Origin of the sequence: Saccharopolyspora mangrovi (assembly GCF_035320975.1) — a bacterium.
In the GTDB taxonomy this organism is placed as follows: Bacteria; Actinomycetota; Actinomycetes; order Mycobacteriales; family Pseudonocardiaceae; genus Saccharopolyspora; species Saccharopolyspora mangrovi.
In genome coordinates, this window is the sequence record NZ_JAWLNX010000031.1 from 1 (window position 1) to 56,624 (window position 56,624).

Below are 56,624 nucleotides of genomic sequence, written 5' to 3' on the forward strand. Positions count from 1 at the left end.
CGCGTGGCCATCAGACCCGGCATCTCGTGCTCGGCCAACCGGATCTGGTGCCGACCCGCCTCAGCCAGACCCAAGTCCTTCACGGCGAACTCAAGACCGTTGACCTTCTGCAACTTGACGCTCATGATTCCCCTTCTCGAAGAGCAAGATTCATCGACTTTCGAGTCCGAATTGGACTGATGCGGCGGATTGCCCGGCGGCGCTCACGTGGAGCCGGAAAGCCGGCTCAACACGGCGCGCGCTCGTCGGCAAGCGGCCGCGATCCCCCTCGCGACATCAAAAAAGGCACCTCCGACAGGAGGCGCCCTTACCGTGCTGTCCCTTTACCCCGCAGGCCGAGCGTGGCGGACGTGAAGTCCGTTGCAGCGCCTCTCAGCCAGCGGTCGCGCTCCGGAACGGAGCGCATCGAGTCGGTCGAACCCGGCGTGCCCAAAATTCTGGTGACCTCCGGCCGCTTTGTCAACCTGCCGCTCCCGGCCGGGCCCTCCCGAACCCACCGGACGTCGAACTTCTTGCGGCGCAGTGATCCCGAGCACCCCGGCGAATCGATCTTCCCCGAATTTCACCGGAAGAGGTGATATCGGGTCATCCGACCGTCGCGTCGTCAAGGTCGGCACCCGGGGTCGCGATAAACACTAGCGTCCATCCATTTAGATCAAAGCTCAAGAATGCGGCGCTCATGACACTAGTTGGCGGCTTCCGTGAAGTAGGCGAGAACGAGGTGCGGCCGGCCGACCGGCAGGCCGCGCCCCGACCCGGCGAACTCGGCGCGGCCGTGGCCATGCGAACGTTCTTCACACCCCCGTTCGCCGGCTTGCCAGTCGACCTCTACACCAAGATCGAAGACGGCGCGGCCACCCGGCACCGCACCGCCGTCACGGTCCACCCGCACAGCACGGTGTCCACCTCGACCTACTTCGGGCGCTTCCCCGCCAGCTACTGGCAGCGCTGGACCGCCGTCGGCGAGGTGACGGTCCGGGCGAACGTCAGCGGTGCCGGGATCGTCCGGGTGATGGCCTCCGACTCCAAGGGCGGCACGCGCACCCTGCACACCGAGCGCGTCGCGGGCACCACCGAAACGGCGGCGCTGTGGACGGTGAGCACCGGCAAGTTCGCCGACGGCGGCGCGATCTGGGTCGAGCTGGTCACCGAGGCCGACCCGCTGCAGGTCGCCGACGTCGAGTGGCTGGTGCCGCACCCGCACCGCGGCCGCCCCACCACCGCCGTGCTGTGCACCCACAACCGGCCTGAGGACTGCCTGAACACGCTGCGCGCCCTGGCGGCGGACCCGGCCGCGATGAGCGCCTTGTCGGCCGTCTACGTGGTCGACCAGGGCGACGACACCCTGGAATCGCGCGAGTCCTTCGAGTCGGTCCGCGAGATGTTCTCCGACCGGTTGCACTACCTGCGGCAGCGCAACCTCGGTGGCGCGGGCGGGTTCACCCGGGGCCTGCACGAGGTGCTCGCCGACGAGGACGTCGTGGCCAACGCGCTGTTCATGGACGACGACATCCTCCTCGAACCGGACACGGTGGTGCGGATGACGACGTTCGCCAACTCCGCGGTCGAGCCGGTCGTGGTGGGCTCGCAGATGCTGCAGCTGCTGCACCCGTACCAGATCCACGTCTCCGCCGAGCACGCCCGCTTCACCACGATCGAACCGGGCCTGGCCGTCGAGGGCGGCCTCGACCGCGCCGACCTGACCGAGGAGCTGCAGGACCGGCGGGTCGACGCCGACTACAACGCCTGGTGGTGCTGCCTGCTGCCCTCGGAGATCGTGCGCGACGCGGGGTACCCCATCCCGATGTTCTTCCAGTGGGACGACGTGGAGTTCGGCTACCGCATCCGGGGCCGGGGGCACGCCACCGTGACGCTGCCGGGCGCGGCGGTGTGGCACGCCGACTTCGACTGGAAGGACGAGGAGAGCTGGGTCCGCTACTTCACCCTGCGCAACGCGCTGATCATCGACGCGCTGCACGGTGACTTCAACGGCACCGCCAGCGCGAAGGTGTTCCTGCGCTGGGCGGCCGAGTGCCTGGTGTCGATGCGCTACGCGCAGGCCGAGGTGCTCATCGCGGCGGTGGAGGACTTCCTGACCGGTCCTGCGGTGCTGCACGACGGCGATGCCTCGACCGTCGGGCGGATCGCCGAGCTGCGCTCGCGCCACCCCGAGACCGCGCGGCACAAGCCCTCCCAGGTGCCCGGGCTGACCGGCTCGTCCCGGCCGATCCGCAAGGCCGGCCCGGCCCCCGCCCACCGCCGGCTGGTGCTGGCCAAGCGCCTGGTCTGGCACCTGCTGGGCAAGGTCGGCGGTTCGGCCTCCATCTCGTCCGGCGACGCCCACTGGTGGCACGTCGGGTTGTTCGAGACCGCTGTGGTCACCGATGCCTCGCAGGAGTCGGTGTCGGTTCGCCGCGTCGACCGCGACGAGCTCCGCCGCATCGGCAGGAAGGCGCTGCGCACGGCGCTGCGGCTGCGCCGGGAAGGAGACCGGGCGCGCGCCGCGTGGCGCGACGGCCACTCCTCGCTCACCGACCGGAAGAACTGGACCCGACTGTTCCAGCTCGACGAGAACACCTCCAAGGAGTAGATCGTGAACATGCTGTCCCGCGTCCTCAAACCCGTGCGGGCCGCCGCCCGGGAGAAGCTGCAGCGAGCGGTGTCCGAAGCCGTCGCGGGCGTCGTCCGCCCGGAGGTCGACCGCGTCGTCAACGCGACGCGCGACTTCGAGATGCGGTCCCGCCGCGACCTGTTCGCCGCCGGTGAGCGCGACGCCGCCATGTCCACCGCTCGGCTGGTGCACCAGGAGATGGCCTCGGCGCGGATGCTGCCGAACCCCATCGCGACCCTCAACCACGCGTTGACGCTGGCTCCGGCCGAGGGCATGGCGCTGGAGTTCGGCGTCTACTCCGGCACGACGCTCACCGAGATCGCCCGTTCCCGCAGGGGGGTCGACGTCTACGGCTTCGACTCCTTCGAGGGGCTGCCCGAGCACTGGCGCGCCGGGTTCCCGGAGGGCACCTTCGGCGGTGAGATGCTGCCGGACGGCCCGCCGAAGGTCGAGGGCGCGGAGCTGGTGGTCGGCTGGTTCGACGACACGCTGCCGACGTTCCTGGAGACCCACCCGGGCCCGGTGGCGTTCCTGCACGTCGACTGCGACATCTACTCCTCCACCAAGACGGTGCTGGACCTGGTCGGCCCGCGCCTGCGCCCGGGCAGCATCGTGGTGTTCGACGAGTTCTTCAACTACCCGGGCTGGCAGTTCGGCGAGTACCGCGCCTGGGGCGAGCACGTCAACGCGACCGGTTGGAAGTTCTCCTACGAAGCGTTCACCATCGACAACGAGCAGGTGGTCGTCCGGCTGACCGACGTCGGTTCGAACGTGACCGTCGAGCAGTTCGCCCCGGCTCAGCGCGCCGCAGTCCAGCAGAGCTGAGCCGGCGTCCCGCCCGCCCGGTGCCGGGCGGGCGGGACGCGGAACCCGGGCCCGGCGCGCTGTGGTCGGCGGCGTCCACCTCGGAAGCGGAGGGCCATGGGTGAGAGCTACCGGTTGGAGGACGCAGCCAGGCTGGCCGAAGAGCTCCGGGACCTGGCTTGCGAGGTCAACCGCGCCGCAGCGTGGTCGTACCGGCTTTCCGACGGCGAGTTGAAGTGGTCGCCCGGCATGTCCGGGCTGCTCCAGGTCGACGACGGCGACGAGAGGAAGATCCGGCGCCGGTTGCTCGAGTTGATCTCGCCGCTGGTGCATTCCGCCGAGAACGGGCCTGCGGACGCTCCGCAGGCCATGGAGGAACCGTTCCGGACGCAGGCCGGGGAGTCGCGCTCGGTCTTCCTGCGCTGCAGCACCACCGTCTACCGCGGCGATAAGTGCCTGGTCGGGATCGCTGTGGACGCGGCGCCGCCGTCGACCGACGAGCGCATGGACACCGACATCGCCGACCGCTACCGGCGGCTGATCGAGCTGAACCCGGACACGGTGTGCGTGCACCAGGACGGGATCATCGTCTACGTCAACCCCGCCGGCGTGCGCATGATGAACGCGTCGTCGCCTGACGAGATCGTCGGGCACCCGATCACCCAGTTCGTCGCCGAGCGGTCGCAGCCCGGGTTGTTCTCGCGGCTCTCGGTCGCCAACGAGCCGGGGACGACCACCGAACCGGCCGAGGCGGAGATGGTCCGGGTCGACGGTTCCCGGATGCTGTGCAAGTCGGTCGCGGTGCGCACCAGCTGGCACGGGCGCCCGGCCTTCCAAGTGATCTTGCACGACGTGACCGCGCAGCGGGCCGCCGAGGCGGCGCTGCGCTATCAGGCGGCGCTGGTCGAGCACGTCAGCAACGCCATCATCGCCACGTCCTGGGACGGCGTGGTGACCAGCTGGAACCCGGCGGCCGAGCTGATCTACGGCTACTCCGCGGCGCAGGCGCGCGGGCGACGGGTCGCCGAGGTGGTGGGCGCGGGGATCGACCCGGCGGCGCTGCTGACCGTGGGCGGGACGACCGAGGCCAAGCACCGGCACGCCGACGGCTCACCGGTGCTGGTGCGGGTCTCGGCCGCGGAGATGAGCGACGGCTACGTGCTGGTGTGCACCGACGAGACGGCTCGGCGGACCGCCGAGCAGCGCTACGCGACGGTGGTCAGCCTGCTCGACGAGGGTGTGCTGATCATCGACAAGGGCGGCCGGATCGTCACGGCGAACCCGGCCGCCGCGAACATCCTCGGGTACCGGGAGGACGCGCTCCTGGGGACCTCGCCGGAGTCGTGGCTGACCTACGACGAGGACGGCAACCGCCTGCCAGAGGCGCCGTCGTACCGGACCCGGGTCACCGGTGAGCCGGAGAACCGTCGGGTTACGCGCTTCGAGCGCGCCGACCGCAGCAGCGCGTGGCTGGCGATCTCGGCGCGGTCGCTGACGCCGGACGACTCGCCGCCGCACCGGACGATGGTGTCGTTCACCGACATCACCGAACCTCGCGCGTTCCGCAAGCAGCTGGAGCGGGAGGCCACCCACGACCCGCTGACCGGGCTGGCCAACAGGACGATGGTGCTGCGCAGGCTGCAGGCCGCGATGCGGGAGACGGGCCGCACGACGTCGACCGGCGTGATGTTCATCGACCTGGACAAGTTCAAGATCATCAACGATTCGCTGGGCCACGTGGTCGGCGACGAGGTGCTGCGGGTGGCCGGTGAGCGGCTGCGGGCGGTAATGCGCTCGGACGAGCACGTCGGCAGGCACGGCGGCGACGAGTTCGTGGTGCTGGTGCACGACGAGGGCGATGCCGCGCGGCTGCACGCGCTGGCCGACCGGATCCGTCGGCGGCTCACCGAGCCGATCATGATCGACGGCAGGCAGCTGCACGTCGACGCCAGCATCGGCATCGTGCTCGTCCCACCGGACGACTCGCGCAGCGCCGAGGACGTGCTGCGCGACGCTGACGTGGCGATGTACGAGGCCAAGACGCGCGGGCGGGGCCGGGTGGCGTTCTTCGACGTGCAGCTGCGAGAGAGGCTGCAGCGCTACCTGGAGCTGGAGCAGGACCTGCGCGCCGCGGTCGATCGCGACGAGCTGTGGCTGGCCTACCAGCCGATCGTGAACCTGCACTCGAACCGGGTCAGCGCCGTGGAGGGGCTGCTGCGGTGGACGCACCCCCAGCACGGGACGGTCTCGCCGGAGGAGTTCATCCCGATGGCCGAGGAGAGCGACCTGATCCACCACATCGGCTCGTGGGTGCTGTCCACGGCGGTCGAGCAGATCTCGCAGTTCCGCTCTGACATCGGCCTGGACCTGCGGTTGAAGGCGAACCTGTCGGTGCGCCAGCTGGAGGACCCGGAGCTGCCGGAGGCGGTGGACGAGGCGATGCGCAAGAGCGGCCTGCCCGGCCAGGCGCTGTCGCTGGAGATCACCGAGAGCGCGCTGATGCACGATCCGGTCACCGCCGCGCGCATGCTCCAGGAGCTGCGGCGCCACGGGGTGCGGCTGGCCATCGACGACTTCGGCACCGGCTACTCGTCGCTGGCGCAGCTGCTGCGGTTGCCGCTGGACTCGCTGAAGATCGACCGCTCGTTCATCAACGACCTCGCGCACTCGCGGGACTCCGAGGCGCTGGTGACCAGCATCGTGGCGATGGCGCACGCGGTGGACCTCAGGGTGATCGCCGAGGGCGTGGAGAACGCCGCGCAGCTGGCGGTGCTGCGCAGGCTGGGCTGCGACCAGGCCCAGGGCTACTACCTCGGGCGCCCCTCCCCCGTCCAGGAGCTGGCCGGAACGATCGAGGTGGCCAACCGGCGGGCCATCATCGAATGATGCGGGTCGCGTCGCGACCCGCGCGTTGACCGGGCAGGTTGCGTGGCAGCCCGCCCGGTCAACTCCCGTCGACGAGGCCGCTAGGCGGTGCGCGAGGTCGAGGCGGGCACCGGGACGTCCGGCAGCACGACCCGGCGGGCGTCCTCCATCGCGTTCTTGATCGCGACCACCAGTTCCCGGGCCGGTGACGAGCACGCGAACGCGGCGCGAGCGTGCTCGCTGATCGCGGCGTGGACCGGCACCTCGATCTCCATGTGGCGGAAGACGTGCGTCGTGCCGTCGACCTCGGAGAAGCTGTAGGTGATCGTCACCGAGGAGGTGTCGTCGAGCCCCCGGGAGCGGACGATCCAGCGCCGCCCCGGCTCGGCTTCCAGGATCGACCAGCAATCACCTCGGCGTTCTCGCCAGGTGCTGCCCGCCGGTTGCCTGCTGGGCGGCACGAGTGTCCACCCTGGATCGGTCACCGGCCGGCCGTCCTCCCAGTTGGCCGGATTGGTGATGTAGCTGTAGACGTCCATGGCCGCACAAGCGATGTCGGTCTCGGCCATCGTCGAATAGAAGGGCATAGCTCAGCGTCCTTCCACTCATTTCCCCCCGGACGCCCCGCGACCGGATTACCCCCACCGGGTCCATTGTTGGGCCCGAAAGGGAATCAGCAACTCGATCGGCATTCCGTGATCGCCCCACAGGCACGGCACCGGGCGAGCGTGGTGGCGCACAACACATTCTCGCGCCGATGTGAAAATGCGTGGAGCGCGGACACTTTCGCGACCTCCTCCCTCCGATGCGGACACCGGTGGCCGGTCAGGTCGCCGGAGCGTACCGAAGCGCGCCGATCACGGCAGGATCACGAGCAGGACTCACGTTGCGTTCTGAACCGTCGCTGACCCGCACCTTCGTTGCGCGGGCAACATCAGCTCGACCGCTCCCCACTATCACTCCGTCGAGTGTGTTTCCAGATCGATTCCGAAGTCCGCGACGGGGTCCGTCGAAGGGTCGCGGCCGGGCCGGCAGCGCTGGAAGCGCGACCGGACGACCGCCCGCGACCAGCGCATGTACCGTGACTGGCGAACCCACCGCCCGGCCCGCCCGGCGGTGATCCGCAGGAGCGTCCACAGGAGACTTACGACCGATGCAACCGAGTAACGAGCAGGACCGGGCGAAGTGGGCCGCGGGTACGGCCGTCATCGACGCCTACATCCGCGACGGCATGAAGCTCGGCCTGGGCTCGGGCACCACCTCGCACTGGTTCGTCCGTGCGTTGGGCGAGGCCGTGTCCAACGGCCTCAACGTGGTGGGCGTGCCCACCTCGACCGGCACCCGTGACCTGGCGCTCGAGGTCGGCGTGCCGCTGACCACGCTCGCCGAGGTCGGCAAGCTGGACCTCACCGTCGACGGTGCCGACGAGATCGACCCGGCCGGCCACATGATCAAGGGCGGCGGCGCCTGCCTGCTGTGGGAGCGCATCATCGCCGACACCTCCGCGAAGATGGTGTGCGTGGTCGACGAGGGCAAGGTCGTCGACCAGCTCGGCAAGTTCCCGCTGCCGATCGAGGTCGTGCAGTACGAGTGGCAGGCCACCGAGCGCGCCATCGGCGAACTGCTGGACGCGCTCGGCCAGCCCGGGGTGAAGCTGACCCGTCGCGAGAAGGACGGCGGCCCGCTGGTCACCGACAGCGGCAACTTCATCCTCGACGCCCACCTCGAAGCGATCAAGGACCCGATCGCGCTGGACTCCCAGCTCAACTGGATCCCGGGCGTGGTGGAGAACGGCCTGTTCACCGGCATCGCCGCCGAGGTGGTCATCGGTCGCGCCGACGGCAGCCACGAGATCCGCGACGTCTCCGCGACGCCTTCGGCCCGCCCGTCGACGCGCGGTCGCTGAACCCAGACCGGAACGAGGGGCCGCGAGCGGTTAGCTCGCGGCCCCTCGTCGCGTCTCAGGTCCCGGCGTAGCAGTAGGAATCCGAGGACGCGTCGCCGCCCTGCAGTCGCACCTGGTGGGCGCGTCGGCCCCGGAAGTCCTCGCCGTGCAGGAAGAACCCCTCGTCGACGGACAGGCCGCCGCTCTGCGGATCAGTGGTGACCTTGGCCAGCCAGGCTCCGACCCCGTCCGGGTAGAACTGGTCGTCCCAGGCCCCGTAGAGCGAGTTGGTCAGGTAGATCCGCTGCCCGTCGCGGCTGACCTCGACCATCTGCGGCCCGCCCGCGAGCGCGCGGCCGGGCGCCGACGGGTGCGCGACCCGGCCGACGATGCCGCCCAGGCGGACCGAACCGGTCTCGCGCGGCTGGGCCGGGTCGCTGACGTCGTACTGCTTGAGCTCCCCGGTCCCCCAGCACGAGACGTAGAGGAACCGGTCGTCGACGGTGAGGTTGATGTCGGTGACCAGCGGTGGAACGGCACCGAAGGGCTGCAGCGCGGGCGGCAGCTGATCGGCCTCGGCGGGTTCGGCGGGGATGGTGATCACCTTGTCGGCGCGCCACTGGTCGCCGTCCCGGTACCAGCGCCACACCGACGCCGACAGGTCCTCGGTGCTGATCACCACGCCCGCGAAACCCCAGGTCGCGTCGGGATCGTGCGAGGGCCGCAGCTCCAGCACCATCTGGTGCTCCGCGCCCAGGTCCACGCGTTGGGCGTGGCTGCCCTCGGCGAGGTCCCAGAAGTGCAGGGCGTGGCCGTACTCGTTGCCGAGCAGCAGCTCGGGGACCAGTCCGTCCTCGATCATCGACGGGGTGCCCCACTCGCTCGTGATCAGCGTGTTCTGGTTGAGGTGCCACCAGGCGTCGTAGGCCAGGTGCTGGGGTCCGCGATCGGTCTCCCAGGCGCGCACGACCTCGAAGGTGTCGTGGTCGAGCACCGCGATCCCGCCCGGTCCCCCGTTGCCGTCGGCGACGCCGAGGCAGGACAGGTAGATGCCGTCGGGACCGCAGTGCAGCGTGTGCGGCCGGGAGTAGCCGGCCCGGGCGGCGAGCTCGTCGGCGCCGATGGTGCGCACCAGTCGTGGCTGCTCCGGGTCCGGGTGGGTGTCGTAGACGTGGATGTTCGACGAGCGCAGGCCCGGCAGCAGCAGGTAGCGGCGCTGCAGGCCGTCGGTGTGGTGCCCGGCGTGGGCGAAGGCGCTGCTGCAGGCGTTCCACCCGAAGTGGTGGAGCTCGTCGCCCCTGGTCGGCAGGTCCGACCAGCCCACGACCTGCCCGTACCCGGCGGAATCCGGGTCTGTGCCGATGACCGCGAGGGCGTCGGGCTGCTCGCCCGCGCGGTCGAAGGTGACCACGTAGGCCAGCTTCTCCGGTGGTGCGGCGATCGCCTCGGCGGGGCTGCGGTAGAACGTCGGATCGACCGTGGATGTGCTCATCTCGTGCTCCTCGGGAGCTGGCGTGCGGCCGTTCCAGGATGGTCCCGCACACCCGCCTCGGCGACCGCGTCCGCATCGCAGGACACCGCAGGTGGGGCCGGTCTACAGGTGGGCGCAGCGCAGGTCCGGGCTGAGCCGGTAGGTGGTGTCCAGGACCGAATCCTGGCCGCTCAACCAGGCCGGATCCTCGTCGGGGTGCACCGTGTGCACGATGACCAGGTCCCACTGCTCGGACTCCACGTCGACACCGGAGAGCAACGTGGTGTCACCCAGACGGACCGCCGGCACGAAGGGGTCCGCGTAGGAGATCTGCACCCCGGACACCGCAAGATCCGTCATGATCTCCAGCGCGGGGGACTCGCGGACGTCGGCCACGCCCGGCTTGTACGAGACGCCCAGCACGAGCACCTTCGCTCCGGCGAACGGCTTGCCTCGGTCGGCGAGCAGCTGCCGGGCCCGGTCGACCACCCGGCGCGGGCGCGCGGCGATCGAACCCATCGCGGCGTTCATCAGCGGCGCCGGGAGACGCTGCGCGCGCAGCTGCCACAGCAGGTAGTGGGTGTCGCAGGGGATGCAGTGACCGCCGACGCCCGGGCCGGGGTGGAACGGCATGAACCCGTAGGGCTTGGTGGCCGCCGCGTCGATGACCTCGATCGGATCGACGCCGAAAGCGCGGCAGCTGTCGGCGAACTCGTTGATCATCGCGATGTTGACGGCGCGGAAGCTGTTCTCCAGCAGCTTGGTCAGCTCCGCCGACGCCGGGGAGGTGACCCTGTGCACCGCGGCTGCTGTGTTGCCGACCGCTTCTTCGGCCCGGCGTCCGCACTCGGCGGTCACCCCGCCGACCACGCGCGGTGTCGAGCGGCGGTCGTGGCGGGCCACCCCGGGATCGATGCGCTCCGGGCTGAAGGCGACGTAGACGTCCTCCCCCACCGTCCAGCCGTTGCGGTGGCGCAGCGGCTCGGCGATCAGGTCGTGAGTGCACCCGACGTAGGTGGTGGAGGTCAGCACGATCGTCTGGCCCCGGACGGCGTTGGCCACCACTGTCGCGCAGGCTGCGGTCAGCGCGCGCATGTCAGGAACCAGGTGGGTGTCCACCGGGGTGGGCACCGAGATCAGCACGAAGTCGGCACCGCTGATCGCGGCCGCGTTGGTGGTCACCGCCAGCCGGCCGTTCGCCAGCGATCTGCCGAGGTGTTCCAGATCGTCGCCGGAGAGGTCCACCTGCTGCGCCTTGATCGCCCGCAGGCGGTCCTCGTCGACGTCGACGCCGGTCACCGCGATCCCGGCCTCGGCGAGTGAGAGCGCGGTCGGCAAGCCGACGTAGCCGAGACCGACGACCACTGCGCTGCCGGTCGAGCGAGGGGACGTCGCGCGGGGGAACGCTTCTGTCAACTGCGCTTGCTCTTCCGAATTCCGCCATGCCCCGCGCATGTTCGCTGTGCTCATCGCTGGCGACTCCTCTTTGCGTGTTCGCGTTGCACGAAATCGCGCTGGCTGCAGGCTCCTTCGCATCAGGAGAATCGGTTTCTCGGTAGTGCACCGAATCTGGTGCTCGTCGGCGTGTTCATCGCGCCGACCGAAGGTGTACCCACCGTGCACCAGCGTGGTGCTGAAACGTAGAGCACAAAGGCCCCGGCACCCGGAGTCAGGACTTACGCCCCGGCTGCCTGAGCAGGGGGCAGCGCACACTCAGGGTGTTGACGCCGATCACTCACCGAGGTCTTCAGGAGTCAGCCGACACGACGGTCAGCCGGTCCGGCGCGAGGAGCTCCCATGGGCGAACAGCAGCTGTGGGATCGCCACGACATCGCCGCCTACCTCGGCATGCAGGTGGGCTCGGTGAACGCGTGGCTGGCCCGGCACGGCATCACCCCGGTCGCACGGCGCCCCGCAGGACGCGGGGCGCTGGCGAACCTCTACGACGCCGACGAGATCAAGCGCGTCCGGAAGGCCGGTCGCCGGTGGCGGGACTGACCGGCGCCGCCTGCCTGTCGGGACGCCTGTGCCAAGCAGCGGCCGCGGTCACGGCGGCCAGCAACAGCCCTGCCGCGAGCAGCACGTTCAGGAAGCCTGCCAACGCCAGTCCCACGACGGCGACTAAGGGCAGCACCACGGCCGCGTCCAGCAGCACGATCCGCCCGGTGAGCGAGTGCGAGGAATCCCCAGGAACCGTCGGCGCTTCAGCCGCCTCGCGCGGTCGCGGCGCAGGATTCCCCCGTCGTGGACTCGTCCAGCGTCCGCTGGATTGGGAGCGCCACAGCCGGTACAGCGTCCACATGGTGGCGGTGGCGTCGATGACACGCACCAGCAGGAACCCGAAGCCGTAGATGAGAAGGCTCGGGCGGCGACGCACCAACGCCACCACGCAGGTGATCAGATAATCGGGCAAGAACAGGAAGAGCACCACGTTGTACGGGTTCAACCACAGTTGCAGCGCCGAGTGAACCTCGCGGTACACCGGCCAGTCGAGCGCCCAACCGGCGGTCAGCGGCACCAGCGCCAGCATCGCGCCGATGACGACCAGAGCCAGGATGATCAAGCTCGACGAGACGACCTCCAGCATGAAAATCGCAGTGGTAAACCAGAAGCGCCCGAACCAGGCGCCGTGCCGACGCAGCGTCTGCCACAGCCCCAGCGCCCAGCGGCGCACCTGCCGGTAGTAGTCCCGGAGGTTGTCGGGATCATCCGTCATCGCGTGCACCGAGGGCGAGAACGCGATCTTGCCGAGCCGCTTGTGGTGCAGCTCGAAAGTCATGTTGAAGTCCTCGATGATCAGGCCGGGCGGGTTGAGGTCCATCCGCGGCAGCACCGAGGTCCGGTACATGCTGGCGAACCCGGGGACGATCGGCGTCACGTTGATGTGGGACCAGGACTGGCCGTAGCGCATCCACTGCATGATCACCCACAGGCGCCCGCGGTAGGAGATCAGCAATCGTCCGATGAGGGAGTGGCCCTGCGGCCGCCAAGGAGTTCGAACGTAGCCGGCGACCGCGGCGTAGCCCGGATCGTCCAGCATGGGCAGCCCGTTGGTGAGGTAGTCGGCGTCGACCTCGGTGTCGGCGTCCACGATCAGCAGTGCCCCGAACCGGCGGGTGATGTCGAAGTGGCCGATGGCTGCCTCGATGGCGCCGGCCTTGCCGCGACCAGGATCGAGCTCGAGCACGCGGACGCCGAGCGAGGAGGCGAGTTCCGCCGTGCGGTCACTGCACCCGTCCGCGAGGACGTGCACGTTCGCGGCGGGAACGATCCGCAGCGCCGAGGCGATGGACTTCGCGATGCTGGCCTCTTCCTCGTGCGCGGGGATGACCACGGCGACCTCGTCGGGACGGATCCTGTTCGCGGGCGCGACGGCGTCCCCCGGAGCCGGTCGGTGCCGTTCGGCCAGCCAGCGCAAGATCGCGATCGCCGTCCACACCGGGACGTTGATCCCGAACACGAGGAACAGCAGTACCCATTCCACCACGCCACCTCATCTCCGTTGATTTCCGACGAAGCGCTCCCGCCATGCGACAACGCCGAACCCGAATCAGACAAGCACTTTTCACCCGTTCAGGTACTCATTTCTTTTTACTCCGAATTGGGCGCCACATGGTGGTGCACAGTGTGTCCAGCGGGTTCGCATACCACCCCGCAAAGAACGCACCGGGCGAAGAACATTCCAAATCCGCGTATTCGCAGCTCAAGGCCACATCAGCAAGCGTCCCAATGAATTCGGGCGCCACCCGACCCCCTCGACGATGCGGGGTGATCATGCATTTTCCGACAGCGCGCGCAGCCGGATTCATCGGCCCCCTCTTCACGCATTCCACATTTTCGGAAGGGCACAAAGTCCTCATTCCCGACAATTGCAGGAACGAGGCTCCGAGAAATGGGGATTCCGAATCGTGGACACCTCTTCCGGAAGTCGTGGACGATTCGGCGCGCGATGCGGAGCGCGTGGTGGCGACTGACAGCACGAGCCGATGGCCCGGGCCCCGCCCGACCCCGCCAGCACATGGCCGAGCCGGCCGGCTGCGCGCACGACGGCATCGACTGCGAGGACGTGCGCGCCTCCGACCGCCTGGCTCCCACCGGGTTCGTCCGCTCCCGCGCGAGTTCGGGCCGGCCTCGGTGCACCTGTGCAGCTGCGGCCCACACGCACCTGGGCTCTGGGAAGACCTCGACGCAGGCCGGCAACGAGCCTGCCCCCGACCCGCACGATCAGTTACGAGGGGAGCAACGAGATGGACTGCCTCAACGGGGACGAATTCCTCGCTCGTCAACGGGTTCTGGTGATCGCCCCGCACGCCGATGACGAAACCTACGGCTGCGGGGGCACGATCGCCAGGGTCAAATCGCTCGGTGGCGAGGTCTACGTCATCGTCGCCTCCGTGGCCTCCATCGAGCAGTACGGCGGTGAACAGGCTTCCGGACTGCGATTGGTCACCGCCGACACGCGCATCTCGGAGTTCCAGTACGTCGCCGAACTGCTCAAGGTCGACGACTGGGAGGTGCTGTTCAACGGGCCCGACGAGCACATGGCGCTGGACACCGTGCCGCGCCGCGAACTCACCCGGCTGCTGGAGCGCGACGCCAGGCTGTCGATCGAGAACGTTCGGCCGAGCATGGTGCTGATCCCTGCGACCAGTTACAACCAGGACCACGAAACGCTGTTCAAGGCGTGCGTGACCGCCACCCGGCCACCCGCACCCGGCGACCGGTACTTCGTCCCGCACGTGCTCTGCTACGACAACACGAGCCTGTTCTGGACACCGGAACGCCAACGGTTCTCCCCCGACCTGTTCGTCGACATCAGCGACTTCCTACAGGTCAAGATGCAAGCGATCTCGATGTACGCCTCGCAGGTCAAGCAACCGCTCTACCACGGCAGCCCCGAAAGTTTGGAGCTGCAGTCGCGGTGGCGCGGAAGGGAGATCTCGACCGAGGCCGCCGAGAGCTACGTGACGATGCGGATGGTGCTGTCGTGACCGCCGTCTCCATCCACCAGCCCAACTTCCTGCCGTGGACGAAGCTGATGGCCAAGATCGCCCTGAGCGATGTCCACATCGTCTTCGACACAGCCCAGTACACCCGCAGCGAGTTCCACGCCCGCCAGCGGATCAAGAACCAAGCGGGCGGGACGTCGTGGCTCAGCGTGCCCGTTGCGCACACGGGTGAGCGGCAGCGTCTGCGCGACGTGCGCATCGACCAGCGGCAACAGTGGAAGCGCCGGCACCTCAAGCACCTCACAATCCACTACGGGTGCACGCCGCACTTCGACGAGCTGTACGCGCTCGTCCTCGAGGTCTACCGCCGCGACCACGACCACCTCGTCGATCACAACCTCGACCTGACGACCGCACTGTGCGCCTACCTCGGTTTCGACACCCCGCTCGTGCTCGCTTCGGAGCTGGACGTCCCGGTTCCCGACAACCGCCAGGAGCGGTTGCTGGAGCTGGTCCGCGGCGTCGGCGGCGACGCGCACCTGACCAGTAGCGGGAGCACGTACCAGGTCGACTGGTCGCCGTTCCGCCGGGCCGGTGTGCCGGTGCTCGACCAGCACTTCGAGCACCCCGTCTACGCCCAGCCGCACGGCGAGTTCGTCCCGGGCCTGGGAGTGCTTGACATGCTGTTCGTCGAAGGCCCCTCCGCGGCCGAGAAGATCCGCGCGTCGAGCCGGTTCCGGCTCTCCGAGCCGACCACCGTGGCCAATCCACTGAGGAGCGTTCGCTGAGCCTTCAACTTCCTGACTCTGCGCGCAGCGCGGTCGCGCAGTCCCGCAGCAACGGGGTTGCCGTTGAAACCGGTGTGCCTGCTTGACGTTGGTGCTGGTCACCGGCTGTGATGCCCGCCCCACGAGCGCCTCGGCCGGGTGGCTTCGCCGAGAACCGCGCATTTTCCGTCCGGTTGCGGGCAACCCTAGTCCAGCGTGCGACGTGAAATGGGTGTCGCGATGCCACGGCCCGGATCCGCGGGCCGCTGGGGGCCAGAACACCGAAATCACCACACCACGGGACACACCTGTGCGAACGCGCGTGCGCGAGCGCTGAGACCAGGAGGAAAGATGTCGAGGAGAACACTGCGCGGCAAGGGTTTCAAGACCACGATGGCCGTCGCCGGAGGACTGCTGCTGGCCGGGTCGAGCATGGGCCTCGCCTCCGCCGAAACCGGTTCCGAGCAGGACGAAGTCGCCCGTGCGATGGACGCCGCGTGCCAGGACGGCTACCTGTGCGTCTGGTCCGAGCCCGGCGGCAGGGGCGAGCGGATCGACCTCTTCGAGTGCGAGGTTCCGCAGGACCCGCCAGCCAACCTGCCCTGGCCCGCCGGTTCCTGGCTCAACAACCAGTTCGACGGCACGGTCGCGAGCTTCCAGGGACCGGATCCGAACAACCCGAACGGGCCGTGGATCGAGCAGTACACCTCGGTCGCACCGGAGCTGAGCCACGACAACCGCGGCTTCACCACTCCGCGGATCGATCCGTGCTGAGCGGATCCGCGGTGAACTGAGGAAAATCCGCCCGGCCACCGCTGAACCGCTTCGGCGGTGGCCGGGTGCGACAGCTGGGGCTGACCGCGGCGACCGTCGCGAACTTCCACGGCCCCGCGGGCGAGCCGCAGTACTCGTCCACGGCTCCGGAGGACAGCCCCAACGACAAGGGCTTCGACGCCTGGGAGGTCGATCCCTGCTGATGGGGCGTTGGTGGTCACGGCCGGTTCCGCCCGGCCGTGACCACCCGCCTGTCGAGCGTTGATGGCACGAGGGGCTCCATGACGCGATGGAGCAGCGAACAGCTACCCGATCTGGCCGGCAAGACGGCCGTCATCACCGGCGCGAACAGCGGGCTCGGCCTGGAGACCGCGCAAGCGCTCGGGCGGGCGGGAGCGCACGTGGTGCTCGCCGTCCGCGACCTCGCCAAGGGTGAGCGCGCGGCGGGAAGCGTGCCGGGATCGGCGGAGGTCCGCAGGCTCGACCTCGGTGATCTCGCCTCGATCCGCGAGTTCTCCGAGGCGTGGACCGGCGAGATCACGATGCTCATCAACAACGCCGGGATCATGTTCCCGCCGGAGGGCACCACCGCGGACGGGTTCGAGATCCAGTTCGGCACCAACCACCTCGGCCACTTCGCGCTGACGAACCTGCTGCTGGACCAGGTCACCGACCGCGTGGTCACGGTCTCCTCCAGCCTGCACCGGTCGGTGCGCGGAATCCACTGGGAGGACCCGAACTTCACCGGCGCCTACGATCCGCAGAAGGCCTACGCGCAGTCCAAGCTGGCGAACCTGCTGTTCACCCTGGAGCTCCAGCGCAGGCTCACCGAGGCCGGAGCGAAGGTCCGCGCCACGGCCGCGCACCCGGGCTACGCGGCCACGAACCTGCAGAGCCACGCGGGCAACTCGCTGCTGCGGCGGCTGATGGCGATCGGCAACGTCATCGCCGCGCAACCGGCGGAGGCGGGTGCTCTACCCACCCTCTTCGCGGCCACCCAGGACATCCCGGGAGCCAGCTACGTCGGCCCGGACGGTCCGCTGGAACTGCGCGGCTCCCCCGCCCTGGTCGGGCGCAGCAAAGCCGCCAGCGACCCGGAGGCGGCCCAGCGCTTGTGGACCCTCTCCGAGCACCTCACCGGACTGTCCTTCCCGCTGGCCGGCAAGCGCTGACCTCTGCTCACGCGAGGCCGTTGGACCTGGTGACCTCGGCGTAGAAGCGGGCGCTGTCCTTGGGCGTCCTGGTGAGGGTGTCGTAGTCGACGTGCACGAGCCCGAAGCGCTTGCCGAAGCCGAAGGCCCACTCGAAGTTGTCCAGCAGGGACCAGACGAAGTAGCCGCGCAGGTCGACGCCGTTGGCGATGGCCTGGTGGGCGGTGCGGAAGTGCGCGCGGAGGTAGTCCACGCGGGCCCGGTCGTGGACCTGGCCGTCGACGCGCTCGTCGTCGTAGGCGGCGCCGTTCTCGGTGATGTAGAGCGGGATCGCCGGGTAGTCGCGGTGCAGGCGTTCCAGGAGTTCGCCGAGTCCGGCGGGGTCGACCTCCCAGCCCATCTCGGTGGTGGGCAGGCCGCGAGGTGCCGGGCTCATGTCGGCGCTGCCGGGCCAGGCACTGGGTTCGTCGCCGGGCCGCCAGATCCGTGGTTGGTCGCTGGAGGTGACGACCTGCCGGGTGTAGTAGTTGATGCCTAGGAAGTCCAGCGGTGCGTTGATTATTCGCTCGTCGCCGTCCCGGATGTGGTCGCTGCCGGTGACATCGGCGACGTCGTCGAGCACGTCGGCCGGGTGATGACCGAGCAGCAGCGGATCGAGGAACTGCCGGTTGAGCAGGCCGTCGACGCGACGGGCGAGGTCTCGGTCGGCCTCGGTGGCGGGGTCGACGGGCGCGAGGTTGAGGGTGATGCCGCAGCTGGAACCGGCTCCCGCAGCGCGCATTTCGGACATCGCCAGGCCATGGCCGAGCAGCAGGTGGTGCGCGGCGCGCATCGCGGCGGCGTGGTCCCGCCTGCCCGGCGCGTGCACGCCCTCGGCGTGGCCGAGGAACGCCGCGACCCAGGGTTCGTTGAGCGTGGTCCAGTGCTGGACGCGGTCGCTGAGCGCGGCGTGCGCGCGGGCGGCGTAGTCGGCGAAGCGGTGCGCGGTGTCGCGTTCGGGCCAGCCGCCCGCGTCTTCGAGCGCTTGGGGCAGGTCCCAGTGGTAGAGGGTCACCCACGGCTGGATGCCGGAGTCGAGGAGTTCGTCGACGAGGCGCGAGTAGAAGTCCAGCCCGGCGGGGTTGAGCGTTCCCGTCCCGTCCGGCTGCAGTCGGGGCCAGGCCAGCGAGAACCGGTAGTGGGTCAGGCCCAGTTCCCGCATGAGCGCGACGTCTTCGCGGTAGCGGTGGTAGTGGTCGCAGGCGACGTCGCCGGTATCGCCGCCGACGATCGTGCCCGGGGTGTGCGCGAAGCGGTCCCAGATGGACTCCCCGCGCCCGCCTTCGGCCACTCCCCCTTCGACCTGGTAGCTCGCGGTGGCCGCGCCCCACGCGAAACCGTCCGGGAACCGCAACTGCTCACCCATCTGCGCTCCTCGTCGAGTGGTTCGTGGTCATCGGGTGGTGATGGCCAGCGGCAGGCCGTGCGGGTCGATGAGCAGCGGTTCGGCGCCCGGTCGCAGCACCGCACCGGCGCCGGCCGCGGTCATCGCGCCGACGGCCCCGCGGGTCTCGGCGACGCCGAGGCCGATCGATCGCAGCCCGAGCCGGGACTGCCCGGCCGACCACGTGCTGGGCGCGGTGTCGTTGCGGAAGCTGAACACCTCCAGCACGACGTCGCCGAGCCGCAGGTTGGTGATGACGAATCCGCGCGGGTCGTCGGTGCGGATGAGCTTGCCGATGACCCGCGCGCCCAGCGTGCGGACGTAGAAGTCGAGCGCTTCCTGCAGGTCCGGCACCGTGACGGCGATGTGGTCGAAGACCGGTCCGGCGTCGCGCGGCCGGGTCTGGTGCGCGGCGAGGTCTTCGGCGGCCAGTTCGGGTGAGTGAGTCTCGTCGTGCCGGACGGCGCCTTCGACGAACTCCAGCAGGGTTCCGTCGGGGTCGGTGAAGAAGGTGATGCGGACGTCGCCGTGCGCGTCCTTGGGGTGCGTGGTGAACTCGACGCCGGCGTCGCGGAGCTCGGCGGCTCGCGCGTCGACGTCGCCGACCTTCATGCCGAAGTGCCGCATCCCGCACTGCAAGTCGTCGGGCGCCCAGCCGCCGAGGTCGCCTTCCCCGACTTCCACGAGCTTGACGCGCGCGGGTCCGGCGTCGAGCCAGCTGATGCCGGATTCCCGCGCCAGCTCGGTGAATCCCAGCAGGCCGGTGTAGAACTCCTGAGACCGAGCCAGGTTCCGGCAGCCGATCTCGACGTGCCGGATCGCGGCGGTGGGCGCGCTCGGGTCGGCGGAATGGTTCGCGGTCATCGCCCCTCCGGCGAGTCGTTCCGGACGCCGCTGGTGGTCGCGACCCGGTGATCTTGCATGGGGAACGATGCTGCCACCGCGTTCAAGCCGAGGGCAACGGAATGTCGGGGACACGAACCGAAGCTGTCCGGTTCATGTCCTGGACGGGGAGGTGCCCGCCTCGCCGAGGGGGCGGGGCGAGACGGGCAGGCGGAAGATTACGCCGTTCGGTCCAGCGTCGAACCCCGCAGCGAACACCACCCGCAGATCTCACCTCATCCAGCGATCACCGCCGTCGGGTGGTCTCGGGTGGTGCCAGCCGGTCTCGAGGTGAACCCGCGTCCCCACGAGGTGACGGATTACCGCCGTAATCCGTCACCCGATTACGGCGGTAATCCGCGGACATTTAGTTCACTCCCCCAACTAACTGCGCGGTGGCTTCGTGAGCGTCGACACAAGTTTCTCGGACTCCTCGGCTCTGCGCAGGCCCTTGCCTCGACCGCCCACTGCTATTAGTTTGGCGGCGATACTTATTGGAGGTGGACGTGGCCGAGCGCGGAACCAGCGAGGTCGTGCGGCTCAGCGGGCCGTCCGGGGTCGACCAGACCGCGGTGCGACGCGCCAACCTCGCGCGCGTGCTCGACGAGGTGCGGCGCGGCGAGGTCGTCTCGCGCGCCGACATCGCCACCCGCAGCAAGCTCACCAAGGCCACCGTCTCCAGCCTCGCCGCCGAGCTCATCGACCGCGGCCTCATCCGGGAGACCGGGCTGCGCCGCGACGGCGCCGTCGGTCGCCCGGGCCGCTCGCTGGAGCTCGACGGTGGCGGCATCACCGCGCTCGGGCTGGAGATCAACTCGCAGTACCTGGCCGCGCGCGGCACCGACCTCGCCGGACGCGTCATCGTCGAACGCCGCATCAGGTTCGACGCCATGCACGCCGACCCGGAAACCACCCTGGACCGGCTCGCCGGGCTCGCCCGCGAGGCCGTCGCCGAGCTCGCGGGCACCGGGTCGTCGTTCCTGGCCGGGATCGCGGTGGCGGTGCCCGGTCTGGTCGACGCCGAGACCGGTCGAGTCCGCTACGCGCCCAACCTCGAATGGCGATCGATCCCGATCGCCGAGGCGCTGCGGGTGCGGCTCGGCAGCGACGTGCCGATCGTGGTGGACAACGAGGCCAACCTCTCCGCGCTCGCCGAACTGCACGCCATGTCCCAGCCGGCCGCCGACCTCGTCTACCTGACCGGCGAGGTGGGTGTCGGTGCCGGGCTGATCACCGGCGGGCGGCTGCTGCGCGGTGCCGGCGGGTTCACCGGCGAGATCGGGCACGTCCCGGTCGATCTCGACGGCCAGGTCTGCGGGTGCGGGCGGCGCGGCTGCCTGGAGACCAAGATCGGCCTGCCTGCGGTGCTGCGCGCCGCCGCACCTGACCTCGCCGACCGGGAAGCCGACCCGCAGGACCAGGCGCACGCGCTGCGGCAGCGGGCCGAGGACGGCGGTCCGGAGGCGATGGCGGGTTTCGACGAGATCGGCAGGTGGCTGGGCATCGGCGTGTCGATGCTGGTCAACCTGCTCAACCCGGAGGTCGTGGTGCTGGGCGGCTACCTCGGGACCGTCGCGCCCTACCTGGTTCCCGCCGCGATGCGGGAACTGCGGGAGCGCGCGGTGGCCGGGGATGCGGCGGTCTGCCGGATCACCGCGTCCACCTTCGGCTTCTCCGCGGCCGTGCGGGGTGCCAGCAGCATCGTCATCGAGGAGATCTTCAGCGACCCGCTGCGCATCCCCGCAGCCGAGAAGGTCGCCGACTGAACGTCTTTCGGCACCCGCGGGTGCCGGTGGAGCACGCAGTGCACGACGAAGTGAGGAGCAACAGGTCATGACCGACTTCACCCCGAAGCGCGAGGACAAGTTCTCGTTCGGCCTCTGGACCGTGGGCTGGCTCGGACGGGACCCGTTCGGCGAGGCCACCCGCAGCCCGCTGGACCCGGTCGAGGCCGTGCACCGGCTCTCCGACCTCGGCGCCCACGGCATCACCTTCCACGACGACGACCTGGTGCCGTTCGGTTCCGATGCCTCCGAGCGCTCGGCCATCGTGTCCCGCTTCCGGGGCGCGCTGGACGAGACCGGGCTGGCCGTGCCGATGGTGACCACCAACCTGTTCAGCCACCCGGTGTTCAAGGACGGCGGTTTCACCGCCAACGACCGCGACGTGCGCCGCTTCGCGCTGCGCAAGGTGCTGCGCAACGTCGAGCTGGCCGCCGAGCTGGGCGCCAAGACCTTCGTCGCCTGGGGCGGCCGGGAAGGCGCCGAATCCGGTGCTGCCAAGGACGTTCGTGCCGCGCTGGACCGCTACCGCGAGGCGGTGGACACCGTGTGCGCGTTCATCAAGGAACGCGGCTACGACCTCAAGCTGGCCCTGGAGCCCAAGCCGAACGAGCCGCGCGGCGACATCCTGCTGCCGACCGTGGGTCACGCGCTGGCGTTCATCAACGAGCTGGAGCACGGCGACATCGTCGGCGTGAACCCCGAGGTCGGGCACGAGCAGATGGCCGGGCTGAACTTCGCGCACGGCATCGCGCAGGCGCTGTGGGCGGGCAAGCTGTTCCACATCGACCTCAACGGGCAGAACGGCATCAAGTACGACCAGGACCTGCGCTTCGGCGCCGGCGACGTGCGCAACGCCTTCTTCCTGGTCGACCTGCTGGAGAACGGCGGCTACGAGGGCCCGAGGCACTTCGACTTCAAGCCGCCGCGCACCGAGGACTACGAGGGCGTCTGGGCTTCGGCGGCCGGCTGCATGCGCAACTACTTGATCCTCAAGGAGCGCGCGGCCGCCTTCCGCGCGGACCCGCGGGTGAAGGAGGCGCTGGAGGCCGCTCGCGTCGCCGAGCTGTCGACCCCGACGCTGGCTCCGGGCGAGAAGGTCTCGGAGCTGCTGGCCGAGGACTTCGACGTCGAGGCCGCGGCCGCTCGCGGCATGCACTTCGAACGCCTCGACCAGCTCGCGATGGACCACCTCCTCGGCGTGAACTGAGGTGATCGCGCGATCGAGGGTCGATCGCGCACAATGCAACCGGTCAAGACCGACTCCGGCCCGGGAGGCCACCCCGCCTCCCGGGCCGCGCGAGCGCGAAGGATGACGCAATGCTGGTGCTGGGCATCGACTCGTCGACGCAGTCCACCAAGGCGCTGGTCGTCGACGCCGACGACGGCGAGGTCGTCGCCGAGGCCAAGGCGTCGCACCCGGACGGCACCGAGGTGAACCCGGCCGCCTGGTGGGACGCGGCGCAGAGCGCCATCGCCGAGGCGGTCCAGAAGGCGCCCGGACGCGTCGAAGCCGTCTCGGTCGGCGGCCAGCAGCACGGCATGGTCGCCCTGGACGAGCAGGGCGAGGTCGTGCGGGACGCCTTGCTGTGGAACGACACCCGCTCGGCGCCGCAGGCCGAGGCGCTCGTCGAACGCCACGGCGCGAAGGAACTGGCCACCCGCACCGGTCTGCGGCCGGTCGCGAGCTTCACCATCACCAAGCTCGCCTGGCTGGCGCAGAACGAACCGGCCAACGCCGACCGCGTCGCGCAGGTGCTGCTGCCGCACGACTGGGTCGGGTGGAAGCTGGCCGGGCAGCCGGAGCGCACCTGGACCGACCACGGCGACGCCTCGGGCACCGGCTACTACTCCCCCACCACCGGCGAATGGCTGCCGGACCTGCTCGCCGACGCCCTGGGCGGGCGCAGTCCGAAGCTCCCGACGATCCTCGGTCCCGGTGAGAAGGCCGCCGTGGCCACCCTGCCGGGCATCGAAGGCGCGACCATCGGTGTCGGCACCGGCGACAACATGGCCGCCGCACTCGGTCTCGGGCTCGAACCGGGCGACGTGGTGGTGTCGCTGGGCACCTCGGGCGCGGTGTTCGCGCCCGCCGAACAGCCCAGCGCCGACCAGACCGGCACCGTCGCGGGCTTCTGCGACGCCACCGGCCGCTACCTGCCGCTGGTGTGCACGCTCAACGCGGCCCGCGTGCTCAGCTCCACCGCGCAGATGCTCGACACCGACCTGGAAGGGCTGTCCCGGCTGGCGCTGTCGGCCGAGCCGGGTGCGGGCGGGCTGAGCCTGCTGCCGTACCTGGAGGGCGAGCGCACCCCGAACCTCCCGGAAGCCACCGGCACGCTGACCGGCCTGACCGGTGCGAACATGACCCCGCAGAACCTGGCCCGGGCCGCCGTCGAGGGCATGCTGTGCGGCATGGCCGACGCCATCGAGGCGCTGCGCGACACCGGTGCCGACGTCCGCCGGGTGCTGCTCATCGGCGGCGCCGCCCGCTCCGAGGCCGTGCAGGCGATCGCCCCCGGGCTGTTCGGCGTCGACGTCGACATCCCGGAGCCGGCCGAGTACGTCGCTCTCGGCGCGGCCAAGCAAGCGGCCTGGGCGCATTCGGGAGCAGCGGCTCCCCCGGCCTGGGAGGTCGCCGGAACTCGCCGGGAGGTCGGCGACGACACCACCGGCCCCGCGGTCCGAGCCGCCTACGCCCGCGCCCGGAACCAGGTCCACGGCATCTGAACCCCTCCCGCGCGCGGATCGCCAGGGGCGAGAACCGCAGTGTTCGCCAACGGTTTTCGCCCCTGCCAAGGCTGCGTTGGCCGGTCAGGCTGCGGCCGAGTCGGGCAGCGCGGAGGTCGTGAGGGTGGTTGCCGCGCGGCGGAGGAGGTCGGTCGCTCGGGGGTTCGGTCGCCAGTCGTGGTCTTCGGCGAACCAGTCGTCGTAGAGGAAGGTCGCGGGCAGGACGGTGCCCTCGCCGAGCCCTCCGCCGAGGCCGGTGGAGTGGCTTCGCACGGCGCCGAGGCCGATGGGGAGGACGGGTTTTCCGGCGAGCGCGTCCGGCGGGAGCATCGCGAGCCACGATCTCAGCGGGGCGCTGCCGTGGGGCTCGTAGCGCGGGGTGATGACCGCGACCGCGTCGGCGCAGGTCAGCGCCCGCTGGGTGCGCACCACCTCGGGATGTCGGTGGTCCTGGGCCATCAGGGCCGAGTGCGGCAGCGCTCCGGCGGCGATCTCGGTGACCTCGGCGCCGCCGGCGCGCAACTCCGCGGCGAGGGTCCGGGCGATCGCGCCCGGGCGCGATCGCCGGTTCAGGTGCCCGGTGAGCACGGCGAACTCAACCACGTCGCGCCTCCTCGATCCACTTCGGACTGAACGGGGGCAGGTGAGGACACGACAACATGCTGAACTCCTGGAGCGCGGGATGCGAGACCGGCGCGTCACCGAACGGCGCGCGCGAGGACCGGTGAAAACCGGTGGTGGAAGGAGAAATTCCGGTAGCCGCGGGGCACCGGTGCGAATCAGCCGTGGATCAACAGATCGCGCTGCACACGCGCAACAGGTCGATGTGGCACCGCACCACGAGACCGGTCAGGGCTGTCATGCCGGTCATCCTCTTGGCAACCGGGCGGGCCTGTAAAGCACCACCGCAGGCATCCCACATGCCGGGCCGGATCAGGCGGCCTGCCGGTGGGACACGAACGTCACCGACACCAGCCCGATCACCGCGACCGCGGCGAAGGCGTAGAAACCCCACGGGTAGGCCAGACCGGCGCTGAGCAGCGCACCTCCGACCAGCGGCCCGCAGATCGCGCCGAGCCGCCCGACGCCGCTGGACGCGCCGAGCGCGGTGGCGCGGCCGATGGCCGGGTAGTGGTGGCTGACGTAGGCGTAGACCAGCACCTGGGTGCTGAACACGAACACGCCCGCCAGCAGCACGCTGACGTACACGCCGACGCCGGGCAGCCGCACGCTCAGCAGCGCGAGGAACACCGCGGCGGCGCTGAACCAGATCAGCGTGCAGGTGCGGACCCCGATGCGGTCGGAAACCCGGCCCGCCAGCAGCAGTCCCAGCACCGCACCGACGTTGAGCGTCAGCAGCAGCGCCAGCGCTGCACCCAGCTCGTAGCCGGCTGCGCGCATGATCTCCGGAAGCCAGGTGTTGAGGCCGTAGACCAGCAGCAGCCCCATGAACGAGGTCACCCAGAACGCGAGCGAGGACCGCAGGTAGCCGCCGCGGAACAGGGTGGCGACGGGACTGCGGGCAGCCTTCTCCTCAGCCGTGACCGGCAGCGACTCGGGCAGGTAACGCGCCAGCAGCGGCACCAGCACGAGGGCCGGCAGGGCACCGATGACGAACATGGCGCGCCAGGTCAGCACCGGGATCACCAGGATCCCCAGCAGCGAGGTGACCACCGCACCCACGTGATATCCCGTCATCAGCGTGGTCGTGGCGCTGCCGCCCTTGGCGTTGGAGGCCTCGTTGACCATCGCGATCGCCACCGGCAGGACACCGCCGAGGCCGAGTCCGGCCAGGAACCGCAGGACGCCGAACAGCAGCGGGCCGGTCGCCAGCGCGCACGCCAGCGTCAGCACCGAGAACAGCACGACGGTGGCGATCATGAGCTTGCGCCGGCCGAAGCGATCGGTCAGCGGTCCGACGCACAGCGCGCCGATCATCACGCCGACCAGCCCCACCGAGGAGATCAGCGAGGCCGTGGCCGGTGTGAGCTGCCAGGTCGGATCGCGCAGCAGCTTGGGCAGCACGACGCCCAGCACCACCAGGTCGTATCCCTCCAGCGCCACCGCCGACCAGCACAGCGCGGCGACGCCGCGGGCGGAGACCCGCTGGGCCGTCGGTTCCGGCATGCCGCCGGACTGTCCTGACGCCGTTGTCATTCCAGCTCACCTCTTCGAAGTCCGAGTTGTGCCCGGAATGATGTGGCCGACCTCCCGTGGGCCTACCAGCATCGGTTTCCGCTCAGTGGAACACGTTCCGAGGTCGATATCTGCGGTCGCCGACGGTGACCGCGGGTGACCCACCGCAGCGCTCCGGCCGGGCGCGGCGTCCCTCGTCCGACCGTCGCGATGGGGCCGTTCGAGGCATGATGTCGGGGCATGGGCACCAACCAGGTGAACGCTCCGGCCGGAGCGGGTGATGAGGCCGAGGTGCGACTGCGCTGGTGGGAGCGCCGCACCGAGTGGCCGATGGTCGGCTTGTCCGTGCTGTTCCTCGGGCTCTACGCCTGGATGGTGCTCGACACGGGGCTGACGCCGGTCTCCAGGCAGCGCATCGACGCGGTCATGTGGGCGCTGTGGGCCGCCTTCGCCGTCGACTACCTGGTGCGGCTCGGCTTGGCCCGCCGCCGGCTGCGGTTCGTGGTGCACAACGCCTTCGACCTGCTGGTCCTGCTGCTCCCGCTGCTGCGGCAGCTGCGCGTGCTGCGGCTGGTCGTGGTGCTGCTGACGCTCAACCGGCGGGTGCAGGCGCGGGTGCGCGGCCAGGTCGTGCTGTACGTGTCCGGTGCCGTCGTGCTGCTCGGGTTGTCGGCCGCGCTCGCCGTGCTGGAGGTCGAGCGCACCGCACCGGACGCGAAGATCACCGGTTTCGGGGACGCGCTGTGGTGGACGATGACGACGGTGACCACCGTCGGCTACGGCGATTACTACCCCGTCACCGGCCAGGGCAAGCTCATCGCGGCGGGCCTCATGATCGCCGGGATCGCGCTGCTCGGTGTGGTCACCGGCAGCATCGCGTCCTGGTTCGTCGACCGCTTCGGCGGTCTGGAGCAGTCGGTGAGCGCCAGCGCCGACGCCACCCGCCGGCTGGACGCCGAGAGCGACCAGCTGCGCGCGGAGATCGTGGTGCTGCGGGAGGAGATCACCGCGCTGCGCACCGAGCTGTCCTCCCGCGAGGGCAGCTGACCCTCACCGGAACAGGTGGACCGGTACGGCTGCGGCCATCGCCGCCGTGCCCGCGTCGTTGGGGTGCAGGCCGTCGCCGCCGTCGAACTCCGGGCGCAACCGCTGCGGATCGGCCGGGTCCCTGGTCGCGGCGTCGAAGTCGATGACCGAGTCGTACTCACCGCTGGTGCGGATCCAGGTGTTGAGCGCTTGGCGCTTGGCCTCGTTCTCGAGTGTGTGGAAGCCGAGGCTGTCGCCCTTGAACGGCAGGATCGTGCCGCCGTGGATGCGCAGACCGGCCGCGTGCGCGCGGGCGATGAGCTGGCGGTGGCCGTCGACGAGCTGTTGCGCGGTCACGGTTTCCGAAGGTGACGCGATGGTGCCGGGGTGCCCGAGGTCGTTGACGCCGAGCAGCACGATGACGTCGCGCGCTCCCGGTTGGGCGAGCACGTCGCGGTCGAAGCGCCGCAGCCCGGCTTCGCCTGGTGAGCCGGAGGCGCAGCTGGTCGCCGCCGACGCTGGTGTGCACGACCTGGCGGATGGTGGTGTCGGCGACCGTGGGCGTGCCGGTCTCCGGTGTGGCGCTCGGCGCCGCCGCCCACGTCCCGACCTGCTGGGGAGCCGCGGCACCGGCTGCTGCGGAAACTGCGAGCAGCAGCAGGATCCCGAGCAGCGCCGCACCGGTCCTGTTGTTCGTCACGCTGGCCTCCCTTGGCCCGAAACATTTCTGAAACTTGAGCTAGACTTTCGCCACTCCAGTGTCAACGCCCGCACGAGGGGATCGCACGCAACTCGAGCGCCCCCTTCCGCCCCTCGAGTTGCGATTCTTGACGTTTCGACCGACGCGCGCTTAGCCTTCGACATCGCGTGATCTACGAAACTTTTCGGAAACTGTTCCGGCAACATCGAGAAAGCGGGAGTCCGCAATGAAGCCGATTCACCTCGTCACGACCGCCGCCGTGGCGATCATGCTGCTGCCCACCTACGCCCAAGCCGCGCCCCAGCCCTCCACGCTGCGCGACGCCGCTCCCGACGGACTGGTCATCGGGTCGGCGGCGGCCGGTGGCGGGCACCACGAGGAAGAGCCCTACCCCGACCCGTTCAGCTCGGACCAGGCCTACCGCGACGTCCTCGGCCGCGAGTTCAGCTCGCTGTCGGCGGAGAACCAGATGAAGTGGGAGTACCTCCACCCCGCTCGCGACACCTACAACTTCACCGACGCCGACGCGATCGTCGACTTCGCCGCGCAGCACGGCCAGGTGATGCGCGGGCACACGCTGCTGTGGCACAGCCAGAACCCGGAATGGGTGGAGAACGGCAACTTCTCGCCGGCGGAGCTGCGCGAGAAGTTGCACCAGCACATCACCACGGTCGTCGGCCGCTACGCCGGGAAGATCCAGCAGTGGGACGTGGCCAACGAGATCTTCGACGAATCCGGGAACCTGCGCACCACCGACAACATCTGGATCCGCGAACTCGGTCCGGGCATCATCGCCGACGCCTTCCGCTGGGCGCACGAGGCCGACCCGAACGCCAAGCTGTTCTTCAACGACTACGGCGTCGAGGGCGACAACGCCAAGAGCGACGCCTACTACGCCCTCATCCAGGACCTGCTCGCGCAAAGCGTTCCGGTGCAGGGCTTCTCCGCGCAGGCCCACCTCAGCCTCGACGACGGGTTCCCGGCCGACCTCACGCAGAACCTCCAGCGCTTCGCCGACCTCGGGCTGGAAACCTCCATCACCGAGCTGGACGTGCGCATGACGCTGCCGCAGGGCGGAGCGCCCACCCAGCAGCAGCTGACCGAGCAGGCCGACTTCTACCGGCGCGCGCTGCAGTCCTGCCTGGACGTCTCCAGCTGCCACTCGTTCACCGTGTGGGGCCTGCCGGACAAGTACTCGTGGGTTCCGGGGACCTTCCCCAACCAGGGCGCGGCGACGATCTACTGGGACGACTTCACCCCCAAGCCCGCCTACGGCGCGCTGCTGGAAACCCTTTCGGCCAGCAGGAGCAAAAGCGGGAAAGCCGAGAATGAAACGATGACGACGTCCGGGTGAATCACGCCTGGTTTCCCGCAGCCTGGCCTGGCACGGTGAAGCGCACTGGGGCCGGCGGCGCGGACGGCGTCCGGACTTCGACGAGATGCGGGTGCGGGGCGGCGCTGTGCCGCCCCGCACCCGCCTGATGGCGAGAGGTGTTGCGGGTTCGATGCGGTCGCAGACCGGGAGCAGGACCGAGGTCTCCTTCGAGCGGCTGTCGCGGTTGCGCGACACCGGGTTCCGCAGGGTGCGACCGGGCATCGACAACCTGAGCACCCGGGTGCTGCGGCTGCAGCGGAGCCGCGCCGACGGTTGCGGCAACGTGCGGCTGCTGCGCGACGCCCGGGCGCTGGGGCTGTCGGTGGAGTGGATCTACCGCTACGGGCTCCCCGGCGAGACCGATCAGGCCTACGCCCGGGTGCTCGCGCAGTTCCCCGCGCTGCACCACCTTCCGCCGATGGCGGGCGCCCAGCGCTGCGGTGACGGCATCTCCGGCGAGACCGAGACCGCGCTGCGGGAGGGGATCGCGGCGTGGCAGCGGGAGAACCCGGCCGGCGTGCTGGAACTCGTCGAGGAGGGTGACGCGCTGGTGGTGCTCGACGACCGCCCGCGCTTCGGCCGACACGAGTACGTCTTCGCCGGTCCGGCCGCGGAACTCCTGCGCTACCTGGAGGTCCCGTGCCCGGTGTCGGTGCTGGCGGCCCGCTTCGGCGCGCAGGTGCACTCGCGGCTGGCGGATCTGCGCGAGTGCGGATTGGTGTTCACCGACGCGGGCAACTGGGTGCACGTGCTCCCGCGCCCGACCGACGACCGCCTGCAACTGGTGGGCTGACCGCGACCGGCGTGCGCGCGAGAACGCCGGACCTGGAGTGACCGGCGCCTCGATCGTGCTCACCAGATCACCCGGGCGTGAGGTGATTCGCCTATCGTCCTCACCCGCCGGAGGGTGTCGCGCGCCATGCGAACGGAGTAGCGCGCGGTCACGAAGGCGCAACGAAAGCCGTCGGTACCAACCGGCGTTGACACGGTCGCGGTAGCAATGGTGCTGGGTTCGGGCGAGCAGGATCTTGAGCAGGGGGCGGTTATGGCGGCGTTGCCCACGGAGGCGGGTGCCCAGGAGCGCAGCGACACCGAGCTGATCGAGGCCGTGCGCGAGGGCGACACCGGTTCCTACGGCGTCCTCTACGAGCGGCACGTCGCCGCCGCCTACGCGATGGCCCGGCAGGTCACCAAGTCCTCGGCCGAAGCCGACGACGTCGTCTCCGAGGCGTTCGCGAAGGTCCTCGACCTGCTGCGCGACCGGCGGGGACCGACCTCGGCGTTCCGCGCCTACGTGCTGACCGCCGTCCGGCACGCCGCCTACGACCGCACCCGCAAGGCGCAGCGCGTCCAGTACTCCGAAGACCTGGAAACCGTCCCCAACATCGACATCTCCCAGCCCTTCACCGACACCGCGGTGGAGGGCGAGGACCGCTCGCTGGTCGCGGCGGCGTTCGCGAAGCTGCCCGAGCGATGGCAGATGGTGCTCTGGCACGTCGAGATCGAGGGCGAGTCCCCGGCCAAGGTCGCTCCGCTGCTGGGCATGACGCCCAACGGCGTCTCCGCGCTGGCCTACCGCGCCCGGGAAGGCCTCAAGCAGGCGTTCCTGCAGGTGCACCTGCGCAACCTCGACTCCGAGCGGGAGCGCTGCCGGGAGAGCGTCGAGCGCCTGGGCTCCTGGACCCGGGGTGGGCTGGCCAAGCGGGAGACCGCGCAGGTCGAGTCGCACCTCGACGACTGCGACCGGTGCCGGGCGCTGGCCGCGGAGCTGGCCGAGATCAACGGGGCGCTGCGCGTGTTCATCGCTCCCCTGGTGCTCGGCGGCAGCGCCACCGCGACCGGCTACCTGGCCGCCGTGGGTGCCGGCGGTGTGGTCGGCGGCGGGGCGATCGGCGGCGTGATCAACGCCGTCGGCGGTCCGCGCCGCGCCGCGGTGTCGGGCGCCGCCCTGGCCGCGGTGCTGGCCGCGATCGCGCTGGCGCTGGCGTCGAACGACGGCGAGATCCCGCCCGTCGCCTCGGCCAAACCGCAGGAGCCGTCCTCGCCGCAGTCCCCGCAGTCGCCGCCCGCTCCCCCGCCCGCTCCCCCGGCCGCGCCCGCCGCTCCGGCACCCGCACCGGCCGCCCCGGGCGGCGCGACCCCCGGCCAGCCGGCACCGCCGCCCGGCTCCCCCGGCCGGACTCCGCTGCTGCCGATCCCGCTGCCGCTGCCACCCGCTGCCGAGCCGGTCGCCGACGGCACCGCGCACGTCGGCGTCGACCTGCTCGGCCTCGGCGTGGACGCCGACCCGCACCTGGTCGTCGAGGAGAACGGCGTCGACGCGGGCGCGAACTTGCGCCTGCAGCCGAAGTTCCGGCCGGACCGGCTGATCGGCATCGACCCGCCCACCGGCGGCCTGGACGTCTTCGGCAACCCCGTCGCGGGCCGCTGAGGAGCCTCCCCGTCAGGGCTTCAGGTGCCGGCGGAGCAGACCGGTGAGCAGCTCGCGTTCGGCGCACCGGTCGTGCCGGAACGACCTGGCGAGCGTCCTGGCCTCCTCGGGGGTGACGCCGGCGAAGCACTGGGCGAAGCGCTGGACCAGGGGTTCCGCCAGGAGGATGTGGCGGACCAGGACCTCGGCGAACTTGCGCTTGCCCCACGGATAGGGCTGGAAGTCGGGGAATTCGCGGTCGAAGGCCGCCTCGACGGGGTCGAGGACGTCGCGCACCCCGGCGTCGGTGCCGCCCCAGGAGTCGACGCCGAGACGCCGCTTGGCCTCGAGCACCTCGGCGATGCGGGCGAGGTAGGGGCTGTCCTCCCGGACGTGCACCAGGCCCTGCAGGCCGATGTCCTTGTAGGTCCACAGCGACCAGCTCGCCGCGTGCTCCCGGTAGATCTCCAGCTGGTCGGCCAGCACCTGCAACCGCCACGGCTCGGGTTCGCCGCAGGGGTAGAGCGGGCCGAACTCGCCGATCCAGATGGGAGTTCCGGTGCTGCGCATGAACTCCGTGCGCCGCAGGAACGTCCGCTCCAGCACGTCGCGGTCGAAGTGCTCGCCGCGCGTCGCGCCCGGGTAGCCGGTCGCCTCGGCGGCGATCCCGGGCAGCGCGTAGTCGTGGGTGGTGTAGACCGCGTTGGGCAGCGGCTCGTCGAAAGCGCTGAAGTCGGTGGCGTAGCGGTTCCCGTCCAGGAACAGCACGTGCTACTGGTCGATCGCCCGGATCGCCTGCTCCAGCCGCTGGTAGAACGGCCCGATGTTCTCGTTGGACGGGTCGGCCGGCTCGTTGACGGGGTTGTACCCCGGCCACCTCGGGCCGGTCCCGGTAGCGGTCGGCGATGGCTTCCCACAGCGCGACGGCGCGGTCCTGGAAGTGCCGGTGCTGCCAGAACGCGGCCACGTGCGTCGGGTTGTCGCTGTGCCAGTGCTGGTTCTGGCAGCCGGGCAGCGCGTGCAGGTCGATGATCGACCAGATCCCGTGCGCGGCCAGCACGTCGATCACCCGGTCCAGGTGCGCGAACCCGGACTCCTCGATCTCGAACGGCCGGTCGTCGTCCTCGAAGTGCCGGTAGTTCACCGGGATCCGCACCGAGTTCATGCCCAGCGACGCCAGGTGCGCGGCGTCGTCAGGGCCGAAGAACCCGTGCAGGAACTCGTCGAAGAACGTCTCGCAGGACTCCTGCCCCATCGCCTCGCGCAGCGCCGCGCGCATCAGCTGCTCCGGCCCGGGGTGGCCGGTGATGAAGTTCTCCATGTTCATCCACCGCCGAGCCCGACCCCGGTGAGCACGACGGGCGCGCCGGTGTCGTCGACGATCCTGGAACCTGCCACCCGCAACCACGGCAACGCTGTCACGACCGGTGCCCCTCCCCTCAGGCGGAAACCGCTTCCCGGCGGAAGGTATCCGTGCGTCACCCTGACGTCCACAGACTGGCTCTGGTCATCGGCGCCGGTCGCCTGCAAGAATCGGAAAGCGCTGTCCAAGCACGTTCGGCACGAATCGACCAGCTCAACGGTGAGGTGATCGGATGCTCCGACGTTACGCAGTGGTGGGCACGGGTGCCCGCTCCCAGATGTACCTCCGGGCGATGCTCGGCGAGCACGCCGAGGTCGCGGACCTGGTGGCGTGGTGCGAACCCAACCCCGGCCGGATGGACCACGCCGACCGCCTCGTCCACCAGCTCGCACCCGACGCCGCGCTCCCGGCCCGCTACTTCCCCGAGCAGCTCGAGGGCATGATCGCCGCCGAGCGGCTCGACGCCGTGGTGGTCACCAGTCCCGACTTCACCCACGCCGACCTGGTCACCCGCGCGCTGCGCGCCGGCGCCGACGTGGTCGTCGAAAAACCCCTCACCACCACGGCTTCCGGCTGCCGCGAGATCGCCACCGCGGTCGAGGACACCGGCCGCGAGCTGGTGCTGACGTTCAACTACCGCTACTCGCCGCGCAACTCCGCGCTCAAGGAGCTCATCAGCTCCGGGCGGGTCGGCGAGGTCACCTCTGTGCACTTCGAGTGGGCGCTGGACACGGTGCACGGCGCCGACTACTTCCGCCGCTGGCACCGCGACAAGCAGCACTCCGGCGGGCTGGCGATCCACAAGGCCACCCACCACTTCGACCTGCTCAACTGGTGGCTCGCCGACACCCCGGACCGCGTCTTCGCCGTGGGCGGCCTGCGGTTCTACGGCCAGGACAACGCCCGCGCGCGCGGTCTCGGCGAACGCCCCGAGCGCGGCACCGTCGACCCGCCCAGCGCTGACCCGTTCGCCCTGGACCTGCGCCGCGATCCGGTGCTGCGCTCGCTGTACTGGGACGCCGAGCAGCACGACGGGTACCGCCGCGACCAGGACGTCTTCGGGCCCGGGATCACCATCGAGGACAACCTCTCCGCGGTGATCGGCTACCGCCGCGGCGCCTCGGTGACCTATTCGCTCAACGCGCACAGCCCGTGGGAGGGCTACCGCGTCGCGGTCAGCGGAACCGAGGGCCGAGCCGAACTGGAGGTCGTCGAGCGCGCCGCGGTGCTCCCGGGTCCGGACGGGGTGGTGCTGGACGCGAGCGCGGCCGCCGACAGCACCGACGGCGCCGCCCGGCACCCCGGCACGCGCCTGGTCCTGCAGCGGCACTGGCAACGCGCCGAGGAGGTGCCGGTGGCCACCGGTGCGGGCGGGCACGGCGGCGGGGATGCGCTGCTGCTGCGCGACATCTTCCGCGGCGTCTCCGAGGACCCGCTGGGCAGGCGGGCCGGTTACCGCGACGGGCTGGCCTCGGTCGCGGTGGGTCTGGCGGTCAACGCCTCGATGGAGTCCGGCCGGCCGGTCGGCATCGGTGAGCTCGAGCTGACCGGGAGGCCGCATGTCGGTCGTCAGTGAACTGGCTTCCCTGCGCCGCACCGAGGCGCGCGCCAAGCCCAGCCCGGCCGAGCGCGGTGGTGGCAAGGCGGCGGTGCTCTTCCTGGCACCGTGGTTCCTCGGGCTGGCGCTGATCACCGTCGGGCCGATGCTGGCCTCGCTCTACCTGTCGTTCACCGACTACAGCCTGCTCGACGAACCCGAGTGGATCGGGCTGGAGAACTACGCCGACATGTTCGCCGACGGGCGGCTGTGGACCTCGTTGCGGGTGACCTTCACCTACGTGTTCGTCTCGGTGCCGCTGCAGCTGGCCGCCGCGCTGGCGCTGGCGCTGTTCCTGGACCGGGGGCTGCGCGGGCTGGCGATCTACCGCTCGGCGTTCTACCTGCCGTCGCTGCTGGGCGCGAGCGTGGCGGTGGCGATCCTGTGGCGGCAGATCTTCGGCAACGGCGGACTGATCAACCAGGTGCTGTCCTGGTTCGGCGTGCAGGGCGTGGGCTGGGTGGCGCACCCGGACTTCGCGCTGGGCACGCTGGTGATCCTCAACGTGTGGACCTTCGGTTCACCGATGCTGATCTTCCTGGCGGGCCTGCGGCAGATCCCGCAGCACTACTACGAGGCCGCGGCCATCGACGGTGCCGGGAAGTTCCGGCAGTTCCGCAGCATCACGGTGCCGCTGCTGACGCCGATCATCTTCTTCAACCTGGTGCTGCAGATCATCCACGCGTTCCAGTCGTTCACGCAGGCGTTCGTGGTCAGCGGCGGCACCGGCGGGCCGGTGGACTCGACGCTGTTCTACACGCTCTACCTCTACGAGCAGGGCTTCACCAACCTCAACATGGGCTACGCCTCGGCGCTGGCCTGGCTGCTGCTGGTGATCATCGCCGCGTTCACCGCCATCAACTTCTCCCTAGCGAAGTACTGGGTGTTCTATGACGACTGACCAGCTCATCGCCGAAAAGCCCGTCACCGCAACCCCTCCCGCAGCCCGTCCCCGCAGGCGGGCGCGGTCGCGCCGCGTTCTCAAGCACGTGGTGCTCAGCGCCGCCGCGCTGCTCATGCTCTACCCGCTGCTGTGGATGATCGCCAGCTCGTTCAAGCCGAACGCGCTGATCTTCCGCGACCCGTCGCTGATCCCGACCGCGATCGACCTGTCGAACTACCCGACGGGCTGGACCGCGCTGGCCCACCCGTTCACCCACTACCTGCTGAACTCGGCGGTGATCGTGGTGGGGTCGGTGCTGGGCAACCTGGTGTCGTGCTCGATGGCCGCCTACGCCTTCGCCCGGCTGAACTTCCGCGGCAGGCGGCTGTGGTTCGCCGTCATGCTCATGTCGATCATGCTGCCGATCCACGCGGTGATCGTGCCGCAGTACGTGCTGTTCGCGCAGCTGGAGTGGATCAACACCTTCCTGCCGCTGATCGTGCCGAAGGTGCTGGCCACCGACGCGTTCTTCATCTTCCTGATGGTGCAGTTCTTCCGGGGCATCCCGCGCGAGCTCACCGAGGCGGCCCACATCGACGGGGCCGGGCACTTCCGGATCTACTGGCAGATCATGCTCCCGCTGTCGCTGCCCGCCTTGGCGACCACGACGATCTTCACCTTCATCTGGACCTGGAACGACTTCTTCAGCCAGCTGATCTTCCTGACCGATCCGGACATGTACACGGTTCCGGTGGCGCTGCGGACGTTCGTGGACTCCACCGCGGAGAGCTCGTGGGGGTCGCTGTTCGCGATGTCGGTGGTCTCGCTGATCCCGATCTTCGTGCTCTTCCTGTTCGGCCAGAAGTACATCGTGAAGGGAATCGCCACGACGGGGCTGAAGTGACGCGGCCGCGGGGCGATCTCGGGCAGGACATTTGTCGGTGGTTGCCGTCGAGTCCGTGCTTGTAGCGTCGGCCACGACCGTGCGCGTTGTCCGGGGCGGTCGAGGCCGCCCGTTCCTCGACGAGGAGGTTGCCCGTGGCTTACCTCGAAGGTTCCCATCACGTGACGTTGTCGGTGGGCCATGCCCAGGAGGACGTCGATTTCCACGTCAAGGTGCTGGGCATGCGCTTCATCAAGCGCACCGTGCTCTTCGACGGGTCGCTGCCGATCTACCACCTCTACTACTCCAACGCCACCGGCGACCCGTCGAGCGTGGTGACGACGTTCCCGTGGGCGCAGGCGGGTTTCTTCGGCAAGCGCGGCACCAACCAGGCCCGCGAGGTGCTGCTGTCGGTGCCGCGCGATTCGCTGAACTACTGGCACCAGCGGCTGACCGAGCACGACATCGAGGTCACCGACGTCGAGCGGTTCGGGCAGCGGCGGCTGCTGTTCCACCACCCGTCGGGCATCGAGTACGTCTTCGTTCCCAACTCAGGTGATCCGCGCGTGGGCCACACCGGTCACGGGGTGCCGCAGGAGCACGCGATCCACGGCATCCACGGCGTCGGGCTGCACGTGGCGACACCGGACCGGATGGTGGAGTTCGCCGACGAGGTGTTCTTCTCGCAGGGGCGGCTGGTCGAGGAGGGCGACGTGGCGGCGCTGCAGGTCGGCGACGCCAAGCACGGCAACCACATCGAGCTCACCGTCAACCGCACCGACGAGCAGGGGACCTGGCGCTACGGGGCGGGCACCTTCCACCACTTCGCCTGGAACGCCGACACGCTGGCCAACCAGGACGCGGTGAAGTTCGCGATCGAGGGCAACGGCTACACCGACATCTCCGAGCTCAAGGACCGCAAGTACTTCAAGAGCGTCTACGTCCGAACCCCCGGCGGTGCGCTGTTCGAGCTCGCGGTCACCCACGCCGACGGCGGGTGGACCTGCGACGAATCACCGCACGAGCTGGGCACCCGGTTCCAGCTTCCCGAGCAGTTCGAGGATCGGCGCGAGGAGATCTTCCGCCGCCTGGAACACATCGACGTCTGACCGTGGACGAGAAGGAGACCACGCCGGCCCCTCATCTGGTACCCGGCGATGCGCTCGCGATCCGCCGGGGCCAGTTCTGGATCCCCGGTGAACGCGTCGCCACCGCTGCCGGGACCGCGCAGCGCGGGCCGATGTTCGTGCAGTGGGAGGCGCCGGCCGCCGGAGCGCACCCGGTGCCGCTGGTCCTGGTGCACGGCGGTGGCGGTCAGGGCACGGACTGGACCGGCACGCCCGACGGGCGCCCGGGCTGGGCGACACGGCTGGTGCAGGCGGGTTTCGCGGTCTACGTCGTCGACCGCTGCGGGCACGGGCGTTCGCCCTACCACCCGGACGTCATCGGGCCGATGGGGCCGCAGTTCCCCTACGAGGCCGCCGAGGGCCTGTTCTGCCCGGACGACCCCGGCCACACCCGGTGGTCCGGCGACCTGGACCAGGTGGTGGCGCCGATGGGTGCGCTGCCGGCGGATTTCGCCGAGTCGCAGCGGATGGACGCCGACCGGCTGGCGCGGTTGCTCGACATCACCGGCGAGGCGGTGCTGGTGACGCACTCGGCGGGTGGCCCGGTCGGCTGGCTGACGGCCAACCGGCGCCCGGAGCTGGTGACCGCGATCGCGGCGGTGGAGCCGATGGGCCCGCCGTTCGGCGAGTTCCCCGGCATGGGCGCGCTCGACTGGGGCCTGACCGCCGCCGAGATCGTCACCGAGCCACCGGCCGACTCGCCCGCGGACGTGGCGGGGCGCGACATCCCCGGTCTGGCCGGGAAACCGGTGGCGGTGATCACGGGAGGGGCCTCGGCGTTCGCCGGTTTCGCCCCGCAGGTGGTGGACTTCCTGCGCGGAGCCGGAGCCGCCGCCGACCAGCTGCACCTGCCCGAGCACGGCATCACCGGCAACGGGCACGGGCTGATCTACGAGTCCAACTCCGACGACACCGTGCGACCGGTCATCGAGTGGCTGATGACCTTCGAGAAGAGCTGAGAAGGACCGCATCATGGGCGAGTTGCACGTCAGCGACGAGTTCGACGCACTCATCGGCCGCATCCGGGCCATCGGTCCGGTCCTGGAGGACAACGCCGAGCACAGCGAGGAGATCGGGCGGCTCAGCGACGAGTCCGCCAAGGCGCTCATCGACACCGGGATCTTCCGCATCGCGATCCCCACCGACGTCGGCGGCTACGAGTTCTCGCCGCGCCAAGCCCTGGAAACCATCGCCGAGGTCAGCTACTTCGACGCCTCGGCGGGCTGGGCGTTCATGGCGGTGCAGCTGGCCACCGGGACCACGCCCGCCTACCTGGGCTGGGACGTGGTGCACGACCTGTACCCGAACGTCCGAAGAGGACAGCACGCGCTCATCGCCGGGCAGGGCACCAAACCCGGCGAGGCGGTCAAGGTCGAGGGCGGGTACCGGATCAGCGGGGACTGGCAGTTCGCCTCCGGCGTGTCGATGGCCACCCACGTCCACACCGCCGCCTTCTGCGCCGACGAGGGGCGCGGCCTGGTGTTCACGCTGCCGATCAAGCAGGTCGCGTTGCAGGACAACTGGGACGTGATGGGCCTGCGCGCCACCGGCAGCATCGACTACAGCATCCGCGAGGCGTTCGTGCCCGCCTCCTACGCCTACGAGGCGACCTGCGCCGAACCCCGGATGGGCGGTGCGCTGTACCGGCTTGGACTGGCCAACATGGCCGGCATCTGCCACGTCGGCTGGGCGCTGGGCGTGGGCCGCCGGATGCTCGACGAGATGCGCGCGCTGGCCGCCAAGAAGACCGGTGCCCCGCGCGCCGCGGTGGACACCCAGCAGTTCCACGCCGAGTACGCGCAGGCCGAGGCCAAGTTCCGGGCGGCCCGCGCCTTCGCCGCCGAGACGTGGCGGCAGTGCGAGGAGACCCTCGATAACGGCGAGCGGCTGAGCACGGAGCAGGAGACGCTGACCAGGTTGATGCTCAACAACGCGACCTGGTCGGTGCACGAGGTGGGCCAGACCGTGTACAAGTGGGCGGGCACGGCGGCGCTGCGGCGCAGTGCGCTGCAGCGCTTCTTCCGCGACCTGCACGGCGGCACCCAGCACGTGACCTCGGGTCCGGGCGTGCTGCAGAACTGCGGCAAGATGCTCAGCGGCCTGTCGGACGGCCAATGGGAGTTCTTGGACCTCGTCGAACGGGAGTGATCGAGGGCATGTCGCCGATGCTGGAATGGGGTGCCGGGCCCGAGGAGGCGAAGTTCGCGGTGCTGGCGGTGCACGGGCGCGGTGGTGACCCGGGCTCGATGCGCGAGGTCGCGGACCGCTTCGGCCCGGCACCAGCGCGGTTCTTCGCACCCGAGGCACCGGGCAACACCTGGTACCCGGGCGGTTTCCTGCAGCCGCTGGAGAGCAACCAACCCGACCTGGAGAACTCGCTGCGCACCGTGGGCCGGTGCCTGGACCAGCTGGCCGAGGCCGGTTTCGGCCCGGAACGGGTGGTCCTGTGGGGCTTCTCGCAGGGCGCCTGCTTGATCTCGCACTACGCGCTGACGGTGGCGCCGCGCCGCTACGCCGGTCTGATCGTGTTCACCGGCGGGTTCATCGGGCCCGACGCGATCGCGACCCCCGTCGAGGACTCGCTCGCCGGCGTTCCGGTGGTGCTGCGCAGCATCAGCGAGGACCCGTGGGTGCCCCGGCACCGGGTCGAGGAGACCGCATCGGCACTGCGCGCGGCGGGCGCGGCGGTCGACCTGCGCATCGACCCGGGCGACGAGCACATCATCACCGACGAGGCCTGCCGGGCCGCCACCGAGCTGCTCACCAGGTAGTTCCGCCCCCGCGCTGCGGGCGTGTGCTGCCGCGGCACCCGCCGCGAACCGTTCGCGCAGCTCAGCAACGTGATCACGCCCTGTCACCAGCGGGCGGCCGAACGGGTGCAATCGCGCGAATTCCGGACGCGCCGGGCATCGGGCCTTAACTTTGACAACCCCCGATGACAGATTGGGCGCAGCACCGCGGTGCGCGGGTGCGAGTGCCGCAACCGGTCCGGCCGAACGGACCACCACCCGCTCGTGCTCTCGCGAGCAGGGCCGGCATCCGCCCGCACGCCGCGGTGGAGGATGATCGGCCGCGAGGGGGCGCTGGTTTGAGCACGGCACAGGTCCAACGGAAGGCGCGACGCAGCACCGCGCGCAGGCAGCACGCCCGCGGCAGGCACAACACGCGCCCGACGGCCACCCGTCCTTGGGTAGGACGTCCGCTACCGGCCCGCCCCGGCACCTCCCCGATCCGCAGGCCGCTGCCGGTCACCCCGGCCACCGCGCCGCCCCCAGAACCTGACTCCCCGCGAGGAACCACCATGACCGCACGCCACGCCGAAGTGATCACGGCGTCCCTCTCGATCGCCACGTTCCTGACCATCGGAGCGATGTGGATCGGCTACTTCTGACGGTTGACCCGCGTTGAGTCGCGGACGACGAGTTCGGGCTGGAAGACCACCTGCCGGTGCCGGACCGGCTGGTCGCCGGAGGTTTCGGCGATGAGCATTTCCGCGGCCGTGCGGCCGAGCTTGCGGGCCGGCTGGCGCACCGAGGTCAGCGGCACGGCGGCGGCTCCGGCGAACTCGATGTCGTCGTAGCCGACGATCGCGATCTCCTCCGGCACCCGCACGCCCGCGGCCACCATCGCTTGCAGCAGGCCGAGCGCGAGCAGGTCGTTGGCGCAGAACACCGCCGTCGGGCGGGGGCTCATGCCCAGCAGGCGCGCGCCCGCGTCGCGCCCCGAGGCCACGTCCAGCGCGGGCGCTTCCAGCACCGACAGGCGCGCGTCGGTGTCCTGCAGCGCCGAGCGCGCGCCTGTCTCGCGGTCCCGGCACTGGGCCAGCACGGACGGGCCGTTGACCATCGCGATCTCGCGATGCCCGGTTTCGGCGAGGTGGCGCGCCGCCAGCGCTCCCCCGGTGACGTCGTCCACCGCGACCGAACTGCCCTGCACCTCCGGCACGGTGCGGTCGACGAAGACGTACGGGATGCCGCTGCGGGCGAAGGTGCGCAGCCGCTCGCCGGTGGTGTCCACCGGCGACAGCAGCACCCCGCGCACGCGCTGCTCGGCCAGCATCGACAGGTAGGAGGACTCCAGCTCGACGCGCTGGCCGCTGTTGCAGGTGATGACGTTGAGCCCGGCCTCGTGCGCGGCCTGCTCGGCACCTCGGGCGAGGTCGACGAAGAACGGGTTGGCCAGGTCCAGCACCAGCAGCGCCATGATGCGGCTGCTGCCGGCCCGCAGCTGCCGCGCGGACTCGTCGCGGACGTAGCCGAGTTCCTCGATCGCCGACTGCACCCGCCGCCGCGTTTCTTCCGACACCAGCTGCGGTCGGTTGACCACATTGGACACGGTGCCGATGGAAACCCCGGCCAGGCGCGCGACGTCCTTGATTCCGACCATGCTCGAACCTCACTCGCAGACTGCTGTGAGCCTAGCCGGGCGGATCGGGCCCGGCCGAGCGGCCGGGCCCGCGCGCTCACGCCTCGCGGGGCATCTCCTTGACCTCGCGGCGCAGGATCTTGCCGGTCGGGCCCTTCGGCAGCTCCGGGACCAGCCAGATCTCGCGCGGGTACTTGTAGGCGGCGATGCGCTGCTTGACGAACTCGCGCAGCTCGTCCTCGGTCGCCTCCTGGCCGGGCTTGAGCGACACCGCCGCGCCGACCTCCTCGCCGAGGTCGGCGTGCTTGACGCCGATCACCGCCGCCTCGGCGACGGCCGGGTGCTCGTAGAGCACCTCCTCGACCTCGCGCGGGTAGACGTTGTAGCCGCCGCGGATGATCAGGTCCTTCTTGCGGTCGACGATGAAGTAGTAGCCGTCGGCGTCCTTGGTGGCGATGTCGCCGGTGTGGAACCAGCCGTCCTTGATCGCCTCCGCGGTGGCCTCCGGACGACCCCAGTAGCCCTTCATCACGTTCTCGCCGCGGATGACGATCTCGCCGGGCTCGTCGAGGCCGACCTCGTTGCCGTCGAGGTCGACGACCTTCATCTCGCAGCCGCGCACCGGCAGCCCGATGGAACCGGGCTTGCGCTCGTAGCCGGGCTGGTTGAACGAGGCCACCGGGGAGGTCTCGGACAGGCCGTAGCCCTCCAGCACCTGGCAGTCGAACTTCGTCTCGAACCCGCGCAGCACCTCCACCGGCATCGCCGAGCCGCCGGTCGCGCAGGTGCGCAGCGAGCTCATGTCGGCGGCGTCGACGTCGGGGTGGTTGAGCATCGCGGCGTACATGGTGGGCACGCCCTCGAAGATGGTGACCCCGTCGCGCGGCACGATCTGCAGGGCCTTGGCCGGGTCGAACCGCGGCAGCAGCGTCAGGCAGGCGCCGACCTGCACCGAGGTGTTGAGCGCGCAGGTCAGGCCGAAGACGTGGAACAGCGGCAGGCAGCCCATCACCACGTCGTCGGGGGTGAGCTCGAACAGCGTCTCCACCGCCATCGTGGCGTTGGAGGCGAGGTTGTGGTGGGTCAGCTCGGCGCCCTTGGGCTTGCCGGTGGTCCCCGAGGTGTAGAGCAGCACGGCGGTGTCGGAATCGGCGCGCTCGACGGGCTCGGTGATCGGCTGGCCGCCGAGCTCGTTCGGGCCGAGGGCGCCGACCACGACGCCGGGGATGCCGACCTCGGCCGAAGCCTCCGGCACGGCGTCGCCGCCGCCGTCCCAGCCGTAGACCAGCGACATCTGCGAGTCGCGCAGGTAGAACTCGACCTCGCGCCCCTTGAGCAGCGGGTTCATCGGCACGACGGTGGCACCGGCCAGCAGCGCGCCGTAGAACAGGATCGGGAACGCGGGCACGTTCGGCAGCACCAAGCCGACTCGGTCGCCAGGTGAGATGCCGCGTTCCCGCAGGTCACCGGCCACGGCGGCGGCCGAGGCGTGGAGTTGGGCGTAGCTGAGCACGTGCTCGTCGAGACGGACCGCGGGCCGATCGCCGTGCCGCTGAGCGGAGGCGACCAGGTTCGCTGCCAGGTTCGTCATGTTCCGTTCCCGTCGTCGTTGAAGCTGGTTCGGAGCAGGCGAGATCGTCGATCCCAGGCAGATCGTCCATGTTCCGCAGCCGGGAGGCAATCGTTTGGGTGTACATTTCGGTAACACGTAGTTCCCATACCTGCGGCAATCCGCCGAAGGGCCGATCCGGGCACGCCGCTCCGGCCGAAGGCCGCGCGAGATCGCGTTCGGCCTCGGCTGCGGACGACGCGGGTCAGAGCAGCTCGGCGGCGAGTTCGGCGATGGTGCCGGCCTGGAGGTCGAACTCGTCTGGTTCGGCCGGGTCGCCCTCGGCTTCGCCTTCGCGGGCGATGTGGGCGGTGGCGATGCCCAGCTTCGCGGCGGCGCGCAGGTCCCAGGGGTGGGAGGCGACCATCAGGGCCTGCTCGGGTTCGACCCGCATGAGCTCCAGGGCGCGCTGGTAGACGGCCGGGTCGGGCTTGTAGGCGCCGACCAGCTCGGAGGACAGGGCGAACGCCCAGCGCAAGCCGCCTCGGCGGGTGATCTCGGCCAGCGCCAGCATGGTGGTGTTGGACAGCGCGATGACGTTGAAGCGGTCGGCCAGCGCGCCGACTCCGGGAGCGGCGTCCGGCCACGGCTTGGGGCGCAGGCCCTCGGCGGCCAGCGCGGTCAGCGCCTGCTCGTCCAGGGAGCAGTCGGTGGCCTTGACCGCGTGCTCGAGGGCTTGCCGGTTGAGCTCGTCCATCGGCCGGTACCCGCCCTCGGACGCTTCGGTGATCAGTTCGCCCAGTCCGTCCAGCCAGGCGGTGGCGAGGGCTTCGCAGTCGCCGTCCTCCCCCAGCGCGTCTCGGGTCGCGGCGAGGATCGATCCTCGTTCGTCGACAACAGTTCCCAGGACGTCGAAGATCAGCACGGACAGGCGGGAGACATCGAATGACACCGGGTGATCATGCCTGTTCGCGCTGCAAGATCACACCCCTTCGGGTGAACACGGTTCGGTCTCAGGTGTGTAGCCGGAGCAGCAAAAAGCGGCAACGGCTCGGCCACATCGCGGCACGGCGGATCACGAGGTGTGCGCAGCGGCCTCCAGCAGCGCCCGCATGCGGGTGGTCATCGCCTCGTGCAGGGAGATGGCGGTGCTGGTGCGCTCGACGCCGTCGATCTCGAGTATCGCGTTGGTGATGCGGTGCAGGTCCTGGGTGTCGCGCGCGACGACCTTGACCATCAGGTCGGCGTCGCCGGAGGTGGCGTGGATCTCGATCACCTCGGGCAGTTCGCGCAGGGCCGTGGCGGTGACCGGCTGCGTGGTCTGGCTGATCTGCATGGACACGAACGCCACCAGGTCGTAGCCGAGCGCGACCGGGTCGACCCGCCTGCTGAAGTCGCCGAGCACGCCGTTGTGGCTGAGCTTGCGCAGCCGCGCGTGCACGGTGTTGCGGGCGACGCCGAGCTTCCGGGACAGGCCGAGGATCGTCAGTTCCGGATCGTCGTCGAGGGCTAGCAGGATTCGGGCGTCGAGGGAATCGATCTCGCTCACCGGCATGCTCCGGACACAGTCGAACCCGCATTTCGGCACTCGCTCGGCGCAGTTGCCGATGCACTGGGTCACGCGGACAAACCCCCAGCTCACCTGTGGTGCCGACCACATCGGCGGGAAACCGTGTGGCGAGCACCGGGCAATTGAGCACTCTGCCACACGAGCGCGGGAATTCGCGAATTCCCGCGCAGTCCACCAGGGCTGTGTTGCCCGCTGTGCCTCATCTGCCCGACCATTTCGAACATGCCTGCGCCGACCACGACCCCGACCCCCGTGACCGCTCCGCCGCGGGGTGCCGAGACCCGGCAGCCCGTGCTGCCGCACTCCCGCACCGAGGACGTGCTCGGTCTGCTCACCGGCACCTTCGTCGTGTCGCTCGGGCTGGACCTGCTGAAGTCGAGCCAGATCGTCACCGGCGGCACCGCGGGCCTGTTGCTGCTGCTCAGCTACGGGCTGCCGGTGCCCTTCGGGCTGCTGTTCTTCGCGGTGAACCTGCCGTTCATGGTGCTGGCGGTGGCCAAGAAGGGCTGGCCGTTCGCGGTGCGGTCGCTGATCTCGATCGCGCTGGTCTCGGCGTTCACACCGCTGCACGCGCAGCTCTTCGGCGGCCTGCACCTGCCCGCGGTCTACGCGGCGGTGTGCGGGAACGTGCTGACCGGCATCGGGCTGTTGATCGTGTTCCGGCACAACTCCAGCCTCGGCGGGTTCAACGTGGTGGCGCTGGTCGCCCAGGAACGCCTGGGGTGGCGGGCCGGCTACGTGCAGATGGGCTTGGACGTGCTGGTGATCGCCGCGGCGATCACCGTCGTGCCCCCCACCGCCGTGCTCGTCTCGGCCTTCGGCGCGATCTTCCTCAACGGGGTCCTCGCGCTCAACCACCGCCCCGGGCGCTACCTGGGCGCCTGACTCACTTGACCGCGATCGGGTTGACCGGTGCGCCGACCGCTCCGGTGACGGGGATCGGCGCGGCGGTCAGGAAGCAGTCGTAGCGGCCGTCGGCGCAGCAGTCGGCGGCCAGCGCGTCGAGGTCCCACATCTCGCCGATGAACAGCCCGATGTGCGGGATGGCGATCTGGTGCAGCGGCTGGAACGCGTCGTGGAACTCGTTGGGCCGCACCTCGAACCCCCACGTGTCGGTGGCGATCGCGGCGATCTCGGTGCGCTGCAGCCACTCGGCGGTGGTGAACGACAGGCCGGGTGCGGGCCCGCCCGCGTAGTCGCCCCAGCCGTCCCGCCGGACGCGGGTGAGCTGTCCGGTGCGCACCAGCACGATGTCGCCGCGCCCGACCTGCACGCCCTGCTGCGCGATCACCTCGGTCAGGTGCTGCTCGGTGAGGGCGAACCCGTCCGGCAGCTCCCCGTCCTCGCCGAGCGCCCGGCCGGCGTCGAGCAGCACGGCCCGGCCGGTGAACCCGTCGGCGACGGTCTCGATGCCGGTGACCAGGTCCCCGTCGGAGGTGACGACCTCGCCGGACGGGCGGCCGTTCCAGGCTCGCCCGTGGTCGAAGATGTGGCCGAGGCCGTCCCACTGGGTCGAGCACTGCAGCGGCATGCTGACCACGTCGTCGGCGCCACCGATGCCGTGCGGGAAGCCCTGGGTGCCCGCGGCGGCGTCGGTCCCGGTGTCGAGCATGGTGTGCACCGGGTTGGTGCGGCGCCGCCAGCCCTTCTGCGGCCCGTTCATGTCGAAGGCCTGCGCCAGCGAGAACACCGCACCCCGCCGCACCGACGCGGCGGCTTCGCGCCGCTTGGCGTCGTCGAGGTGGTTGAGGGTGCCGCGCACGTCGTCGGGTCCCCAGCGCCCCCAGTTCGAGCAGCGCGAGGCCATCTCCGCGATGGCCGACTCGGGGTCGTCGCGGTCGAACGGGAAGGTCATCGCAGCTCCGCGAAGGTCTCGGCGACCCAGTCGGCGGTGAAGGTCGACACGTGCGGGAAGTTGTCCAGCCCGATGTGCTCGACGCCGCCCTCGCGCTCGGTGAAGACCCGCAGCTCGCACTTGGGGCTGTGCACCGCCTGCTCCTTGCTGCGGTGGGCGTAGCGCAGCGGGATCTGCCGGTCGTTCTCGCCGTGGGTGATCAGGAACGGGACGGTGATCTTCTCCACGACGCCGTCCAGGCACACGCCCTCGGCCTTGCTGATGAAGGTGTCCAGTTCCTGCTCGCCCCACACCCACATCACGTGGTCCCAGTAGTGCGGCACCGGGTTCTCGCCCTCGCGCTCCAGGCGCCGCTTCTGCACCGCGCCCCAGTCGTGGTTGGCGCCCCACGCCACGCACAGCGCCAGGCGCTTCTCGAAGGCCGCCGCGCGCGGCGCGAAGTAGCCGCCGAGGGACCAGCCGACCAGACCGATCCGGGAGTGGTCGACGTCCGCGCGGGTTTCGAGGTGGTCGACGCAGGCGGCGGCCCAGTGCTCGGTGTCGATCCGCGCGGTCAGCCCGCCCAGCCGCAGCGCCTCGCCGCTGCCGGGGCAGTCGACCATGAGCGTGGAGATGCCGCGGGTCGCCAGTTCCCGGGCGAAGCCGGAGACGTACATGTGCTCCTTGGTGCTGTCCAGCCCGTTCCACATCACCACGCACGGAACGGGTCGGCCGTCCGGGGAGGCGTTGGTGAAGTAGGCGGGCAGGGCGGTGTCCCCGTAGGGCACCTCGACCCGGGTGGTGGCCGGGTCGATGAGCTCGAAGGTGGCGCTCATCAGCTCCAGCACGCGCCGGTAGATGGCGTTGCGGTCAGGGGTTTTCGCGCTCTGCATGCGTTCGGCGTGCACGAGGTAGTTGGTGGCGCGGTGGTACTTCTGGCCCGCGCTGCGCGCGCGTCCGGCCGCGCGGTCGGACTCGGCCTGGGCGACGAGGTCGTCGACCACGGCGGTCCAGGAGTCCAGCAGGTCGGCGGTGCCGACGTCGGAGCCCTTCGCGGCGGCGTCGCGGATGGGGCGGCAGGCGCGGTCGACCTCGTCGATGAGGCCGCCGCTGTTGAGCGCGGCCACCACCGTCAGGTTCCACACGTAGTTGCCCGGGAAGTACTCGAACATGCTTGGTTTCCTCTCGTTCTCAGCGGTCGCGCGGTCGTTTCCGGGCGGGTCGCACGGGTGGTGGGTCGGTGCCCGCGGTGACGCGGTTGCGGATGGTGCCGATGCCTTCGACGGTCATCTCCACGACGTCGCCGGGTCGCAGCGCCGGCGGGTCCGCGCGGTCGGCGCGCCCCCACAGCTCGCCGAGGCATCCGCCGTTGCCGCAGGTCCCGGAACCGAGGACGTCTCCGGGGCGGACTTCGGTGCCGCGCGAGGCGTAGGCGACGAGCTCGTCGAACGGCCAGCCCATGTTGGACAGCAGGTCGTGGCCGATCAGCTCGCCGTTGACCGAGGCGCTCATCCGCAGCCGCAGGAAGCCGTCGGCGTCGCGGTGCTCGTCGAGCTCGTCGGCGGTGACCAGGACCGGGCCCAGGGTGGTGGCGAAGTCCTTGCCCTTGGCCGGTCCGAGCCCGACCTTCATCTCGGCGGACTGCAGGTCGCGGGCGGACCAGTCGTTGAAGATCGTGTAGCCGACGATGTGCTCGCGCGCCTGCTCGGGCGTGAGGTCGCGGCCGGTGCGTCCGATGACGGCGGCGACCTCCAGCTCGAAGTCCAGCTTCCGGCATCCGGGCGGGATCGCGACGTCGTCGAACGGGCCCGTGATCGCGTACGGGTTGGTGAAGTAGAAGGTCGGTGCCGCGTACCACTCGGGCGCCACTCGCCCGCCGGTCATGCCCTCGACGTGCTCCTCGAAGGCCACGAAGTCCCGGATCGTGGGCGGCTGCAGCGGTTCTCGCAGTTGCAGGTTCTCGAGCCGGATGCCGGGGTCGGCCAGCGCTGCCGCTCCGGCCTGCGGAAGACGTTGGGCGCGGACCAGTTCCAGCAGGGTCCCGGCAACCGGGTGGAACCGGTCGTCCCGGACCACTCCCGTCACCTCGGCGCCGTCGTAGCGCGCGGTGGCGAAGCGCATCGGGTCCTCCTCACACGGGCGGGGCGACGAACACGCCGCGGTCGGGGTCGTTGAACGACTCGGCCGCCACGAACTCGTCCATCGGGTTCGCGGTGCCCCACTGGTCGGAGACCTCGGGCTGGGTGAAGTCGTAGAGGTGCGGGTGCCAGGTGTCCTCGTCGAGCTGCTCCAGCTCGGTGGTGTACTCGACGGTGTTGCCGTGCGGGTCGAGGAAGTAGCTGAAGGTGTTGTTGCCTGCCAGGTGCCTGCCCGGGCCCCACACCTTCTTGACGTCGTGGCGCAGCAGCCGTCCGGTGCCGCGCATGTACTCGTCGATGCCGCGCATCTCGAACGAGGCGTGGTGCAGCGACACGTGCGGCCCGCGGGCGATGGCGAGGCTGTGGTGCTGCGGGTTGCAGCGCATGAAGTACATCGCCTCGCCCATCTTCGGGTGGAACAGCGTGTCCGACAGCGCGAAGGCGAGGTGCTTCTCGTAGAACGCGCGGGTGCGCTGCGGGCTCGGCGAGTTGATCACCACGTGGGAGAGCTTGACCGGGATCGCTTCCTGCTCCTCGACGCGCCGGTGCCTGCGCACCGCCACGTCGCAGGAGATCTCGACGGTGCGGCCGTCGACGTCGAAGAACCGGAAGCCGTAGCCGCCGCCGGGGGTCTGCAGCGCGCCCGGTTCGCTGACCAGCTGCACCCCGTCGCCGGCCAGGCGCTGGGCCAGGGCGTCGACGGAGGCTTCGTCGGCGGCGCCGAAGGCGATCAGGTCGAGCCGCTTCTCCTCGGCTTCGCGCAGCCGCACCACGTACTGCTCGGGAGAGCCTTCGGCGGCCAGGAACGTGATGCCGGAGTCCTCGGCGATCGGGGTCAGGCCCCACAGGTCGGTGTAGAACTGGACCTGCTTGGCGTGGTCGGGCACCGCGATGTCGAGGTGCCGCAGGTGGGTGATGAGTCGATCGGTCATGCGTCGACCTCCTGGTTCTAGGCGGGTTCGGTGAGCAGTGCTGTGACCTCGGCGAGCAGTTCGGGGACGTCGCCGCGTTCGCCGTCGAGCAGCCACTGGCCGATGCGGTTGGAGGCGTCCACCACGGTTCTCGCGCGCGGGTGGCGCCGTCGGGCGTAGGCGGTGAGGACTTCGTCGTCGACGGAGTCGGCGGCGAGCAGGAGTTCGGCGAGCACGGAGGCGTCTTCCAGCGCTTGCGCTGCGCCTTGGGCGATGGTGGGCGGGCAGGTGTGCACGGCGTCGCCGGCGAGGACGACGCGGCCGCGGTGCCAGGGCGGGTCGAGCAGGTGGGTCTCGAACCACGTGTAGTTCACCGCGTCCGGATCGGTGAGCTCGACGTCGCGCCAGGGGCCGCCGTAGTGCGCGGCGAGTTCCCGCATGACGGCGAGGCCTTCCGCGGGTGACAGGTCGCTGCGGTCGCGGGCGTCCTCGACGAGGTAGGCGTACATGCCGTCCTCGCCTGTCGGGCAGTACCCGGCGATGTAGCAGCGCCCGCCGTAGTACAGCTCGGTGCGGGTGATGGACTCCGGGCGCCGGGTGAAGGCCCGCCAGATGCCCATGCCGGTGGCGCGGGTGGCCGCGTCGATGCCCAGCAGTGCGCGGGTGGTGGAGCGGACCCCGTCGGCGCCGACGACGAGGTCGTAGCGGCCGGTGGTGCCGTCGGCGAAGGTGACCCGCACGCCGCGGTCGTCCTGCCGCAGTCCGGTCACGGTGGTGCCGAAGCGCAGCTGCGCACCGGCTTCGGCGGCGCGTTCGGTCAGGACGCGGGCCAGGTCGGGCCGGTAGCTGCCCAGCGTCGCGGGCAGTTCGGGCCCGCCGGTGCGCACGTCGTCGACCTCGGCGAGCAGCGTGCCGTCGGGTGCGCGCATGCCCAAGGTGTCGAACGGGTAGCCGCTCAGGCGTTGCCACGCGCCGAGCTCGTCGAGGACGCGAAGGGCGTTGCCCTGCAGGGTGATTCCCGACCCGAGGGCGGTGACCGACGGGCGGGTCTCGGCGACGTCGACCGCCCAGCCCCCTTCGGCGAGCAGGATTGCGGTCGCGGTACCGGCCGATCCCGCGCCGACCACCAGCACGTTCCGCGTTGTCATGGGTTCTCCGAGGTGAAGGGGCTGTTGCTCCTCCAGGTTGCGGCAGGGATCACTATTGGGGAAGCACTAGTTGAATATGCCTGCTATCAGCCCTGGCTATAGTTGAGTGATGGACACCCGGCGCCTGCGGAACCTCGACCTGAACCTGCTGCTGTCGCTCGACGCGCTGCTGGAGGAGCGCAACGTCTCCCGCGCCGCCGAGCGCATCGGCATCAGCCAGCCCAGCATGAGTTCCGCGCTGGCCAAGCTGCGCAGGCACTTCGACGACGTGCTGCTGGAGCGCAGCGGCAACCGCTACCACCACACGGCGCTGGCCGCCCAGCTCGCCGACCGCACCAAGATCGCGCTGGCCGGTGTGGAGCGCGTCTTCGACGCCGCCCCCGACTTCGACCCGGCCGAGGCCGACCGCGAGTTCACCCTGTTCACCAGCGACTACGCGGCGATCGTGCTGGGGCGTCCGCTCACCGACCTGCTGGCCGAGCGGGCGCCGAACGTGCGCGTGCGGTTCGAGCAGAACGTGCCGCAGGTCGTCGAGCAGGCCGAGGTCGCGCTGCGCACCGCGGACGGGATCGTCATGCCGCACGGCTTCTTCGACGACCTGCCCGTCACCGAGCTCTACACCGACGGCTGGGTGTGCGTGGTCGCCGAGGACAACGACCAGGTCGGCGACGAGCTCACGCTGCAGGACCTGGCCGAACTGCCGTGGGTGGCGACCTACCGCGGCCCGACGGCCTACACCCCGGCGATCCGCCAGCTGCAGATGCTGGGCGTGGAACCCCGCGTGCAGATCGTGGTGGAGAACTTCCTGTCGGTGCCGTTCCTGGTCAGCGGGACGTCGAGGATCGCGCTGCTGCAACGGGGTTTGGCCCGCAGGCTCGGCCCGTCGGCCGGGGTCCGCGCGCTGCCGTGCCCGTGGGAGGTGGTCCCGCTGCGCGAGGCGTTCTGGTGGCACCCGCTGCACCAGTCCGACCCCGCGCACGTCTGGCTGCGCGAGGTCCTGCGCGAAGCGGGCCGCGCGGTGACCGAGGAGTCCGGCTGAGGCTCGACATCTCCGCTGCGAGGTGCGCATGATGACCCGCGTGGCGAGGTCACCGAGCGGGGAGTCCGTGCTGACCAGGGCGGTCCGCATCCTGGACGCCTTCGGGCCGGACGATCACGTCCTGACGGTCACCGAGATCAGCCGGCGGGCGGACCTGCCGCTGCCGACAGCCGGGCGGATGGTCGGCGAGCTGGTCCGGCACGGGCTGCTGCACCGCGACCAGCAGCGGCGGGTCCGCATCGGCGTGCGCCTGTGGGAGCTGGCCCAGCGCGCCTCCCCGACGCTGCGGCTGCGCGAAGTCGTCATGCCCTTCATGGAGGACGTGCACGCCGTGGTCGGGCACAGCACGCAGCTGGGCGTGCTCGACGGCGACGAGGTGCTGTTCGTGGAGCGGCTCAGCGCGCCTCGGGCGGTCATCAACCTGACCAGGATCGCCGGGCGGCTCCCGCTGCACGTGTCCTCGGCGGGGCAGGTGCTGCTCGCTCATGCGAGCCCTGAACTGCAGGAACGCGTTCTCCGCGGCCCGCTGCGGGCGTTGACCAGCCAGACGCTGACCGAGGCGGCGACGCTGCGCACCACCCTCGCCCGGGTGCGCACCCGGGGCTTCGCGTTCTGCCCGGGTCACGTGCACCCGGACGCCACCGGTGTGGCGGTACCGCTGCGCGGTCCCGACGGGCGGGTCGTGGCGGCGTTGAGCCTGGTCATCCCGAACGACGAGCAGGCGTGGTCGCGGGTGGGCCTGCTGCAGTCCACCGCCCGCGCGATCGACCGGGCGCTGCGGCAGGCCACGCTCATTCAATGAGAAGTCCCTCGCGCCGGCGCTGACCGGATCCGCACCCTCGTCGCGACGACGGAGGGAGCGCCCGATGGACCGAGTTCGCGTGACCCGCAAGCAGCAGGTGGCCGAGGACGTCGTGGCGTTGCGGCTGGAACACCCGCGGGGACAGCGGCTTCCGGACTGGACGCCCGGAGCGCACATCGACCTCGTGCTGCCCAACGGCGTGACGCGCCAGTACTCGCTGTGCGGAGACCGGTGGGACGCCCACTCGTACCGCATCGCGGTGCTGCGCGAGCCGGACGGGCGCGGCGGTTCGGTCCAGGTGCACGACGAGCTCATCGAGGGCGCGGAGGTCTCGATCGGCGGTCCGCGCAACAACTTCTCGCTGGTGCCCTCCCCCGCTCACCTGTTCATCGCGGGCGGCATCGGGATCACACCGATCCTGCCGATGCTGGCCGCCGCCGAACGGCTGGGCTCGCGGTGGCGGCTGCTCTACGGGGGCCGTCGGCGCGCGTCGATGGCCTTCCTCGACGAGCTCACCGATCGGCGGGTCGTCGTGGCACCGCAGGACGAGACCGGGCTGCTGGACCTGCCCGATCCCGGCGCGGACTGCGCGGTGTACTGCTGCGGCCCGGAGCCGCTGCTGGAGGCCGCCGAGCGCAGGTACGGGCCCGGTCTGCGCACCGAGCGCTTCGCGGCGAAGTCCGCGGGTGCGGTGGACGACCGCCCGTTCCGCGTCGAACTGGCCCGTTCCGGTTCGTCGGTGACGGTCGGCCCGGACGTCTCGGTGCTCGAGGCGGTGCGCGGCGCCGGGGCGAGCGTGCTGTCCTCCTGCACCCAGGGTCTGTGCGGCACGTGCGAAACCGCTGTGCTGGCGGGCGAACCGGAGCACCGAGACTCCATTTTGGACGATTCCGAGCGAGAGCGCGGCGACTGCATGTTCCCGTGCGTGTCCCGCGCCCGCACCGACCGGCTGGTCCTCGACCTGTGAAAGGCGTGGCGATGGCACCGACCACCGATGTCGACCCGTTCTCCACCGAGGTCCTCGCCGATCCGCTGCCGTGGCAGTCCTGGCTGCGCGAGGCCGGACCGCTCGTGCGGCTGGCCCGCTACGACGCTCACGTCATGGGCCGCTACGACGAGGTCCGCGCGGCGCTGGCCGACTGGCAGCGCTTCCAGTCCGCTGCCGGGGTGGGCGTGGCCAACTTCCTGACCGAGGAACCGTGGCGGCCGCCGAGCCTGCTGCTGGAGGCCGATCCACCGCACCACGACGCGCCCCGGGCGGTGCTCAGCCGCATCCTCGGCCCGCGCGCGCTGCGCCGGCTGCGCCAGGCGTGGTTCGCCGACGCCGAAGCGCTGGTCGACGAGGTCGTCTCCGAGGGCGAGCTGGACGCGGTCACCGACCTGGCGCAGGTGTTCCCGCTGCGGGTCTTCCCCGATGCCGTCGGACTCGGCGAGCGGGGTCGCGAACACCTGCTGCCCTACGGCGATTTCGCGTTCAACGCCTTCGGCCCGCACAACGACCTTGTCCAGCGCGGCACCGAGGGAATCGGCGAGCACTCCGCGTGGGTCGGCGAGCAGTGCCGTCGGGAATCGCTGGCGCCCGGTGGGTTCGGAGCGGCGATCTGGGCCGCCGCCGATCGCGGAGAGCTCACCCGCGAGCAGGCGCAGCTGGTGGTGCGCTCGCTGCTGACCGCCGGGGTGGACACCACGGTGCACGGCATCGGCGCGGTCCTGCACGCCTTCGCCACCAACCCGGCGCAGTGGCGGCGGCTGCGGGACGATCCCGGCTCGGCGCGCACCGCGTTCGACGAGGCCGTGCGCTGGGAGTCGCCGGTGCAGACGTTCTTCCGCACCACCACCGAACCCGTCGAGATCGGCGGCGAGCGGCTGCCTGCGGGCGCGAAGGTGATGATGTCGCTGGCCTCGGCCAACCGCGATCCCCGGCGCTGGCACCGGCCCGACGAGTTCGACTCCTCCCGGGACCCGTCCGGGCACCTCGGGTTCGGCATGGGCATCCACCAGTGCGTCGGTCAGCACATCGCGCGGCTGGAGTCCGAGGCGCTGCTGACCGCGCTCGCCCGGCGCGTGACCGACATCGAGCTCGCCGGTGAACCGGTGCGCCACCTCAACAACACGCTGCGGGCCTGGGAGTCCCTGCCGATCCGGATCACGAGCCGATAATCACGGGTCCGAGCGCGACGGCCGTGGTAGCTTCCGGCCGGTAATGCTGGAGTTCTGCGATCTGCTGCGGAGGCTCTCGTGAGCACCGAACTGCCCGATTTCGACGCCGTCTACCGGGGCGAGTCGCCCGTGGTGGAGGACGCGCGCGTGCCGTGGAACATCGGCGTGCCGCAGCCCGCGATCGCCGAGGTCATCGAGCGCGGCGACATCGTCGGGCCGGTGCTCGACGCGGGGTGCGGTGTCGGGGTCACCGCGCGGGAGCTGGCCGCGCGCGGTTTCGAGGTGCTGGGCGTGGACCTGTCCGCCACCGCGATCGCCCAGGCCGAGGCCGACCGCGACGAGCGGCACGCCACGGCGAGCTTCCAGGTCGGCGACATCACCGAGTTCTCCGGCTACGACGGGCACTTCGGCACGATCATCGACTGCACCCTGTTCCACTCCTTGCCGGTCGACGGCCGCGCCGACTACCTCGCCGCGATCGCTCGTGCCGCCCGCGATGGTGCGCGGTTGCACATGCTGGTGTTCGACGTGGCCGCGTTCCCGGAAGGCGGCGGCCCCAACGCGGTCACCGCCGAGGAGCTGCGCGCGGCCGTCGAGGAGCGCTTCAGCGTCGACTCGATCGAGCCGAGCACCATCGCCGGGTTCATGCCGCCGGGCGTCGGCGCGCACTACCCGGTCGACGACGAGGGGCGCGCCCGCGTCCCGGCGCACCTGCTGACCGCGCACCGCTGAACCGGCTCGGGTCGTGACGGCGAACTCGCCAGGCGCGCCGCTGGCACGCCGGCTGGGCACCTTCGACGCGACCGCGATCGGTCTCGGCTCCATGCTGGGCGCCGGGGTGTTCGCGGTGTTCGCCCCCGCCGCGGCGGCAGCCGGGAGCGGCATGCTGTTCGCGCTGGTCATCGCCGGGTTCATCGCCTACTGCAACGCGGCGAGCTCGGCGCAGCTGGCAGCGGTCCACCCGGCATCGGGCGGGACCTACGTCTACGGCCGCGAGCGGCTGGGGCACTGGTGGGGTTTCACCGCCGGTTGGGGCTTCGTGGTCGGCAAGACCGCCAGTTGCGCTGCGATGGCGCTGACCTTCGCCGCCTACGCCGCGCCGGGGTTCGAGAAGCCGCTGGCCGCGCTGGCGGTGGCGGTGCTCGCGGCGGTGAACTGCGTCGGCATCACCCGCACCGCAGCGCTCACCCGGATCCTGCTGGTCGTGGTGCTGCTCGTGCTCACCGGGTTCGCCGCGCTGGCCTACCCCGCCGCCGGGGCCGGTGGCGGGCACGACTGGCTGCCGCACGGGCCACTCGGCGTGCTGCAGGCCTCCGGTCTGCTGTTCTTCGCCTTCGCCGGTTACGCGCGCATCGCCACCCTCGGCGAGGAGGTCCGCGATCCGGCGCGCACCATTCCGCGTGCGATCCTGCTGGCCCTGCCGATCGCAGCGGTGATCTACGCGCTCGTCGGCCTGGTGGTGCTGCTGGTGCTCGGGCCGCACCAGCTGGCCGCGAGCACCGCTCCGCTCGCCGA

At 70.6% G+C, this 56,624-nt stretch carries 53 protein-coding genes and 1 pseudogene (1 of these 54 running past the window's edge); 33 read left to right on the forward strand and 21 right to left on the reverse strand.

The window, feature by feature from the left end; all coding sequences use genetic code 11:
- On the reverse strand, positions 1–125 hold a 125-nt coding region (locus tag R4I43_RS29975), incomplete at its 3' end, for an adenosylhomocysteinase (RefSeq protein WP_324266760.1).
- A 216-nt stretch (positions 126–341) separates the two neighbouring features.
- Here R4I43_RS29975 and R4I43_RS29980 point away from each other — a divergent pair.
- From R4I43_RS29980 to R4I43_RS29995, 4 genes are all read left to right on the forward strand, one after another.
- Positions 342–578 carry a hypothetical protein gene (locus R4I43_RS29980; protein WP_324269066.1) on the forward strand — a complete coding sequence of 79 codons (237 nt, stop codon included), beginning with the start codon at positions 342–344 and terminating at the stop codon, positions 576–578.
- 101 nt (positions 579–679) lie between these two features.
- The gene (locus R4I43_RS29985) at positions 680–2,590 is read left to right on the forward strand and encodes a glycosyltransferase (RefSeq protein WP_324269067.1); all 1,911 of its coding nucleotides are present in this window, start codon (positions 680–682) and stop codon (positions 2,588–2,590) included.
- Between the two features lie 9 nt (positions 2,591–2,599).
- Positions 2,600–3,436, forward strand: coding sequence for a class I SAM-dependent methyltransferase (locus R4I43_RS29990; RefSeq protein WP_324269138.1), 837 nt, complete (start codon positions 2,600–2,602; stop codon positions 3,434–3,436).
- A gap of 96 nt (positions 3,437–3,532) precedes the next feature.
- Entirely contained in the window at positions 3,533–6,301 is a 2,769-nt protein-coding gene (locus tag R4I43_RS29995) for an EAL domain-containing protein (protein ID WP_324269068.1), read from the forward strand.
- Positions 6,302–6,381: 80 nt separating this feature from the next.
- Here R4I43_RS29995 and R4I43_RS30000 read toward each other — a convergent pair whose 3' ends face one another.
- Positions 6,382–6,867 (reverse strand): SRPBCC family protein, encoded by a 486-nt coding sequence (locus tag R4I43_RS30000; RefSeq protein ID WP_324269069.1) that lies wholly within the window; start codon positions 6,865–6,867, stop codon positions 6,382–6,384.
- A gap of 566 nt (positions 6,868–7,433) precedes the next feature.
- Here R4I43_RS30000 and rpiA point away from each other — a divergent pair.
- Positions 7,434–8,186, forward strand: a complete 753-nt coding sequence (rpiA, locus tag R4I43_RS30005) for a ribose-5-phosphate isomerase RpiA (RefSeq protein ID WP_324269070.1) — start codon at positions 7,434–7,436, stop codon at positions 8,184–8,186.
- A 55-nt stretch (positions 8,187–8,241) separates the two neighbouring features.
- Here the strand turns inward: rpiA and R4I43_RS30010 are convergent, their stop codons facing one another.
- Positions 8,242–9,657, reverse strand: coding sequence for a selenium-binding protein SBP56-related protein (locus R4I43_RS30010; RefSeq protein ID WP_324269071.1), 1,416 nt, complete (start codon positions 9,655–9,657; stop codon positions 8,242–8,244).
- Positions 9,658–9,759: 102 nt separating this feature from the next.
- Positions 9,760–11,106: a nucleotide sugar dehydrogenase gene (locus tag R4I43_RS30015; RefSeq protein ID WP_324269072.1), complete on the reverse strand. Its 1,347-nt coding sequence runs from the start codon at positions 11,104–11,106 to the stop codon at positions 9,760–9,762.
- A gap of 327 nt (positions 11,107–11,433) precedes the next feature.
- Between R4I43_RS30015 and R4I43_RS30020 the strand changes: the two genes are divergently transcribed.
- Positions 11,434–11,634 (forward strand): hypothetical protein, encoded by a 201-nt coding sequence (locus tag R4I43_RS30020; RefSeq protein ID WP_324269073.1) that lies wholly within the window; start codon positions 11,434–11,436, stop codon positions 11,632–11,634.
- Here R4I43_RS30020 and R4I43_RS30025 read toward each other — a convergent pair.
- A complete protein-coding gene (locus R4I43_RS30025; protein ID WP_324269074.1) occupies positions 11,594–13,120 on the reverse strand; it encodes a glycosyltransferase in 1,527 nt (508 codons plus the stop codon). The two genes, R4I43_RS30020 and R4I43_RS30025, sit on opposite strands and share 41 nt — an antisense overlap.
- Positions 13,121–13,883: 763 nt before the next feature.
- On the opposite strand from R4I43_RS30025, the gene R4I43_RS30030 reads away from it, so the two are divergent.
- The 5 genes from R4I43_RS30030 to R4I43_RS30050 all read left to right on the forward strand — a co-directional run bounded on the left by R4I43_RS30030 (position 13,884) and on the right by R4I43_RS30050 (position 17,298).
- Entirely contained in the window at positions 13,884–14,627 is a 744-nt protein-coding gene (locus R4I43_RS30030; RefSeq protein WP_324269075.1) for a PIG-L deacetylase family protein, read from the forward strand.
- Positions 14,624–15,373, forward strand: coding sequence for a WbqC family protein (locus R4I43_RS30035; protein WP_324269076.1), 750 nt, complete (start codon positions 14,624–14,626; stop codon positions 15,371–15,373). The genes R4I43_RS30030 and R4I43_RS30035 overlap by 4 nt, the downstream gene beginning before the upstream one ends.
- 330 nt (positions 15,374–15,703) lie before the next feature.
- A complete protein-coding gene (locus tag R4I43_RS30040; RefSeq protein WP_324269077.1) occupies positions 15,704–16,126 on the forward strand; it encodes a peptidase inhibitor family I36 protein in 423 nt (140 codons plus the stop codon).
- Positions 16,127–16,191: 65 nt separating this feature from the next.
- Positions 16,192–16,329, forward strand: coding sequence for a hypothetical protein (locus R4I43_RS30045; protein ID WP_324269078.1), 138 nt, complete (start codon positions 16,192–16,194; stop codon positions 16,327–16,329).
- Between the two features lie 78 nt (positions 16,330–16,407).
- A complete protein-coding gene (locus R4I43_RS30050) occupies positions 16,408–17,298 on the forward strand; it encodes an oxidoreductase (RefSeq protein WP_324269079.1) in 891 nt (296 codons plus the stop codon).
- 7 nt (positions 17,299–17,305) lie between these two features.
- Here R4I43_RS30050 and R4I43_RS30055 read toward each other — a convergent pair whose 3' ends face one another.
- Both R4I43_RS30055 and R4I43_RS30060 read right to left on the reverse strand, forming a co-directional pair.
- A complete protein-coding gene (locus R4I43_RS30055) occupies positions 17,306–18,682 on the reverse strand; it encodes a GH1 family beta-glucosidase (protein WP_324269080.1) in 1,377 nt (458 codons plus the stop codon).
- A 27-nt stretch (positions 18,683–18,709) separates the two neighbouring features.
- Entirely contained in the window at positions 18,710–19,564 is an 855-nt protein-coding gene (locus tag R4I43_RS30060) for a VOC family protein (protein ID WP_324269081.1), read from the reverse strand.
- Between the two features lie 524 nt (positions 19,565–20,088).
- On the opposite strand from R4I43_RS30060, the gene R4I43_RS30065 reads away from it, so the two are divergent.
- The 3 genes from R4I43_RS30065 to xylB all read left to right on the forward strand — a co-directional run bounded on the left by R4I43_RS30065 (position 20,089) and on the right by xylB (position 24,093).
- A complete protein-coding gene (locus tag R4I43_RS30065) occupies positions 20,089–21,348 on the forward strand; it encodes an ROK family transcriptional regulator (RefSeq protein ID WP_324269082.1) in 1,260 nt (419 codons plus the stop codon).
- A 67-nt stretch (positions 21,349–21,415) separates the two neighbouring features.
- Positions 21,416–22,573: a xylose isomerase gene (gene xylA / locus R4I43_RS30070; protein WP_324269083.1), complete on the forward strand. Its 1,158-nt coding sequence runs from the start codon at positions 21,416–21,418 to the stop codon at positions 22,571–22,573.
- 110 nt (positions 22,574–22,683) lie between these two features.
- Positions 22,684–24,093 (forward strand): xylulokinase, encoded by a 1,410-nt coding sequence (xylB, locus tag R4I43_RS30075; protein WP_324269084.1) that lies wholly within the window; start codon positions 22,684–22,686, stop codon positions 24,091–24,093.
- Positions 24,094–24,177: 84 nt separating this feature from the next.
- Here xylB and R4I43_RS30080 read toward each other — a convergent pair whose 3' ends face one another.
- Entirely contained in the window at positions 24,178–24,696 is a 519-nt protein-coding gene (locus tag R4I43_RS30080) for an NADPH-dependent FMN reductase (protein WP_324269085.1), read from the reverse strand.
- Between the two features lie 330 nt (positions 24,697–25,026).
- The gene (locus tag R4I43_RS30085; protein ID WP_324269086.1) at positions 25,027–26,220 is read right to left on the reverse strand and encodes an MFS transporter; all 1,194 of its coding nucleotides are present in this window, start codon (positions 26,218–26,220) and stop codon (positions 25,027–25,029) included.
- Between the two features lie 249 nt (positions 26,221–26,469).
- Between R4I43_RS30085 and R4I43_RS30090 the strand changes: the two genes are divergently transcribed.
- Complete coding sequence (locus R4I43_RS30090; protein WP_324269087.1) at positions 26,470–27,276, forward strand: potassium channel family protein; 807 nt, start codon at positions 26,470–26,472, stop codon at positions 27,274–27,276.
- A gap of 3 nt (positions 27,277–27,279) precedes the next feature.
- On the opposite strand, the gene R4I43_RS30095 is transcribed toward R4I43_RS30090, so the two are convergent.
- Positions 27,280–27,705: a GDSL-type esterase/lipase family protein gene (locus tag R4I43_RS30095; protein ID WP_324269088.1), complete on the reverse strand. Its 426-nt coding sequence runs from the start codon at positions 27,703–27,705 to the stop codon at positions 27,280–27,282.
- A 35-nt stretch (positions 27,706–27,740) separates the two neighbouring features.
- Between R4I43_RS30095 and R4I43_RS30100 the strand changes: the two genes are divergently transcribed.
- The 4 genes from R4I43_RS30100 to R4I43_RS30115 all read left to right on the forward strand — a co-directional run bounded on the left by R4I43_RS30100 (position 27,741) and on the right by R4I43_RS30115 (position 31,761).
- Positions 27,741–27,986, forward strand: a complete 246-nt coding sequence (locus tag R4I43_RS30100; protein ID WP_324269089.1) for a hypothetical protein — start codon at positions 27,741–27,743, stop codon at positions 27,984–27,986.
- A 195-nt stretch (positions 27,987–28,181) separates the two neighbouring features.
- Positions 28,182–29,309 (forward strand): endo-1,4-beta-xylanase, encoded by a 1,128-nt coding sequence (locus tag R4I43_RS30105; RefSeq protein ID WP_324269090.1) that lies wholly within the window; start codon positions 28,182–28,184, stop codon positions 29,307–29,309.
- Positions 29,310–29,460: 151 nt separating this feature from the next.
- Entirely contained in the window at positions 29,461–30,123 is a 663-nt protein-coding gene (locus tag R4I43_RS30110) for a hypothetical protein (RefSeq protein WP_324269091.1), read from the forward strand.
- A gap of 252 nt (positions 30,124–30,375) precedes the next feature.
- Entirely contained in the window at positions 30,376–31,761 is a 1,386-nt protein-coding gene (locus R4I43_RS30115) for a sigma-70 family RNA polymerase sigma factor (protein WP_324269092.1), read from the forward strand.
- Positions 31,762–31,773: 12 nt separating this feature from the next.
- On the opposite strand, the gene R4I43_RS30120 is transcribed toward R4I43_RS30115, so the two are convergent.
- Both R4I43_RS30120 and R4I43_RS34475 read right to left on the reverse strand, forming a co-directional pair.
- A complete protein-coding gene (locus R4I43_RS30120) occupies positions 31,774–32,508 on the reverse strand; it encodes a glycoside hydrolase family 5 protein (RefSeq protein ID WP_324269093.1) in 735 nt (244 codons plus the stop codon).
- 166 nt (positions 32,509–32,674) lie between these two features.
- Positions 32,675–33,067: pseudogene (locus R4I43_RS34475) on the reverse strand (glycoside hydrolase family 5 protein); the annotation flags it as partial.
- A gap of 268 nt (positions 33,068–33,335) precedes the next feature.
- Here R4I43_RS34475 and R4I43_RS30130 point away from each other — a divergent pair.
- From R4I43_RS30130 to R4I43_RS30160, 7 genes are all read left to right on the forward strand, one after another.
- Positions 33,336–34,679: a Gfo/Idh/MocA family protein gene (locus R4I43_RS30130; protein WP_324269095.1), complete on the forward strand. Its 1,344-nt coding sequence runs from the start codon at positions 33,336–33,338 to the stop codon at positions 34,677–34,679.
- Entirely contained in the window at positions 34,663–35,601 is a 939-nt protein-coding gene (locus tag R4I43_RS30135) for a carbohydrate ABC transporter permease (protein WP_324269096.1), read from the forward strand. Before R4I43_RS30130 ends, R4I43_RS30135 begins: the two co-directional genes overlap by 17 nt.
- Positions 35,591–36,487, forward strand: a complete 897-nt coding sequence (locus R4I43_RS30140) for a carbohydrate ABC transporter permease (RefSeq protein WP_324269097.1) — start codon at positions 35,591–35,593, stop codon at positions 36,485–36,487. Before R4I43_RS30135 ends, R4I43_RS30140 begins: the two co-directional genes overlap by 11 nt.
- 134 nt (positions 36,488–36,621) lie before the next feature.
- Positions 36,622–37,575, forward strand: coding sequence for a VOC family protein (locus R4I43_RS30145; protein ID WP_324269098.1), 954 nt, complete (start codon positions 36,622–36,624; stop codon positions 37,573–37,575).
- Between the two features lie 2 nt (positions 37,576–37,577).
- Positions 37,578–38,552: an alpha/beta fold hydrolase gene (locus R4I43_RS30150; RefSeq protein ID WP_324269099.1), complete on the forward strand. Its 975-nt coding sequence runs from the start codon at positions 37,578–37,580 to the stop codon at positions 38,550–38,552.
- A 13-nt stretch (positions 38,553–38,565) separates the two neighbouring features.
- Positions 38,566–39,741, forward strand: coding sequence for an acyl-CoA dehydrogenase family protein (locus R4I43_RS30155; RefSeq protein WP_324269100.1), 1,176 nt, complete (start codon positions 38,566–38,568; stop codon positions 39,739–39,741).
- Positions 39,742–39,749: 8 nt separating this feature from the next.
- Positions 39,750–40,364, forward strand: a complete 615-nt coding sequence (locus tag R4I43_RS30160; RefSeq protein ID WP_324269101.1) for an alpha/beta hydrolase — start codon at positions 39,750–39,752, stop codon at positions 40,362–40,364.
- A gap of 610 nt (positions 40,365–40,974) precedes the next feature.
- On the opposite strand, the gene R4I43_RS30165 is transcribed toward R4I43_RS30160, so the two are convergent.
- From R4I43_RS30165 to R4I43_RS30180, 4 genes are all read right to left on the reverse strand, one after another.
- A complete protein-coding gene (locus R4I43_RS30165; protein ID WP_324269102.1) occupies positions 40,975–41,979 on the reverse strand; it encodes a LacI family DNA-binding transcriptional regulator in 1,005 nt (334 codons plus the stop codon).
- A gap of 76 nt (positions 41,980–42,055) precedes the next feature.
- On the reverse strand, positions 42,056–43,549 hold the full coding sequence (locus R4I43_RS30170) for a long-chain-fatty-acid--CoA ligase (RefSeq protein WP_324269103.1): 1,494 nt from the start codon (positions 43,547–43,549) through the stop codon (positions 42,056–42,058).
- Between the two features lie 223 nt (positions 43,550–43,772).
- The gene (locus tag R4I43_RS30175; RefSeq protein WP_324269104.1) at positions 43,773–44,459 is read right to left on the reverse strand and encodes a haloacid dehalogenase type II; all 687 of its coding nucleotides are present in this window, start codon (positions 44,457–44,459) and stop codon (positions 43,773–43,775) included.
- Between the two features lie 123 nt (positions 44,460–44,582).
- Entirely contained in the window at positions 44,583–45,056 is a 474-nt protein-coding gene (locus R4I43_RS30180; RefSeq protein ID WP_324269105.1) for an Lrp/AsnC family transcriptional regulator, read from the reverse strand.
- A 243-nt stretch (positions 45,057–45,299) separates the two neighbouring features.
- On the opposite strand from R4I43_RS30180, the gene R4I43_RS30185 reads away from it, so the two are divergent.
- Entirely contained in the window at positions 45,300–45,962 is a 663-nt protein-coding gene (locus R4I43_RS30185) for a YitT family protein (protein WP_324269106.1), read from the forward strand.
- Position 45,963: 1 nt separating this feature from the next.
- Here R4I43_RS30185 and R4I43_RS30190 read toward each other — a convergent pair whose 3' ends face one another.
- From R4I43_RS30190 to R4I43_RS30210, 5 genes are read right to left on the reverse strand one after another with little or no spacing between them, the layout of a single operon-like run.
- Positions 45,964–46,932, reverse strand: a complete 969-nt coding sequence (locus R4I43_RS30190; RefSeq protein ID WP_324269107.1) for a cyclase family protein — start codon at positions 46,930–46,932, stop codon at positions 45,964–45,966.
- Positions 46,929–48,083 carry an alpha/beta hydrolase family protein gene (locus R4I43_RS30195; protein WP_324269108.1) on the reverse strand — a complete coding sequence of 385 codons (1,155 nt, stop codon included), beginning with the start codon at positions 48,081–48,083 and terminating at the stop codon, positions 46,929–46,931. Before R4I43_RS30195 ends, R4I43_RS30190 begins: the two co-directional genes overlap by 4 nt.
- A gap of 19 nt (positions 48,084–48,102) precedes the next feature.
- Entirely contained in the window at positions 48,103–49,032 is a 930-nt protein-coding gene (locus R4I43_RS30200; RefSeq protein WP_324269109.1) for a fumarylacetoacetate hydrolase family protein, read from the reverse strand.
- A gap of 10 nt (positions 49,033–49,042) precedes the next feature.
- The gene (locus R4I43_RS30205) at positions 49,043–49,981 is read right to left on the reverse strand and encodes a VOC family protein (RefSeq protein WP_324269110.1); all 939 of its coding nucleotides are present in this window, start codon (positions 49,979–49,981) and stop codon (positions 49,043–49,045) included.
- Between the two features lie 17 nt (positions 49,982–49,998).
- Positions 49,999–51,108 carry an FAD-dependent monooxygenase gene (locus R4I43_RS30210; protein ID WP_324269111.1) on the reverse strand — a complete coding sequence of 370 codons (1,110 nt, stop codon included), beginning with the start codon at positions 51,106–51,108 and terminating at the stop codon, positions 49,999–50,001.
- Between the two features lie 109 nt (positions 51,109–51,217).
- Here R4I43_RS30210 and R4I43_RS30215 point away from each other — a divergent pair, with 109 nt between their 5' ends.
- The 6 genes from R4I43_RS30215 to R4I43_RS30240 form a co-directional block, all read left to right on the forward strand.
- Positions 51,218–52,147, forward strand: coding sequence for a LysR family transcriptional regulator (locus tag R4I43_RS30215; RefSeq protein ID WP_324269112.1), 930 nt, complete (start codon positions 51,218–51,220; stop codon positions 52,145–52,147).
- A 31-nt stretch (positions 52,148–52,178) separates the two neighbouring features.
- Complete coding sequence (locus R4I43_RS30220) at positions 52,179–52,949, forward strand: IclR family transcriptional regulator (protein WP_324269113.1); 771 nt, start codon at positions 52,179–52,181, stop codon at positions 52,947–52,949.
- Positions 52,950–53,013: 64 nt separating this feature from the next.
- The gene (locus R4I43_RS30225) at positions 53,014–53,916 is read left to right on the forward strand and encodes a PDR/VanB family oxidoreductase (protein ID WP_324269114.1); all 903 of its coding nucleotides are present in this window, start codon (positions 53,014–53,016) and stop codon (positions 53,914–53,916) included.
- An 11-nt stretch (positions 53,917–53,927) separates the two neighbouring features.
- Positions 53,928–55,109 carry a cytochrome P450 gene (locus R4I43_RS30230; RefSeq protein WP_324269115.1) on the forward strand — a complete coding sequence of 394 codons (1,182 nt, stop codon included), beginning with the start codon at positions 53,928–53,930 and terminating at the stop codon, positions 55,107–55,109.
- A gap of 78 nt (positions 55,110–55,187) precedes the next feature.
- Entirely contained in the window at positions 55,188–55,841 is a 654-nt protein-coding gene (locus R4I43_RS30235; RefSeq protein WP_324269116.1) for a class I SAM-dependent methyltransferase, read from the forward strand.
- Positions 55,842–55,854: 13 nt separating this feature from the next.
- Positions 55,855–56,624, forward strand: the 5' portion of a protein-coding gene (locus tag R4I43_RS30240; RefSeq protein ID WP_324269117.1) for an APC family permease. Its footprint extends 478 nt past the window's final position; only the first 770 of its 1,248 coding nucleotides appear in the window; it begins with the start codon at positions 55,855–55,857; its stop codon lies beyond the right edge, outside the window.

Bases quoted from the DNA above. Each gene is read 5' to 3' on its own strand.
- R4I43_RS29985 (WP_324269067.1), top strand. From the start codon at position 680: ATGACACTAGTTGGCGGCTTCCGTGAAGTAGGCGAGAACGAGGTGCGG.
- R4I43_RS29990 (WP_324269138.1), top strand. From the start codon at position 2,600: ATGCTGTCCCGCGTCCTCAAACCCGTGCGGGCCGCCGCCCGGGAGAAG.
- R4I43_RS29995 (WP_324269068.1), top strand. From the start codon at position 3,533: ATGGGTGAGAGCTACCGGTTGGAGGACGCAGCCAGGCTGGCCGAAGAG.
- R4I43_RS30000 (WP_324269069.1), bottom strand. From the start codon at position 6,867: ATGCCCTTCTATTCGACGATGGCCGAGACCGACATCGCTTGTGCGGCC.
- rpiA (WP_324269070.1), top strand. From the start codon at position 7,434: ATGCAACCGAGTAACGAGCAGGACCGGGCGAAGTGGGCCGCGGGTACG.
- R4I43_RS30010 (WP_324269071.1), bottom strand. From the start codon at position 9,657: ATGAGCACATCCACGGTCGATCCGACGTTCTACCGCAGCCCCGCCGAG.
- R4I43_RS30015 (WP_324269072.1), bottom strand. From the start codon at position 11,106: ATGAGCACAGCGAACATGCGCGGGGCATGGCGGAATTCGGAAGAGCAA.
- R4I43_RS30020 (WP_324269073.1), top strand. From the start codon at position 11,434: ATGGGCGAACAGCAGCTGTGGGATCGCCACGACATCGCCGCCTACCTC.
- R4I43_RS30030 (WP_324269075.1), top strand. From the start codon at position 13,884: ATGGACTGCCTCAACGGGGACGAATTCCTCGCTCGTCAACGGGTTCTG.
- R4I43_RS30040 (WP_324269077.1), top strand. From the start codon at position 15,704: ATGTCGAGGAGAACACTGCGCGGCAAGGGTTTCAAGACCACGATGGCC.
- R4I43_RS30050 (WP_324269079.1), top strand. From the start codon at position 16,408: ATGACGCGATGGAGCAGCGAACAGCTACCCGATCTGGCCGGCAAGACG.
- R4I43_RS30055 (WP_324269080.1), bottom strand. From the start codon at position 18,682: ATGGGTGAGCAGTTGCGGTTCCCGGACGGTTTCGCGTGGGGCGCGGCC.
- R4I43_RS30060 (WP_324269081.1), bottom strand. From the start codon at position 19,564: ATGACCGCGAACCATTCCGCCGACCCGAGCGCGCCCACCGCCGCGATC.
- xylA (WP_324269083.1), top strand. From the start codon at position 21,416: ATGACCGACTTCACCCCGAAGCGCGAGGACAAGTTCTCGTTCGGCCTC.
- xylB (WP_324269084.1), top strand. From the start codon at position 22,684: ATGCTGGTGCTGGGCATCGACTCGTCGACGCAGTCCACCAAGGCGCTG.
- R4I43_RS30085 (WP_324269086.1), bottom strand. From the start codon at position 26,220: ATGCCGGAACCGACGGCCCAGCGGGTCTCCGCCCGCGGCGTCGCCGCG.
- R4I43_RS30090 (WP_324269087.1), top strand. From the start codon at position 26,470: ATGGGCACCAACCAGGTGAACGCTCCGGCCGGAGCGGGTGATGAGGCC.
- R4I43_RS30105 (WP_324269090.1), top strand. From the start codon at position 28,182: ATGAAGCCGATTCACCTCGTCACGACCGCCGCCGTGGCGATCATGCTG.
- R4I43_RS30110 (WP_324269091.1), top strand. From the start codon at position 29,461: ATGCGGTCGCAGACCGGGAGCAGGACCGAGGTCTCCTTCGAGCGGCTG.
- R4I43_RS30115 (WP_324269092.1), top strand. From the start codon at position 30,376: ATGGCGGCGTTGCCCACGGAGGCGGGTGCCCAGGAGCGCAGCGACACC.
- R4I43_RS30130 (WP_324269095.1), top strand. From the start codon at position 33,336: ATGCTCCGACGTTACGCAGTGGTGGGCACGGGTGCCCGCTCCCAGATG.
- R4I43_RS30135 (WP_324269096.1), top strand. From the start codon at position 34,663: ATGTCGGTCGTCAGTGAACTGGCTTCCCTGCGCCGCACCGAGGCGCGC.
- R4I43_RS30140 (WP_324269097.1), top strand. From the start codon at position 35,591: ATGACGACTGACCAGCTCATCGCCGAAAAGCCCGTCACCGCAACCCCT.
- R4I43_RS30155 (WP_324269100.1), top strand. From the start codon at position 38,566: ATGGGCGAGTTGCACGTCAGCGACGAGTTCGACGCACTCATCGGCCGC.
- R4I43_RS30160 (WP_324269101.1), top strand. From the start codon at position 39,750: ATGTCGCCGATGCTGGAATGGGGTGCCGGGCCCGAGGAGGCGAAGTTC.
- R4I43_RS30165 (WP_324269102.1), bottom strand. From the start codon at position 41,979: ATGGTCGGAATCAAGGACGTCGCGCGCCTGGCCGGGGTTTCCATCGGC.
- R4I43_RS30170 (WP_324269103.1), bottom strand. From the start codon at position 43,549: ATGACGAACCTGGCAGCGAACCTGGTCGCCTCCGCTCAGCGGCACGGC.
- R4I43_RS30185 (WP_324269106.1), top strand. From the start codon at position 45,300: ATGCCTGCGCCGACCACGACCCCGACCCCCGTGACCGCTCCGCCGCGG.
- R4I43_RS30190 (WP_324269107.1), bottom strand. From the start codon at position 46,932: ATGACCTTCCCGTTCGACCGCGACGACCCCGAGTCGGCCATCGCGGAG.
- R4I43_RS30195 (WP_324269108.1), bottom strand. From the start codon at position 48,083: ATGTTCGAGTACTTCCCGGGCAACTACGTGTGGAACCTGACGGTGGTG.
- R4I43_RS30200 (WP_324269109.1), bottom strand. From the start codon at position 49,032: ATGCGCTTCGCCACCGCGCGCTACGACGGCGCCGAGGTGACGGGAGTG.
- R4I43_RS30205 (WP_324269110.1), bottom strand. From the start codon at position 49,981: ATGACCGATCGACTCATCACCCACCTGCGGCACCTCGACATCGCGGTG.
- R4I43_RS30210 (WP_324269111.1), bottom strand. From the start codon at position 51,108: ATGACAACGCGGAACGTGCTGGTGGTCGGCGCGGGATCGGCCGGTACC.
- R4I43_RS30215 (WP_324269112.1), top strand. From the start codon at position 51,218: ATGGACACCCGGCGCCTGCGGAACCTCGACCTGAACCTGCTGCTGTCG.
- R4I43_RS30220 (WP_324269113.1), top strand. From the start codon at position 52,179: ATGACCCGCGTGGCGAGGTCACCGAGCGGGGAGTCCGTGCTGACCAGG.
- R4I43_RS30225 (WP_324269114.1), top strand. From the start codon at position 53,014: ATGGACCGAGTTCGCGTGACCCGCAAGCAGCAGGTGGCCGAGGACGTC.
- R4I43_RS30230 (WP_324269115.1), top strand. From the start codon at position 53,928: ATGGCACCGACCACCGATGTCGACCCGTTCTCCACCGAGGTCCTCGCC.